This window comes from Aquidulcibacter sp. (assembly GCF_049239865.1).
GTDB lineage: Bacteria > Pseudomonadota > Alphaproteobacteria > Caulobacterales > Aquidulcibacteraceae > Aquidulcibacter.
In genome coordinates, this window is record NZ_JBMLTR010000007.1 from 1 (window position 1) to 53,797 (window position 53,797).

67 protein-coding genes are annotated in these 53,797 nt (G+C 57.4%); 18 read left to right on the plus strand and 49 right to left on the minus strand.

What is annotated here, in order from left to right; genetic code table 11:
* Positions 1 to 147 precede the first annotated feature (147 nt).
* Complete coding sequence (locus ACOVRA_RS00345; RefSeq protein ID WP_421718588.1) at positions 148 to 855, plus strand: HAD-IB family hydrolase; 708 nt, start codon at positions 148 to 150, stop codon at positions 853 to 855.
* Positions 856 to 925: 70 nt separating this feature from the next.
* On the plus strand, positions 926 to 1,906 hold the full coding sequence (locus ACOVRA_RS00350) for a mitochondrial fission ELM1 family protein (RefSeq protein ID WP_421718589.1): 981 nt from the start codon (positions 926 to 928) through the stop codon (positions 1,904 to 1,906).
* Positions 1,907 to 1,918: 12 nt separating this feature from the next.
* Here ACOVRA_RS00350 and ACOVRA_RS00355 read toward each other — a convergent pair whose 3' ends face one another.
* Both ACOVRA_RS00355 and ACOVRA_RS00360 read right to left on the minus strand, forming a co-directional pair.
* Positions 1,919 to 2,566, minus strand: coding sequence for an NrsF family protein (locus ACOVRA_RS00355; RefSeq protein ID WP_421718590.1), 648 nt, complete (start codon positions 2,564 to 2,566; stop codon positions 1,919 to 1,921).
* On the minus strand, positions 2,563 to 3,117 hold the full coding sequence (locus tag ACOVRA_RS00360; protein ID WP_421718591.1) for a sigma-70 family RNA polymerase sigma factor: 555 nt from the start codon (positions 3,115 to 3,117) through the stop codon (positions 2,563 to 2,565). The genes ACOVRA_RS00355 and ACOVRA_RS00360 overlap by 4 nt, the downstream gene beginning before the upstream one ends.
* A 133-nt stretch (positions 3,118 to 3,250) precedes the next feature.
* Here ACOVRA_RS00360 and ACOVRA_RS00365 point away from each other — a divergent pair, with 133 nt between their 5' ends.
* A complete protein-coding gene (locus ACOVRA_RS00365) occupies positions 3,251 to 3,811 on the plus strand; it encodes a GNAT family N-acetyltransferase (RefSeq protein ID WP_290805621.1) in 561 nt (186 codons plus the stop codon).
* Between the two features lie 19 nt (positions 3,812 to 3,830).
* Here the strand turns inward: ACOVRA_RS00365 and ACOVRA_RS00370 are convergent, their stop codons facing one another.
* From ACOVRA_RS00370 to purD, 4 genes are all read right to left on the minus strand, one after another.
* A complete protein-coding gene (locus tag ACOVRA_RS00370) occupies positions 3,831 to 4,826 on the minus strand; it encodes a CorA family divalent cation transporter (RefSeq protein ID WP_421718592.1) in 996 nt (331 codons plus the stop codon).
* A gap of 84 nt (positions 4,827 to 4,910) precedes the next feature.
* Positions 4,911 to 5,816, minus strand: a complete 906-nt coding sequence (locus ACOVRA_RS00375; RefSeq protein ID WP_421718593.1) for a response regulator — start codon at positions 5,814 to 5,816, stop codon at positions 4,911 to 4,913.
* 126 nt (positions 5,817 to 5,942) lie between these two features.
* Complete coding sequence (locus ACOVRA_RS00380) at positions 5,943 to 7,016, minus strand: phosphotransferase family protein (RefSeq protein ID WP_421718695.1); 1,074 nt, start codon at positions 7,014 to 7,016, stop codon at positions 5,943 to 5,945.
* Between the two features lie 113 nt (positions 7,017 to 7,129).
* Positions 7,130 to 8,410 carry a phosphoribosylamine--glycine ligase gene (purD, locus tag ACOVRA_RS00385; RefSeq protein WP_421718594.1) on the minus strand — a complete coding sequence of 427 codons (1,281 nt, stop codon included), beginning with the start codon at positions 8,408 to 8,410 and terminating at the stop codon, positions 7,130 to 7,132.
* Between the two features lie 282 nt (positions 8,411 to 8,692).
* On the opposite strand from purD, the gene ACOVRA_RS00390 reads away from it, so the two are divergent.
* Genes ACOVRA_RS00390 through ACOVRA_RS00405 form a run of 4 tightly spaced genes read left to right on the plus strand, consistent with a single transcriptional unit; the run spans position 8,693 to position 12,205 of the window.
* A complete protein-coding gene (locus ACOVRA_RS00390) occupies positions 8,693 to 10,087 on the plus strand; it encodes a hypothetical protein (RefSeq protein WP_421718595.1) in 1,395 nt (464 codons plus the stop codon).
* Positions 10,088 to 10,130: 43 nt separating this feature from the next.
* Entirely contained in the window at positions 10,131 to 10,517 is a 387-nt protein-coding gene (gene crcB / locus ACOVRA_RS00395; RefSeq protein ID WP_421718596.1) for a fluoride efflux transporter CrcB, read from the plus strand.
* Between the two features lie 9 nt (positions 10,518 to 10,526).
* On the plus strand, positions 10,527 to 11,537 hold the full coding sequence (locus ACOVRA_RS00400; RefSeq protein WP_290805606.1) for an RluA family pseudouridine synthase: 1,011 nt from the start codon (positions 10,527 to 10,529) through the stop codon (positions 11,535 to 11,537).
* Positions 11,534 to 12,205, plus strand: a complete 672-nt coding sequence (locus tag ACOVRA_RS00405; RefSeq protein ID WP_421718597.1) for an HAD-IA family hydrolase — start codon at positions 11,534 to 11,536, stop codon at positions 12,203 to 12,205. The genes ACOVRA_RS00400 and ACOVRA_RS00405 overlap by 4 nt, the downstream gene beginning before the upstream one ends.
* Here ACOVRA_RS00405 and ACOVRA_RS00410 read toward each other — a convergent pair.
* A complete protein-coding gene (locus ACOVRA_RS00410) occupies positions 12,202 to 12,996 on the minus strand; it encodes an ion transporter (RefSeq protein ID WP_421718598.1) in 795 nt (264 codons plus the stop codon). The genes ACOVRA_RS00405 and ACOVRA_RS00410 overlap by 4 nt on opposite strands.
* A gap of 150 nt (positions 12,997 to 13,146) precedes the next feature.
* On the opposite strand from ACOVRA_RS00410, the gene ACOVRA_RS00415 reads away from it, so the two are divergent.
* Complete coding sequence (locus tag ACOVRA_RS00415; RefSeq protein ID WP_421718600.1) at positions 13,147 to 13,854, plus strand: ATP12 family chaperone protein; 708 nt, start codon at positions 13,147 to 13,149, stop codon at positions 13,852 to 13,854.
* Positions 13,855 to 13,862: 8 nt separating this feature from the next.
* Here the strand turns inward: ACOVRA_RS00415 and recG are convergent, their stop codons facing one another.
* The 9 genes from recG to rpsM form a co-directional block, all read right to left on the minus strand.
* Entirely contained in the window at positions 13,863 to 15,944 is a 2,082-nt protein-coding gene (recG, locus tag ACOVRA_RS00420; RefSeq protein ID WP_421718601.1) for an ATP-dependent DNA helicase RecG, read from the minus strand.
* A 35-nt stretch (positions 15,945 to 15,979) separates the two neighbouring features.
* Positions 15,980 to 16,876 (minus strand): acyl-CoA thioesterase, encoded by an 897-nt coding sequence (locus ACOVRA_RS00425; protein WP_421718602.1) that lies wholly within the window; start codon positions 16,874 to 16,876, stop codon positions 15,980 to 15,982.
* Between the two features lie 178 nt (positions 16,877 to 17,054).
* On the minus strand, positions 17,055 to 18,356 hold the full coding sequence (locus ACOVRA_RS00430; RefSeq protein WP_421718603.1) for a replication-associated recombination protein A: 1,302 nt from the start codon (positions 18,354 to 18,356) through the stop codon (positions 17,055 to 17,057).
* Positions 18,353 to 19,783: a Do family serine endopeptidase gene (locus ACOVRA_RS00435; protein WP_421718604.1), complete on the minus strand. Its 1,431-nt coding sequence runs from the start codon at positions 19,781 to 19,783 to the stop codon at positions 18,353 to 18,355. The genes ACOVRA_RS00430 and ACOVRA_RS00435 overlap by 4 nt, the downstream gene beginning before the upstream one ends.
* A 121-nt stretch (positions 19,784 to 19,904) precedes the next feature.
* On the minus strand, positions 19,905 to 20,444 hold the full coding sequence (locus ACOVRA_RS00440; RefSeq protein ID WP_421718605.1) for a pseudouridine synthase: 540 nt from the start codon (positions 20,442 to 20,444) through the stop codon (positions 19,905 to 19,907).
* Positions 20,445 to 20,546: 102 nt separating this feature from the next.
* The gene (gene rplQ / locus ACOVRA_RS00445) at positions 20,547 to 20,951 is read right to left on the minus strand and encodes a 50S ribosomal protein L17 (protein ID WP_313587089.1); all 405 of its coding nucleotides are present in this window, start codon (positions 20,949 to 20,951) and stop codon (positions 20,547 to 20,549) included.
* 44 nt (positions 20,952 to 20,995) lie between these two features.
* The gene (locus tag ACOVRA_RS00450) at positions 20,996 to 22,012 is read right to left on the minus strand and encodes a DNA-directed RNA polymerase subunit alpha (RefSeq protein ID WP_085340330.1); all 1,017 of its coding nucleotides are present in this window, start codon (positions 22,010 to 22,012) and stop codon (positions 20,996 to 20,998) included.
* A 95-nt stretch (positions 22,013 to 22,107) separates the two neighbouring features.
* The gene (gene rpsK / locus ACOVRA_RS00455) at positions 22,108 to 22,497 is read right to left on the minus strand and encodes a 30S ribosomal protein S11 (RefSeq protein ID WP_085340287.1); all 390 of its coding nucleotides are present in this window, start codon (positions 22,495 to 22,497) and stop codon (positions 22,108 to 22,110) included.
* Between the two features lie 54 nt (positions 22,498 to 22,551).
* Positions 22,552 to 22,929 carry a 30S ribosomal protein S13 gene (gene rpsM / locus ACOVRA_RS00460; RefSeq protein WP_290807297.1) on the minus strand — a complete coding sequence of 126 codons (378 nt, stop codon included), beginning with the start codon at positions 22,927 to 22,929 and terminating at the stop codon, positions 22,552 to 22,554.
* A gap of 406 nt (positions 22,930 to 23,335) precedes the next feature.
* Between rpsM and ACOVRA_RS00465 the strand changes: the two genes are divergently transcribed.
* A complete protein-coding gene (locus ACOVRA_RS00465) occupies positions 23,336 to 23,635 on the plus strand; it encodes a type II toxin-antitoxin system RelE/ParE family toxin (protein ID WP_421718606.1) in 300 nt (99 codons plus the stop codon).
* A gap of 1 nt (position 23,636) precedes the next feature.
* The gene (locus ACOVRA_RS00470) at positions 23,637 to 23,954 is read left to right on the plus strand and encodes an addiction module antidote protein (protein WP_421718607.1); all 318 of its coding nucleotides are present in this window, start codon (positions 23,637 to 23,639) and stop codon (positions 23,952 to 23,954) included.
* A gap of 5 nt (positions 23,955 to 23,959) precedes the next feature.
* Here the strand turns inward: ACOVRA_RS00470 and ACOVRA_RS00475 are convergent, their stop codons facing one another.
* From ACOVRA_RS00475 to ACOVRA_RS00595, 25 genes are all read right to left on the minus strand, one after another.
* Positions 23,960 to 24,523 carry an adenylate kinase gene (locus tag ACOVRA_RS00475; RefSeq protein ID WP_421718696.1) on the minus strand — a complete coding sequence of 188 codons (564 nt, stop codon included), beginning with the start codon at positions 24,521 to 24,523 and terminating at the stop codon, positions 23,960 to 23,962.
* 43 nt (positions 24,524 to 24,566) lie between these two features.
* Positions 24,567 to 25,934, minus strand: a complete 1,368-nt coding sequence (gene secY / locus ACOVRA_RS00480) for a preprotein translocase subunit SecY (protein WP_421718608.1) — start codon at positions 25,932 to 25,934, stop codon at positions 24,567 to 24,569.
* 113 nt (positions 25,935 to 26,047) lie between these two features.
* Complete coding sequence (gene rplO, locus ACOVRA_RS00485) at positions 26,048 to 26,533, minus strand: 50S ribosomal protein L15 (RefSeq protein ID WP_290805119.1); 486 nt, start codon at positions 26,531 to 26,533, stop codon at positions 26,048 to 26,050.
* A gap of 18 nt (positions 26,534 to 26,551) precedes the next feature.
* Positions 26,552 to 26,737 carry a 50S ribosomal protein L30 gene (gene rpmD, locus ACOVRA_RS00490; RefSeq protein WP_421718609.1) on the minus strand — a complete coding sequence of 62 codons (186 nt, stop codon included), beginning with the start codon at positions 26,735 to 26,737 and terminating at the stop codon, positions 26,552 to 26,554.
* 2 nt (positions 26,738 to 26,739) lie between these two features.
* A complete protein-coding gene (rpsE, locus tag ACOVRA_RS00495) occupies positions 26,740 to 27,306 on the minus strand; it encodes a 30S ribosomal protein S5 (protein ID WP_085340292.1) in 567 nt (188 codons plus the stop codon).
* A gap of 12 nt (positions 27,307 to 27,318) precedes the next feature.
* On the minus strand, positions 27,319 to 27,675 hold the full coding sequence (gene rplR, locus ACOVRA_RS00500) for a 50S ribosomal protein L18 (RefSeq protein ID WP_290805122.1): 357 nt from the start codon (positions 27,673 to 27,675) through the stop codon (positions 27,319 to 27,321).
* Positions 27,675 to 28,205 (minus strand): 50S ribosomal protein L6, encoded by a 531-nt coding sequence (gene rplF / locus ACOVRA_RS00505; protein WP_421718610.1) that lies wholly within the window; start codon positions 28,203 to 28,205, stop codon positions 27,675 to 27,677. Before rplF ends, rplR begins: the two co-directional genes overlap by 1 nt.
* An 11-nt stretch (positions 28,206 to 28,216) precedes the next feature.
* The gene (rpsH, locus tag ACOVRA_RS00510) at positions 28,217 to 28,612 is read right to left on the minus strand and encodes a 30S ribosomal protein S8 (protein ID WP_290805127.1); all 396 of its coding nucleotides are present in this window, start codon (positions 28,610 to 28,612) and stop codon (positions 28,217 to 28,219) included.
* Between the two features lie 12 nt (positions 28,613 to 28,624).
* A complete protein-coding gene (gene rpsN / locus ACOVRA_RS00515) occupies positions 28,625 to 28,930 on the minus strand; it encodes a 30S ribosomal protein S14 (RefSeq protein WP_290805130.1) in 306 nt (101 codons plus the stop codon).
* 4 nt (positions 28,931 to 28,934) lie between these two features.
* A complete protein-coding gene (gene rplE, locus ACOVRA_RS00520; RefSeq protein ID WP_298226843.1) occupies positions 28,935 to 29,495 on the minus strand; it encodes a 50S ribosomal protein L5 in 561 nt (186 codons plus the stop codon).
* Complete coding sequence (gene rplX, locus ACOVRA_RS00525) at positions 29,488 to 29,808, minus strand: 50S ribosomal protein L24 (RefSeq protein ID WP_313587080.1); 321 nt, start codon at positions 29,806 to 29,808, stop codon at positions 29,488 to 29,490. Before rplX ends, rplE begins: the two co-directional genes overlap by 8 nt.
* Position 29,809: 1 nt before the next feature.
* Complete coding sequence (gene rplN / locus ACOVRA_RS00530) at positions 29,810 to 30,178, minus strand: 50S ribosomal protein L14 (protein WP_085340299.1); 369 nt, start codon at positions 30,176 to 30,178, stop codon at positions 29,810 to 29,812.
* A 36-nt stretch (positions 30,179 to 30,214) separates the two neighbouring features.
* A complete protein-coding gene (gene rpsQ, locus ACOVRA_RS00535; protein WP_085340300.1) occupies positions 30,215 to 30,454 on the minus strand; it encodes a 30S ribosomal protein S17 in 240 nt (79 codons plus the stop codon).
* A gap of 10 nt (positions 30,455 to 30,464) precedes the next feature.
* Positions 30,465 to 30,665: a 50S ribosomal protein L29 gene (gene rpmC, locus ACOVRA_RS00540; RefSeq protein ID WP_085340301.1), complete on the minus strand. Its 201-nt coding sequence runs from the start codon at positions 30,663 to 30,665 to the stop codon at positions 30,465 to 30,467.
* Positions 30,666 to 30,678: 13 nt separating this feature from the next.
* A complete protein-coding gene (gene rplP, locus ACOVRA_RS00545; RefSeq protein ID WP_085340302.1) occupies positions 30,679 to 31,101 on the minus strand; it encodes a 50S ribosomal protein L16 in 423 nt (140 codons plus the stop codon).
* Between the two features lie 15 nt (positions 31,102 to 31,116).
* On the minus strand, positions 31,117 to 31,908 hold the full coding sequence (rpsC, locus tag ACOVRA_RS00550) for a 30S ribosomal protein S3 (protein ID WP_290805146.1): 792 nt from the start codon (positions 31,906 to 31,908) through the stop codon (positions 31,117 to 31,119).
* On the minus strand, positions 31,908 to 32,288 hold the full coding sequence (gene rplV, locus ACOVRA_RS00555) for a 50S ribosomal protein L22 (protein ID WP_085340304.1): 381 nt from the start codon (positions 32,286 to 32,288) through the stop codon (positions 31,908 to 31,910). The genes rpsC and rplV overlap by 1 nt, the downstream gene beginning before the upstream one ends.
* Before the next feature lie 4 nt (positions 32,289 to 32,292).
* Positions 32,293 to 32,571, minus strand: coding sequence for a 30S ribosomal protein S19 (gene rpsS / locus ACOVRA_RS00560; RefSeq protein WP_290805148.1), 279 nt, complete (start codon positions 32,569 to 32,571; stop codon positions 32,293 to 32,295).
* A gap of 4 nt (positions 32,572 to 32,575) precedes the next feature.
* Positions 32,576 to 33,409: a 50S ribosomal protein L2 gene (gene rplB / locus ACOVRA_RS00565; RefSeq protein WP_290805150.1), complete on the minus strand. Its 834-nt coding sequence runs from the start codon at positions 33,407 to 33,409 to the stop codon at positions 32,576 to 32,578.
* 3 nt (positions 33,410 to 33,412) lie between these two features.
* The gene (locus ACOVRA_RS00570; protein WP_085340307.1) at positions 33,413 to 33,709 is read right to left on the minus strand and encodes a 50S ribosomal protein L23; all 297 of its coding nucleotides are present in this window, start codon (positions 33,707 to 33,709) and stop codon (positions 33,413 to 33,415) included.
* Positions 33,709 to 34,347 carry a 50S ribosomal protein L4 gene (gene rplD / locus ACOVRA_RS00575; protein WP_290805153.1) on the minus strand — a complete coding sequence of 213 codons (639 nt, stop codon included), beginning with the start codon at positions 34,345 to 34,347 and terminating at the stop codon, positions 33,709 to 33,711. Before rplD ends, ACOVRA_RS00570 begins: the two co-directional genes overlap by 1 nt.
* Positions 34,347 to 35,093, minus strand: coding sequence for a 50S ribosomal protein L3 (gene rplC / locus ACOVRA_RS00580; protein WP_290805155.1), 747 nt, complete (start codon positions 35,091 to 35,093; stop codon positions 34,347 to 34,349). The genes rplD and rplC overlap by 1 nt, the downstream gene beginning before the upstream one ends.
* A gap of 11 nt (positions 35,094 to 35,104) precedes the next feature.
* Positions 35,105 to 35,413, minus strand: a complete 309-nt coding sequence (rpsJ, locus tag ACOVRA_RS00585; RefSeq protein ID WP_290805157.1) for a 30S ribosomal protein S10 — start codon at positions 35,411 to 35,413, stop codon at positions 35,105 to 35,107.
* A 359-nt stretch (positions 35,414 to 35,772) separates the two neighbouring features.
* Positions 35,773 to 36,192 carry a hypothetical protein gene (locus ACOVRA_RS00590; protein WP_421718611.1) on the minus strand — a complete coding sequence of 140 codons (420 nt, stop codon included), beginning with the start codon at positions 36,190 to 36,192 and terminating at the stop codon, positions 35,773 to 35,775.
* Positions 36,185 to 36,694, minus strand: a complete 510-nt coding sequence (locus ACOVRA_RS00595) for a hypothetical protein (RefSeq protein WP_421718612.1) — start codon at positions 36,692 to 36,694, stop codon at positions 36,185 to 36,187. The genes ACOVRA_RS00590 and ACOVRA_RS00595 overlap by 8 nt, the downstream gene beginning before the upstream one ends.
* A gap of 109 nt (positions 36,695 to 36,803) precedes the next feature.
* On the opposite strand from ACOVRA_RS00595, the gene ACOVRA_RS00600 reads away from it, so the two are divergent.
* Genes ACOVRA_RS00600 through ACOVRA_RS00610 form a run of 3 tightly spaced genes read left to right on the plus strand, consistent with a single transcriptional unit; the run spans position 36,804 to position 37,701 of the window.
* Positions 36,804 to 37,061 carry an antitoxin gene (locus tag ACOVRA_RS00600; RefSeq protein ID WP_421718613.1) on the plus strand — a complete coding sequence of 86 codons (258 nt, stop codon included), beginning with the start codon at positions 36,804 to 36,806 and terminating at the stop codon, positions 37,059 to 37,061.
* Entirely contained in the window at positions 37,058 to 37,384 is a 327-nt protein-coding gene (locus ACOVRA_RS00605; protein ID WP_421718614.1) for a type II toxin-antitoxin system PemK/MazF family toxin, read from the plus strand. The genes ACOVRA_RS00600 and ACOVRA_RS00605 overlap by 4 nt, the downstream gene beginning before the upstream one ends.
* Positions 37,385 to 37,437: 53 nt before the next feature.
* Positions 37,438 to 37,701 carry a DUF3297 family protein gene (locus ACOVRA_RS00610; RefSeq protein WP_298226860.1) on the plus strand — a complete coding sequence of 88 codons (264 nt, stop codon included), beginning with the start codon at positions 37,438 to 37,440 and terminating at the stop codon, positions 37,699 to 37,701.
* On the opposite strand, the gene ACOVRA_RS00615 is transcribed toward ACOVRA_RS00610, so the two are convergent.
* From ACOVRA_RS00615 to ACOVRA_RS00640, 6 genes are all read right to left on the minus strand, one after another.
* Positions 37,679 to 38,203: a GNAT family N-acetyltransferase gene (locus ACOVRA_RS00615; protein ID WP_421718615.1), complete on the minus strand. Its 525-nt coding sequence runs from the start codon at positions 38,201 to 38,203 to the stop codon at positions 37,679 to 37,681. The genes ACOVRA_RS00610 and ACOVRA_RS00615 overlap by 23 nt on opposite strands.
* A gap of 66 nt (positions 38,204 to 38,269) precedes the next feature.
* Complete coding sequence (locus tag ACOVRA_RS00620) at positions 38,270 to 39,016, minus strand: hypothetical protein (protein ID WP_421718616.1); 747 nt, start codon at positions 39,014 to 39,016, stop codon at positions 38,270 to 38,272.
* Positions 39,017 to 39,163: 147 nt separating this feature from the next.
* Positions 39,164 to 41,227 carry a PhoX family protein gene (locus tag ACOVRA_RS00625; protein ID WP_421718617.1) on the minus strand — a complete coding sequence of 688 codons (2,064 nt, stop codon included), beginning with the start codon at positions 41,225 to 41,227 and terminating at the stop codon, positions 39,164 to 39,166.
* Between the two features lie 85 nt (positions 41,228 to 41,312).
* Positions 41,313 to 43,694 (minus strand): NAD-dependent DNA ligase LigA, encoded by a 2,382-nt coding sequence (gene ligA / locus ACOVRA_RS00630; RefSeq protein WP_421718697.1) that lies wholly within the window; start codon positions 43,692 to 43,694, stop codon positions 41,313 to 41,315.
* Positions 43,695 to 43,787: 93 nt separating this feature from the next.
* Entirely contained in the window at positions 43,788 to 45,479 is a 1,692-nt protein-coding gene (gene recN / locus ACOVRA_RS00635) for a DNA repair protein RecN (RefSeq protein WP_421718618.1), read from the minus strand.
* Between the two features lie 64 nt (positions 45,480 to 45,543).
* On the minus strand, positions 45,544 to 46,437 hold the full coding sequence (locus ACOVRA_RS00640; RefSeq protein ID WP_421718619.1) for an outer membrane protein assembly factor BamD: 894 nt from the start codon (positions 46,435 to 46,437) through the stop codon (positions 45,544 to 45,546).
* 249 nt (positions 46,438 to 46,686) lie between these two features.
* On the opposite strand from ACOVRA_RS00640, the gene ACOVRA_RS00645 reads away from it, so the two are divergent.
* From ACOVRA_RS00645 to ACOVRA_RS00660, 4 genes are all read left to right on the plus strand, one after another.
* The gene (locus ACOVRA_RS00645; protein ID WP_421718620.1) at positions 46,687 to 47,253 is read left to right on the plus strand and encodes a DNA-3-methyladenine glycosylase I; all 567 of its coding nucleotides are present in this window, start codon (positions 46,687 to 46,689) and stop codon (positions 47,251 to 47,253) included.
* A 74-nt stretch (positions 47,254 to 47,327) separates the two neighbouring features.
* Entirely contained in the window at positions 47,328 to 48,305 is a 978-nt protein-coding gene (locus ACOVRA_RS00650; RefSeq protein ID WP_421718621.1) for an NAD(P)H-dependent flavin oxidoreductase, read from the plus strand.
* A 32-nt stretch (positions 48,306 to 48,337) separates the two neighbouring features.
* Complete coding sequence (locus ACOVRA_RS00655) at positions 48,338 to 49,096, plus strand: TIGR02301 family protein (protein WP_421718622.1); 759 nt, start codon at positions 48,338 to 48,340, stop codon at positions 49,094 to 49,096.
* Positions 49,097 to 49,213: 117 nt separating this feature from the next.
* On the plus strand, positions 49,214 to 49,996 hold the full coding sequence (locus ACOVRA_RS00660; protein WP_421718698.1) for a response regulator: 783 nt from the start codon (positions 49,214 to 49,216) through the stop codon (positions 49,994 to 49,996).
* On the opposite strand, the gene ACOVRA_RS00665 is transcribed toward ACOVRA_RS00660, so the two are convergent.
* Positions 49,993 to 50,904: an EamA/RhaT family transporter gene (locus ACOVRA_RS00665; protein WP_421718623.1), complete on the minus strand. Its 912-nt coding sequence runs from the start codon at positions 50,902 to 50,904 to the stop codon at positions 49,993 to 49,995. The two genes, ACOVRA_RS00660 and ACOVRA_RS00665, sit on opposite strands and share 4 nt — an antisense overlap.
* A 175-nt stretch (positions 50,905 to 51,079) precedes the next feature.
* On the opposite strand from ACOVRA_RS00665, the gene ACOVRA_RS00670 reads away from it, so the two are divergent.
* The gene (locus ACOVRA_RS00670; RefSeq protein ID WP_421718624.1) at positions 51,080 to 51,811 is read left to right on the plus strand and encodes an SIMPL domain-containing protein; all 732 of its coding nucleotides are present in this window, start codon (positions 51,080 to 51,082) and stop codon (positions 51,809 to 51,811) included.
* A gap of 277 nt (positions 51,812 to 52,088) precedes the next feature.
* On the opposite strand, the gene tig is transcribed toward ACOVRA_RS00670, so the two are convergent.
* A complete protein-coding gene (gene tig / locus ACOVRA_RS00675) occupies positions 52,089 to 53,573 on the minus strand; it encodes a trigger factor (protein ID WP_421718625.1) in 1,485 nt (494 codons plus the stop codon).
* Positions 53,574 to 53,797 lie beyond the last annotated feature (224 nt).

Consider the following 53,797-nt stretch of genomic DNA (forward strand, 5'->3'; position numbering starts at 1 on the left):
AGTTGGTCAAGGGCGCGGTGTTTAAGGGCCAAAAGCGGCTCTGGCAAGACGTGGTTTGCAGGCGGCCCTGCAGCTTCTGTGTGCTTTCTCCGAAAGCTGTGTGAGTTGACTGGCAGGATGGGTAGAAATCTGCCTAAAGGACAGACCATGACTGAGCCAGAAACAGCCCCTGCTAATCAGAAAGCGGCGCGCCCTATCGCAGCCTTTGATGTCGATGGCACGCTGACTTGGGCGGATTCTTATCTGTTGTTCTTGCGCTTTGTTGCCGGCCGCTTTGGCTTTGTGCTCAAAATGGTGCAGCTGATCCCGATCTTTATTGCCTATCGTGTCGGCGCAGTGCCGCGCAGCGCGGTGAAAGAGAAGACGCTGACTGTGTTTCTGGCGGGCATGTCGGCTGCGGATTATTTGGCGAGATGCCGCGCGTTTGCGCAGATGATTTACCCCATCATTGCGCGGCCAGATGCGCTTGTGCGCCTGCGAGCCCATGTGGGGGTGCGCGATGAAGTGGCGCTGGTTTCAGCCTCACTGCGCGATTATTTGGCGGTCTGGGCAGAGGACCTCCACGTTGAGCATGTGTTGGCGACCGAGATTGAGATCGTCAATGGGCGGCTGACGGGAAGGTTGTTAGGCGACAATTGCTGGGGGCCGGGCAAGCTTGCCGCCATCCGAGCCGCGTTTGGCACCGCGCCGCTGGTGGCGGCCTATGGCGATACACGTGGTGATCAGGAGATGTTGGCAGCCGCCCAAAACCCTGGCTTTCGCATCTTTGAAGAGGCTCCACGCGACCGACTAACTCAATTGTTTTCGCTTTATGCTGGGAAACATATGGAACGTACGCTGACGAATCGGCTTTAGTACGCTTGAGTAGCCTAGGGGTTGCCTTGCGGTAGTCTGCGTACATGGCGCAATTTCGGAGAGAGAAAGCATGGAAGGTCATGAAGTCTCGGTCTGGTGTGTCTCCGATGGGCGAACCGGAATTGAACGCCAGACCTTAGCTATCGCCCATGCTTTGAGCGAGCGCGTCCCCACCAGGATCAAACTTCTTCGTCTGCAACCGACCGGATTTCAAGTCTCCCTACCACCCAGCTTGTGGCTGATGCCAAAGGCCGCCCTGCCCATTGAACAGGCCGCACGCTTACAAGCCCCTTGGCCCGATGTCTGGATTGCCAATGGCAGGCGTTCCATCCCCTATTCCATGCGCATGCGGAAGTGGAGCGCGGGTCAAAGCCTTGTGGTACAATTGCAAGACCCACGCATAAGCCCCAAACGCTTTGATTTGGTCGCCCCTCCCCAGCATGATGGGGTACGGGGCGACAATGTGATAACCACCCTTGGCGCGCCCGTGTGGTATACCCAGAAGCAAATTGACACCGCCCTCGCCCAGATCCCAGAGCCACGCCACCTCGGCAAGCGGAAGGTGATGGTGATTTTGGGCGGCACGTCTAAACGCCATCAACTCAGCCTCGCGCGTGCCCACGCCATCGTGGCCGAGCTGCAAAGGCTGGCCCATCAAGATGTGCATTTGATGATCACCACCTCGCGGCGGACCCCAAAACCGGCTGAAGATTTGTTCCGCGCCTTTGCCTTCACATCGGGCGCAGACTTCTTTGCCAATGAAGCGCGCGATGGGCCCAATCCCTATTTGGCTTGGTTGGCACAAGCTGAGGCGGCCTTGGTGACCGAGGATTCGACGAATATGATGACCGATGTCGCGTTCTTTGGCATCCCCATGCATCTGATTAAGTTGGAAGGCGGGGATGCCAAATTCGACCGCTTGCACACAGCCTTTATCGAGAGGGGCGCAGCGCGCTGGTTTAATGGCAGCCTGACATCTTGGTCATACGAACCCATTCGCGATGCGATGGCGATAGCCGAAGCCATTCAGGCGCGCTTGATCACGCCTTAGCGCGATCGGCCCTTACCAACGCAACAAACGTGCGCCGGCCAACGCACCCAGTGCCGAGGCCAGCCCTATGCCCGCGACATACCAAATGGTGACAAAACTGACGGAGTCGACCGAGCAGAACATGGCATAAATCATCGCCCCTACCCCACCAGACAATGCCCCAATCGCGGCCCCCGCCAAGGCCAATCGCGTGGGTGCAGCCTCTCGCATTGCCCAGACGAGCAGCATAGCCGTTGGCAAGCCGCAGATGGGGATCAAGATGATACACCAGGGAAAGCCACCGCCCGTAAATGCTGCAAACCGATGCCCCGGCTCTGTTGCCATCAAGGTGATGAGGCCAATCGCTACCGCAGATAAAACCACCAGAATCAGCGGCATCATCAGACGCCGGATGGTGCCTGTGGCCCCGCCAATTGGTTTGGCAAGGCGCATCGCCAGCCCGCCTGCAAATGTCGCGATCAGAGCGGAGAAGCCCGCCTTCATAGCAACCATCGGCGCAGTGACCCCAATATCTGGGCGGAAGCCCATGAATAATCGGATCATCACCAAACCCAGCACCAGGCCAATAATCAGGGCCAAGGCCACGCGGCGGTATAGACGGCTTGGCTGTGCCGTCTCCGGTGTTCGCGCTAAGGCTTCAATCAATTCATCCGTCTTCATGATAGGTCTCCTGTCGCTGAAGTGCCCACAAGACGCATGAGAGTCTTGAGGCCGCGATGGATGGATATTTTTATGTCAGAGGCACTCCAACCCGTCTGGGCAGAGGCTTCAGCGATGCTCAATTCCTTCAGTTTCACCAACTCAATTGCCGTTCGTTGTTTGGGAGGCAGATCGCCAAGCAAACGGGCGATATCGCGTGTGGGGTCGCCCGCTTCGGTTTCTTCGGCCGATAAGGCGTGTTCGAAGTCCTCAATCGGCAGATCAAGTCCGCGCTTACCCGTACGCCGCCACCGGTCAATCATGCGATAGCGGGCGATTGCATAAGTCCAGGCCAGAAGTTTCTGCGCCGGATCAAACATCGCGCGCTTGGTATAGATGGCGATCAAGGTCTCTTGTACCAAGTCTTCGGCATCTTCTGGTCTTGCGCCTTTATTGCGAAAGAAGGCCCGCAGTCGTGGTGCCAGTCCATCCAGCAAGCAGCGCGTCGCGACGGGGTTGCCGGCTTGAGCGCCCAGCATCCAAGCGTGCAATTGGGTTTCGTCTGGTGTCAAAATCGCCCCTCCCCCAAGCACTACGCGACCACCTATAGGATGGTTACACCCAACGCAGCGGCGAGCATGGCACGATTGCAGAAGCGAGGCTTGCGCTTTTTCAGATTTCCGCCACCTTGCTTCTATGAGCTTAATGATCCGCCGCGCCGAACAAAGTGATGCCCCAGCAATTGCTGAATTACAGCAAACGACATGGCGTGAAACCTATTCTGGCTTGCTGCCTACCCCGGTCTTAGATGGCTTGGCTTTGCCAAGGCTATATCGCACGTGGCGGGCAGAACTCATCCGCCAAGATGGCGATTTAGACCACGGAATTTTCGTGGCCGAAACCGAAGACGGCAAGGCGTTGGGTTATGCAACCTGCGGCGCAGCAGCGGGGCAGGCCGCCGAAATCCTGGGCGATGGCGAAATTCACCAAATCTATGTGAAGGCTTCTCACCAAGGCCGTGGACTGGGTCGGGCTCTGATGTTGGCGTGTTCGCGCTGGCTTTTGATGCGCGGTCTGTTCAGTGGTGGGCTTTGGGTCGTGAAAGGCAATGAAAAAGCGCGGGCTTTTTATGAGTCCATCGGCGGTGAAATGGCTGGTGATAAGCGCGATTCCATGCAGGGCTGGCAAATCCCGGTCGTAGGCTACACATGGTCAGACCTCTATGAATTGGCAGGCCTTGAATCGGAAGTGCCCAGCTGGCTTTAGGTGCCGCTTGCTCTGCCAATCAGAGCCACTTGCCCAGCCGAGCAATCGAGAAAATCACCACTGAGGATGCCACCATCAGACCTGCGGCCCAATAGGGGCCCAGTGGGTCCGCAAAGATGGTCATATGCTCAAAATTCATGCCGAAGGCAGACGCCAACAAGGTGGGCGGCGCGAACAACAGGGTCACAACCGCCATGGCCTTCAAGGTCTCGTTCTGGCGCGCGCTAACAAGGCCTAAGGTGGCATCCAAGAAGAAGGTCAAATCATTGGTCAAGGCTTCGGCCTGACGCTGCAGCGTTTCAATATCGGTCGCCAAGAGGCTCAGGCGCTCTTTGGGAACAGACCAAGCCGAACCATGCGCCAACACAAAGCGCGCCAAGCGCGAAAGGCTCGACAAGGAATCGCGCGACTGGCTGGCCCCAGCCCCCAATTGGCCCAAGCGCTTCAAGATGGTTTCCAAGCGGATGGTGCGGCGGCTGACGAGGACACGCAAATTCAAGTCTTCCAATTCTTGGGCGCTCGCACTCAAGAAGTCTGCCACGCGCTCAACCAAGCTCTCAATCAAGGCGAGCAACACGTCTGGCCCCGTCTCAACCTCAGCCAAATCAGCCGAGGCGCGCCCTTCATTGGCCTCAAAGGCGCGAAGTGGGCAGGTGCGAACCGTGATCAGCGCGGTCTTGGTCAGAAAGAAGCTGACGATCTCGCGCTTATGGGCAATGGGAGGGAGCTTCGATGGCACATCGGCTTCGGCTTCAGGCTTGGCGCGCGCCACGACAGTTCCGTGCAGAACCATCACATCGTTTTCCAAATAGAAGCGCGCTGATTCTTCCAAGGCCGCCCGCTCTGTCTCGGAGGGCGCATCAATGCCGAACGCTTGCTCGACTAATTGCTCTTCAGCGCGGGAGGGATCCAATAAGTCGATCCAAAGGACGTCAGAACCAGCAAGGTCGGCTGCGGTCGGATCATGAAGTATGACAGGCCCTTTGGCCTGACGGGTTAAAATGCTGAGTGTCATACCGACAAGCTCTAGCCCATTTTGCGGCAATGCCAAATTCTGAAACTGATTTGCCCGATAGCGTGGCTCTAATAGCTCAGCAAATTAGGCAACATCGCGCACACGCGTACGCTTGGCTACCGCGCGCTCTAAAGAATCCACCACTTGGTTGGATAGATTGAGGTCCTTGCCCGCCAAATCCAGCAATTGTTTTACCGCATAGCCATGCATCTCGACCATATCTGCCTCAAGATTGTCTTGTGCGGCGGCGAGCGCGACATATTTGAGCAAGGACATGGCCGCGCGCTCCAGCAAGCCATCGCGGATTTTGTGGGCGCGGGCGGCAGTGATCTCACCAATTCGGGTAATGGCCTCGGTCGAGGTTTCTTCAATCGCCTCATAGCCCGCGATATCGATCAAGACTTGAGCGTCGCCCTGCATCAGGTTTCGCTCAAGGTCGAACTCGTTCATGACGGCAATGCGATCTGCCTCACGCCGCTTCAGGCCAGACAAGATTGGATCGACCTTGCGACGGCGACACGGACCAATATAATTGTCCGACACAATGAAGGGTCTCTGCATATTGACTGCAGAATCAATACGTTCTGCGACACCCAACGTGGTGAAGGGCTTTGCCAAAAACTCATCTACCCCAGCATCGCGCGCGGCGATGAGACATTTCTTGGTGCCAAAGCTGGTAATCATAATGATGGGGATGGACGGATTAAAGCGCGGATTCTTGGACCGGATTTCTTGGCGAATGCGTTGCGCCAAGCCGATTCCTGAAAGGCCCGGCATGTTGAAATCTGTGATGACCAAATCAATCGGCTCAGCTTGCAGCGTCGAAAGTGCGCGGTCAGCGCGGTCTGCCGTCGACAAGCGAAACATACCCAGACCATTAAGAATGCTCGTGAAAATAGTGCGAACATGCGTATGGTCATCGACAAGCAAAATGCGCTTATTCGCAAAGTCCTGCGCACTTGATTCAGTCAGTTTCCGAACAGACGACATCACACACCCAAATTACATTGGGCGAATTTCTAGGACCCATTCCATGAAGTAAGGTTTAACTCGATTACGAAAACTTGTACTTCTTGGCAGTCAGGTGCAACATAGTTCAAACCAGATAGAATTCACTTAAGGCGTCATGCCAGCCTTCAAGGCAAACCCATAGGCAGCCAGCGCCAAAGGCCGCACACGGTCAGCATTATCTTGGGCGTGCGCACTTGCCGCCGTGCCATCGCGAACCCGCCCCACGATGCCTTGAATAATCCCGGCCAAGCGGAACATGTTATAGGCAAAGTACCAATCGATATTCTCAATGCTTTTGCGGCCAGTCCCTTGGCAATAAAGCTCAATATAGCGCTCCATTGACGGAATACCCAGCGCCTCCAAATCTAGCCCAGCAAGCCCCGAGCGTTGGCCCGACGGCATCACCCAATTCATCAAATGATAGGTGAAGTCACCCAAGGGATCGCCCAAAGTCGAGAGCTCCCAATCCAACACGGCCAAAACACGCGACTCTGTCGGATGCAGGATCATGTTATCAAGGCGGAAATCGCCATGCACGATGCTGGTCGTCTCGCCCTCTGGCACGCTGGTCGGCAGCCATTCAATCAAGCGGTCCATTTCCGGGATTTTGATGGTTTCCGAGAGCTGATATTGCTTGGTCCAACGGCTGATTTGGCGGGCAAAGTAAGAACCGGCCTTACCAAAATCTTCCAGCCCCACCGCTTTATAGTCCGTGGCATGCAAGGCTGCCAAAGTTGCGATCTTGGCCTCATAGATGGCGGTGCGCTCGGCTGGTGTACTGTCAGGCAAAGAGCCGTCCCACAAGATGCGGCCGTCGACCGAGTCCATGATGTAAAATATGGTGCCAATCACGCTTTCGTCCATACACAGCCCAAATGGCTTGGCGACAGGAAAGCCTGTTGGGTAGAGCGCAGAAATCACGCGGAATTCGCGGTCCACAGCATGGGCCGAAGGCAACAACTTGCCAGGCGGCTTGCGGCGCAGCACGTAATTCTGCGACGGCGTGATGATCTGATAGGTCGGATTCGACTGACCGCCCTTGAATTGGCGGATTTCCATCGGGCCAGCAAAGCCTTCAACATGGGCTTCCATCCAAGCGTTGAGCGCTACTTCGTCCAACTTATAGCGCGGATCGACAGGCTTGGTGCCACTGAAAATGTCTGCTTCAGCATCGCTCATCATGATGGCTCCCTGTATGATGATTATTGTTGTTCTTGTGAACTTTAACCTGCTTGCCGCGCAGGGGAAGGCTTTTTTCCAGCCGCCACAACAGACTGCCTAAGTTGACGCCTTCATCCGCCTCGGTGAAGCTCGCGCCAGCCGATGTCGCGACGGTGGAAACCCATCGGCCAATCAATCGCATCAACGACTTGATAGGCGGTATCGACCGCGGCTTGTAAATCAGGTCCAAGGCCAATGGCATTGAGGACGCGGCCACCGGCCGCCCGCAGCTTGCCGTCTTCATCGCGCCGCGTTCCCGCATGCAGCAAAACACCTCGCGGGATCGCCTGTGCGCCGACCTCACCCCGGATTTCAGAGCCCTTGATCGGGTCATCGGGATAGCCTTGCGCGGCCATCACCACCAAGGCCGCCGTTTGATCGGACAAGCGGAACTGGGGCGCGGCACCAAGCCTGCCTTGCGCGCAGGCCATGAGGAGGCGCGCTAAATCACCCTCAAAGCGGGCCATCAGCACTTGACACTCCGGGTCGCCAAATCGGGCATTATACTCAACAAGCTTTGGCCCTGTGGGCGTCAACATGAGGCCAGCATAAAGGACGCCGCAAAACGGCATGCCCAATTTCTCCATCGCAGCCAAGGTTGGTTCAATGAAGCGCGCCATGATGTCCCGCACGAACTCTGCTGTGGCGTGGCTTGTCGGCGAATAGGCCCCCATGCCACCCGTATTGGGTCCGCGCTCACCATCAAACGCGCGTTTATGATCTTGGGCTGACCCCAGATAGGTGGCCTGCTTTCCATCACACAAGGCAAAGAAGGACACCTCCTCGCCTGTCATGAATTCTTCAATGACCAATCGAGCACCCGCACTACCAAACCGGCCGTCGACCATCTCGTGGATTGCTTCTTTGGCGGTCTGAAAATTGGGCGCAATCACCACGCCTTTGCCCGCAGCCAAGCCGTCAGCCTTAATGACATAGGGCGCTTGGATGGTGCCCAGATAGGCTATGGCTTCTTCAGCTGAATCGAACGTCGCAAACGCTGCAGTGGGAATGCCTTTGGCCTCGCATAAGGTTTTGGTGAAAGCTTTTGAGCTCTCTAATTGTGCTGCTGCTTTCGTCGGTCCAAAGCAGGCAATATTCTTTTGGGCCAAAGCGTCGGCAAGCCCTGCGGCCAAGGCAATCTCTGGCCCGACGACGACCAGATCTATTCGTTCTGAAACGGCCAAGTTCACAAGCGCAGGAACGTCTTCGGCGCTAACCGGCGCGATGCGCGTGATCGCCGCAATGCCGGGATTGCCGGGGGCGACCAGCAAAAACGTCACCGACGGGCTGTTATTCAAGGCCAGCGCGAGGGCATGTTCCCGTCCACCAGAGCCTACCAGCAATACACGCATCTTTTCCCCCTGCCCGCAGTAAAGCTGGGCTAGGCAGTCTGGCCGATTTGGTCAAGATCAACGTCCTTTTATACAGACTGACTTTGCAGCATTGCGGCCAAAACACTGCGGCTTTTGCCTTTAATCGGTCCCGTTTTACTCGTATGGGGCAAGATGACGCCTTAGAGGGGCGATTTTGCTCATGATACGTGAACGATTTGGCCCTAAACAGCGTTAATGCAGAACCATCGCCCTTTGCCACCAGTGCAGGGGATCGATGGGAAGCTGAAGCGAGGGAACAGCTTGCGTACCAAGGATCTCGGGCCAATTGTGATTTCAGATTTGGGGCATTCGCGTCCCCATTTCTGGACCATTGCGACCGTTGGTACCGTCCACCTCATCCTGTCAGCCTTGCTGCTAACCTCCACAGGGCCGCTCCTCGAATCGAATTTTCTCGACAATGTTGAGATTGTGACTCTGCCGCAGGCCTCTGATCCGGCGCAACAGGCCCCGGTCCCAGTTCAGCCGACCCCAGCACCCGCGGTTCCAATGTCAGAGCCAGCTGACCAAAGTGTCGAGCCACCGTTAGAGGCTACACAATCGCCACCACCACCGGCAGAGACGACGGTGGCACCACCCGTGCCTCTGCCCCCTGCCCCGACCAAGCAAGTGGCACCAGAAGTGCCCAAAGCACCGCCCGTGCTGGCTCAGGCCAATAATCCTAAGTCTGAAGTTGCGCCTGCGCCCGTGGAAGAAGTGGCACCTATTCCTTTCAAGCCAATTGCCGCGCCGCTTCCAAAGCCGGTCACCTTGCGTCCAGCAGCCCCTATTTTGAACCAGCCGACGCCCGAAGCGCTGCAACTCAAAGGGCAAAGATTGAAAAGCGTGACCGCTCCCAGCGTCCAAGCGCCGCAAAATCTGCGCGTGCCCGACGCAGTGGTAGAAGAAGAACAGCCCGCCCCGTATCAACCGGGTGCTCTGCCGACCTTAGCCCCGGCCGCAGCCCCAAATCTGCGTACCTTACCTAACCGTCCGATCACGGCGACACCAACGCAGGCCGCGCCGCTCGCCTTGCCCAAGTCGCAGATCGCACTGCCCAAAGTGCAAGTCCCTCAAATCAAGGCCTCGGACTTGCGGGTCCCAGATGAACAAGCGGTTGCAGACGCTAGCGGCGGCAATGCAGCCGCCGCTGGGGGTGCCAATGGCGGTGGTGCCGCTTCACAGGCCAATGCCCAAGCGGGTGCTGGAACGTCCGGTGGCGTGACCTCGCTTGGCGGCTCCTTTGCCGGCGGTGGCGCAGCCCCGACCGCAAGCGGTGGCGGCTCAAATGGTGGGCAGACCGCCGCTGGATCTGGCGCGCCCACGGGAATCCTGCCGCGCAGACCCGGTGGGGCTGGCGTCAAAACAGAGTTTCCGACAGGCGTTGGCGGCAATTTGCTGTCCAAAATGGCCCGCACCGGCGAATGTGCGCAGATCAATCGCCAGCGCGATGGCAAATGCCCAGACTGGGACCCGATTGACGGCCGGAACCCACGTGAGCAAAAGCCAATCCCGGTAGCCGTGCCAAAGGATGCGGCATCTGGCCGCTATCCCCTTGGCACCAATCCTTTGCCTCTGTGTAAGCCCGGCACCCCGCAGGCGCAATTTGGCCTATCGTGTCTGCCCCGCGATGATGGTCCCGGCATCCCCAAACAATAATCCAGCGCTTGTTTTTTAGCCCGCACCACCGCCATATAGCGGCATGATGCAAGCAATTCTGGTATTTTTAGGTGGTGGTCTGGGTGCAGTTGCGCGCTGGGTCTTTGGGCTCGCTGCTGCGCGCTGGCTGGGTAATGCTTGGCCGTGGGGCACCTTAGGCGTCAATATTCTGGGCAGTTTCGCCATGGGCCTTGTGATGGCTTCGTTGCTGCGCGGTGGGGCCATGCAGGCGGGGGCCGAAAATTGGCGGCTGTTTTTGGCCACTGGGATATTAGGCGGCTTCACGACTTTTTCTGCCTTCTCACTGGAAAGCGCCCGCATGATTGAGACAGGTCAATGGGGCCAAGCGGGCCTTTATGGCCTCACCTCTGTTGTGGTCTCGATTGCGGCCCTGTTTGCAGGCATGGCACTTGGGCGGCTTAACGGGTAAGAGAGCGCCATGTCTTCTCCCATTACCCTCCCCGTTCGCGAAACCGACGGCGAAGTTCGCCTCGATCGGTTCCTGCGCCGCAAGTTCACCACCCTAACCCAAGGGCGGATCGAACAAATGATCCGCAAGGGTCAAATCCGCATCGACGGTGTGCGCGCCAAGAAGGCTGGCGACCGCCTCAGCCCCGGCGCGGAAGTCACTGCGCCACAAGAAATCGTCATTCCAGAAAAGAAGGACGACGGCGTTGTCCGCGTGCGCCTCAGCCCTGAGGATGAGCGTTGGCTGCGCGATATGGTCATCCATGAGGACGAAGACGTGATCGTCCTCAACAAGCCTCCCGGCATTGCCGTGCAAGGCGGTACGGGCATGACTAAGCATCTCGACAAGATGATGGAGATTTTTGCCGTGGATGAACACGGCAAACCGAAACTGTGCCACCGCTTGGACAAAGACACCTCCGGTGTTTTGATCTTTGGCCGCAATCCTGCCGCTACTGCCAAATTGTCCAAGGCCTTCGCGGGGCGCAAAACCACCAAAGTCTATTGGGCCATCTGCCTGGGCACGCCGCACCCGCTTTCGGGCGAAGTGCGCGGCTGGATGATCAAGGCCGGCAGTGCCAAGAACCCGGATAATGAATTGATGCGCCGCGCAGCCCATGGCGAGCCCAATGCCGTGTTTGCCATCACCGATTATCACGTCATCTCGAACGCAGGGACCAAAGCGTCTTGGGTGGCGCTGAAGCCCATCACCGGCCGTACCCACCAATTGCGCTTTCACATGGCCGAAATGGGCTATGCCATTGCGGGCGACCCGAAATATGTGTGTGACCGAGAGCCGATTGGTGGCTTGAGTGAGCAATTGCATCTGCATGCCCGCGCCATCCGTATCCCACACCCAAAGGGCGGGATTTTGAGCGTCACGGCAGACCTGCCACCGCATATGCTAAAGGCGTTTGATGCATTGGGCTTCCAGCAGTTTGAAGGCCGCGATCCGTTTGAACATTTCCGGGTTGATGCGTGACCTTTCGCTTCGCGGTCTTTGATATTGATGGCACCTTGGTGGACAGCCGTGCCATCATCACGGCCTGCATGGACAAGGCCTTTATCGGCGCAGGCCTGCCGCCACCGGGGTTTGAGCGGACACGGCGGGTGATTGGGCTGTCTTTAGCTGTCGGCCTCGAACAGCTGGCACCACAAGCCGATGAGGCGCTGCGCCATCGCATTCTCGAAAGCTATCGCACCGCCTTTTTCGAGATGCGGCAAGACCCGGCTTTCCACTCCCCCGCTTATGACGGGGCCGACGCCCTATTGCGCAGCTTGTTGGCAGACAATTGGGTATTGGGTATCGCCACTGGCAAATCACGTCGTGGGCTGGATGCGATGTTAGAGCAGCATGCTTGGGGCGATTTATTCCAAGCCCATTTCTGTGCTGATGATGGCCCGGGCAAACCCCATCCCCATATGGTGTTGGAAAATATGCGCGTCGTCGGTGCACAGCCAGACCAGACTTTGGTAATCGGCGATAGCGAGCATGACATGGCTATGGCCATAGCCGCAGGTACCACCGCGATTGGCGTCTCGTGGGGCTTTGGCACGACCGAAGAAATGCTAGCCGCAGGTGCTGTCCGCGTAACCCATCAAATGGGCGAGCTTGAAGAAGCCCTCAAAAGCCACGAACTCAGCCTTTAAGGGCGCTTCATCACGTCGCGCAGCGCCTCAACCTCACCGCGTAAGGCTCTCATTTCATTCAATAAGGCCTCTTCACGCGCTTGGGCCGTTAGGGCAGCTGTGGCCACGACATCTTGGGCCTCATCCTGCATCGCCCCTACCACGACCCCGATGAACAGGTTTAACACCACAAAAGCGCTGAACAGAATGAAGGGCAAGAAGAAGAGCATCGCATAGGGATGGTTTTCCAACACTGGCTTGACGATCTCGCCGGACCAGCCGTCCAAGGTCATGAGTTGGAACAAGGTGTAGAGGCTGCGGCCAAGGTCGCCAAAGGCCTCAGGCTCGGTTGCCGCAAACAATTTCGTCGCCATCACGCCGCTGACATAGAAGACCAATACCAACAGCACGATGATGGACCCCATGCCGGGCAAAGCCGACAGCATCGCCCCGACCACACGCTTTAAGCTTGGGATGATGGTGATCAGGCGCAACACCCGCAAAACCCGCAGCGCCCGCAAGACGCTCAACGGTCCTGATGCCGGCACCAGCGCGATGGCAATGATGGTGAAATCAAATAAATTCCAACCAGATTGGAAAAACTTCTGCCGATAGACAACAAGCTTCACCCCTAACTCTGCCACAAAAATCGCGAGCAAAGCCTGATCAAGTCCAATCAGGATTGGCCCCCAACTTGCCATAATGGCGGGTGACGTCTCCAGTCCCAAGACCACCGCATTGACGAGAATGAGGACGGTAATGACCCACTCGAACGGGCGGGATTCAAGGGTTTTTTGAAGTTTGGCAAGCATGGCAGGTTCCTTAAGTGCTCGCATTGGCGTGAACGGGCGGCTTGGGTCAAGGCTTTGTGCGTTCAGGAAATTGTGATCCAGCACACTCGATTTCCCGCCTCTGTCGCTGGTTGCTGGTCAGTCCGCGGCAAACACGATATGTGACCCGCCATGACCACCCCGACTTTGCCCCGCCGCTTTTACAAGACTGTTGATATTGCCCCGGTCGAAACCGGATTTGCCGTGCGCCTCGACAAGGCCACACCGAAGACGCCGGCAAAGAAGCCTTTAGTCCTGCCGACAGAAGCCGCTGCCCGCTTAGTAGCCGACGAGTGGGAGGCGCAAACCGAGACCATTGACCCGTTCGCCATGCCCGTCACAAGGTTGGTGAATGTCGCGTTGGACCGGGCCGGCGAAACCCGCCACGCCATGGTGGGCGAGATCGTCAAATATGCGGGCACTGATCTTGTCTGTTATCGCGCGACGACCCCGGCTAGCCTTGTTGCGGCACAGGCCGCAGCTTGGGACCCTTTGCTGCAATGGGCAGAAGCGCAATTGGGCGTTCAGCTGGTCACCACCACGCAGGCTTTAGCAATCGATCAACCCGCAGACGCGCTCGCACGCATCGAAGCTGCCGCCCATGCGCTCGATGATCTGCGCCTAACTGCCCTTGCCTTCGCCAATGGCTTGGCAGGCTCTGCCATCGTCGCGCTCGCCCTCATCCACCGCCACATTGACGGCGAAACCGCCTTCCGCGCGATCCGCGTCGAAGAAGATTGGCAGGCCGAACGCTGGGGCCGCGACCCGGATGAAGAAAAGATCGCCAATGCGCGGCGTGTCGACTTAATCGCGGCGGAGAGATTGGTTTCGGCCCTCTAGCCCTACCCTTACCCCGTCCCCAAAAATACCTCGGGATCGACTTGATCGAACAGATGCAAGGCCAAGCGGGCGGCAAGGCCGCGTGGGCTGGACAGTGTGGGGTCAGCCTCGACCAAAACCCGCGCATCGCGTTGGGCGATGGCCAAAAGGTCGGAATGCAACGCCGCATCGGCGAGCTTAAAGGCTGGGATGCCCGATTGGCGCAGGCCCAACAAATCACCCCCACCGCGCAGTTTGAAGTCTTCTTCCGCGATGGCAAAGCCATCCTCTGTCTCGCGCAATTTCGCGATCCGCCGGGCACCCATTTCACTCAACGGATTGGCATAGAGCAAGAGGCAATGGCCGGGCTTACCACCCCGCCCGACGCGCCCACGTAGCTGGTGCAATTGGGCGAGGCCAAAGCGTTCGGCATGTTCGATCACCATGACGCTTGCCTCAGGCACATCGACGCCGACTTCGATCACGGTCGTCGCGACCAGAATCTTCGCCGCACCGGTGCGAAAATCCTCCATCGCCTCATCCTTATCCTTGGACGACATGCGGCCATGGATCAGGCGCACGCTGTCGCCAAACATGGCTTGTAAATCTTGGAAGCGCTCGCTCGCCGCCGAGACATCCACTTTGTCGCTCTCCTCCACCAAGGGGCAGACCCAGAACACGCGGTCGTCTTTCTCAATGGCGCGACGGGCGGCTTCGGCCACTTCATCAAGACGGTCGAGCGACATGGCGATGGTCTTGATCGGCGCGCGCCCTGGCGGTTTTTCATCGAGGCGACTGACATCCAAATCGCCATAGACGGCCATGGCCAGCGTGCGGGGAATGGGCGTCGCACTCATGGCCAGCACATGGGGCGCAAAGCCCTTGTCGATCAGGCGCCTGCGGTCGGCAACGCCAAAGCGGTGCTGTTCATCAACGACGACAAGGCCCAATTGCTGAAATACCACGCCTTGTTGGAACAAAGCATGCGTGCCGCACACGGCATGGATGTCCCCATTGGCGAGGCCTTCCAGCACCATGCGCTTATGACTGGCCTTATCCTTGCCGGTCAGCACTTCTAGCCTAAGGCCGATCTTGGCCATGAGGGGGGCTAGGCCCGCATAATGCTGGCGCGCGAGAATTTCGGTCGGAGCCATCAGGGCCGATTGCATGTGGGCTTCTGCCGCGCGCGCCATCGACCAAGCCGCGACCAAGGTCTTGCCCGCCCCTACATCGCCTTGCAGCAGGCGCAACATCGGTGTGGCGGCGGCCATATCGGCCCCGATTTCGGCAAAGGCACGCGTCTGGGCTCCGGTCGCCTGATAGGGCAAAGCCGCGAGCAATGCGTCTGTAAAGGTCCCCGTGCCCACAATGGCGCGCCCTGGCGTGCGTCGTCGTGCGGCTCCCGATAGCTGCAAGGCAATCTGGCGGGCGAATAGCTCATCATAGGCCAGTCTGCGACGCGCTGGGGTACTGGGCAGGATCTCATCCTCGCCGTCTGGGGCGTGTGCGCGCACAAGGGCCGTGCCAAAGCTTTGCCAGCTTTCGCGTGCCACCAGTGCAGGATCGACCCATTCAGCAAGGCCTTCGGCCTTTTGTGCGGCGGCCGCACAAATTTTCGCTAGGGTTCGATGCGATAGGCCCGCGACGCTGCGATAGATCGGCTCAAACACCACGCCCAAATCGGGATCGTCCAGATTAAGAATGCGGGAGGGATGGATCATCTGCCGCTCGCCATAGCGCTCGCTGATTTCGCCTGAGACGACGCGTATCGCCCCTTCAGGCAAGCGCTCAGACAAATAGCGCGCATTGGGCTTGAAGAAGAGGAGCGACAAAAAGCCTGTATCGTCGGACACTTGAACCTTATAGGGCCGCCCCATGCCGCCGGGTTGATGGCGCTCTACCATCACTTCCAACGTACATAAGCGCCCGAGCTCTGCTTCATGTATCTTTGGGCGATAGCGTCGGTCGACCAATCCAGTCGGCAAATGAAAGGCCAGATCGCGCACCATCTCGCCGCCAGCCGCTTTCGCTGCCAAAGGCGCAATCTTCGGCCCCACCCCGGGCAGGGTCGTTAAAGGTGCAAATAGGGCAAACAGGCTTTCAGGACGCATGATGCCCTATGTTTAGCCGAGCTTGGGCGGCCGCGTCACGCGCCACTTTTAGCTTTCATCACCCGGATCAAGCCTTCTTGCGCGACACTGGCCACCAAGCGCCCATCGCGGGTGAAGATTTTACCGCGGTTCATGCCGCGCCCGCGCCCTGCCCAAGGGCTGTCGGTGCAATAAAGCAGCCATTCATCGGCACGGAAATCATCGTGAATCCAAACCGCATGATCAAGGCTCGCCGTCATCAACTCGCCCCGCATCCAGCTCAAGCCATGGGGTCGCGCGCACGTGCCCAGAAGCTGCATATCCGTCGCATAGGCCAGCACCGCACGGTGAATTTGCGGGTCATCGCCCATCGGGGCGACCGCGCGGAACCACGAATTCTGCATCGGCGGCAATTTGTCGGCCTTCAGCCAAGCCGCAGCATCCATTGAGCGGAACTCAATCGGGCGCGGCGTCATGAAAAAAGGGCGGAATTTCTCGGGCACCAAATCAATCGACTTCTGCCGCCACTCCATCTCCGACGGCAATGACTCGGGGTCTGGCATATCCGGCATCTTGTCTTGATGGCTAAGGCCCTGCTCCAACTTGTGGAAGGAGGCGGCCATATTCAAAATCGGCACGCCCTGCTGTTGGGCAATCACGCGGCGGGTCGAGAAACTGCCGCCATCATAATCGCGCACGACGCGGTAAACGACAGGAAAGTCCTCATTGCCGGGGCGCATGAAATAGGCGTGCAGCGAATGGGGCAAGCGGTCTGTCTCGGTAGACTTGCACGCCGCCATCAAGGCTTGGGCAATGACTTGCCCACCAAACACCCGACCCCGGCCCCCGTCTTTGCGCGCGCCGCGATAAAGGTCGGTGTCGAGCGTTTCGACATCCAACAAAGTGGTAAGGCCATGGATCAATTCGTCGGGAGAGGGATGTTGCTCAGTCATGCTGATCAGTTAGGACAATTGCGCTCGCGGGGGAAGTTCGCAGGTGCAGGAGATTGGGATTTTGTGTGGTGTTAGGGGAGAAGCCCCCTTAAGCGTCGCCAGTGGACCGCGCAGCACGAGCTGCGCTTGGGAACGCCTACAGATGCGCAGCTCGTGCTGCACGGTCCTTTCAGCCCCCCTACAACTTCTCCCGCCGCAGCGCGCGCCAGCCTTCCAATTTCTCCACAATCCGTGCCTCTGCGCCATTCTCGGTTGGCTGATACAGATCTTGCGGCCCCATACGATCAGGGAAGCCAGAAAGGCCCGATATGCCGCCCGGGGCGTCGGGATCATAGACATAGCCCGCGCCATAGCCCTGTTCCTTCATCAGCGAGGTAGGGGCATTCAAAAAACGCGCGGGTGGGGGTTCAGAGCCTGTTTGGGCGGCCAAGGCTTGCGCCTTCTTAAAGGCGACATAGGCGGCATTGGATTTGGGCGCACAGGCCAGATGCAAGGTGGCTTGGGCGAGCGCCAACTCCCCCTCGGGCGAACCTAAAAACTCAAACGCGTCGCGGGCGGCAATGGTGACGCGCAGGGCAGTAGGATCAGCTAGGCCAATATCCTCGCTCGCCATGCGCACTAATCGGCGGGCAATGAAGAGCGGGTTCTCGCCGCCATGTAACATGCGCGCCAACCAATAAAGTGACGCGTCAGGGTCGCTGGCGCGGACGGACTTATGCAAAGCCGAGATCAGATTATAATGCTCGTCCTTATTCTTGTCATAGGCGGGTGCGCGGCGTTGCAGGAATTGGCTGAGGCCTGCCCGGTCAAAGGGCTGGTCAAAGGCTGCTTGAAACACCTCTTCCAACAGAGTGAGGAAATGGCGGCCATCGCCATCGGCAAAGTCCATCAAGGTCTGGCGGGCCTGTGCGTCCAAGGGCGCCGTGCGGCCATAATGGGCTTCAGCACGGGTTAGCAGGGTCTCAAGGCCCTCGTCCTCAAGGCGCTTCAGAACAAAGACCCGTGCGCGCGACAAAAGCGCGCCATTAATCTCAAAACTCGGGTTCTCGGTCGTCGCCCCCACCAAAGTCACGGTCCCGGCCTCGACATAGGGTAGAAAGCCATCTTGCTGGGCGCGGTTAAAGCGGTGGATCTCGTCAACAAATAACAGGGTCCCGCGTCCGGTCTGGCGCAATTGGGCTGCCGCCTCAAACGCTTTTCGTAGGTCAGCGACGCCCGAGAACACCGCCGAGATCGAGGTGAAGGCCAGATCAGACGCATCAGCTAGCAAGCGCGCAAGACTTGTTTTGCCTACCCCCGGCGGGCCCCACAAAATCATGCTCGACAGCCGCTTTTGCGCCACCATGCGGCCAATCGCGCCATCGGGTGCCAACAAATGATCTTGGCCGACAATATCGGCTAGGCTTGTCGGGCGCAGCACATCGGCCAAGGGCCTATTGAGGTCTGCTTCCAGTCCCGAGGCCGCAAACAGATCGCTCACAAGAACAGGACCGCCGTGATTTGCTTATCGCCGCGTTGGATCGTGACTTTGCCTCGCTGGCCCCCACTGAGACGGCCTGCAAGGTCTTGCGAGGTTTGGATGGGCTCATCATTGACTTGCAGGATGATATCGCCCGGGCGAAGGCCAGCGCGGGCCCCTTCCCGCGCGCCATCGACGGCCGTGACAATCGCCCCACGCGTGAACGGGTCTACCCCCTGCTCCTCTGCCAAAGCCGGATTGATCGTGGCGACACTGACGCCATCAAAGCTGTGACGACCAGCCAAAACACGTGGGGTTTGGGTCTCGCCCGGAGGGGCCGAGAGCTTGCCACGACTGGTGCGGACTTGACCTTGGCGCTGGAAGGTAAACTCCACCGCTTCGCCGGGCTTGCGGGTCGCGGCTTGATACTTTAGCCCCGAATCGTCGGCCACGGGCGTGCCAGCAAAGGCGGTGACCACATCACCGCGCCGCAAGCCCGCTTCTGCCCCGGCAGAGCCTGGATAGACGTCCGTCACCAAAATACCACCCGGACGGCTGAGGCCCAGCGAGCGGGCGACTTCGGCGTCGACATTCTGGCCCTTAATCCCGGTCCAAGCGCGAATGACTTTGCCGTCCGTGACCGCACCATCGACCACGCGCTTGACCATCTCGGCAGGAATGGCAAAGCCGACGCCAGCTGACGTGCCCGAGCGGGAAAAAATCGCGGTATTCACGCCGACCAAATCGCCATTCATATCCACCAGCGCCCCGCCGGAATTGCCCGGATTGATCGAGGCATCAGTCTGGATAAAAAAGCTATAGTCGGTAATGCCCACGTCGGTGCGGGCAAGGGCAGAGATGATCCCACCCGTCACGGTTTGGCCAACGCCAAACGGATTGCCAATCGCCAGAACCTGATCGCCCACTTGCGCGTTCGAGGTGTCGGCAAAGCGGAGCGCCGTTAGTCGCTCGCCCTTGGTATCGATGCGCAGCACGGCAAGGTCGGTGCGCGGGTCGGTGAGAACGATTTTGGCCGGAAACTCCCGCCGGTCGCCTAAGACGACGACCAATTCTGTCGCGCCTTCGACCACGTGATTATTGGTGACGATGATCCCATCATCGCGCACCACGACGCCGGAACCTTGGCTCTGGCTGGCGCGGTCTGGCATGCGGAAAGCGCCGCCAAAGAAATCCACCGCCACCCGGCCCCGCTCAATCGAGCGCGCGTAAACATTGACCACGGCAGAGGACGAGCGCCGTACGATTGGGGCGTAGGAGGAAATGGCGTCAGACTTGCTGGCCGGCACCACGCGCGGCTGGGCTGGCGTGCTGGACCCTGTTTGAGCGACGGCGGGGGCTGGTTTTTGGCCGGTGGCGACTTGGGCGATTAAGGGCACACCTGTGACGAGGCCCGCGCCCAACGCAGAAGCAGCGATCAATTTTAACATGCCGACCCGGCCTCCATTGGATGTCTGTTTGTTCATGGCTTCTATGAAGGCACCCTTCCTATGAACCGCAAGTGGCTCAATTGTGACAAATCAGTCAGACAAGGCAAGGCCCACGCAGATGTTACAGTGGCATATCGCGCCAGAGGCCGGGGGCAAGATCGCCTAATGCCCAATCACCAATCTTCATCCGCACAAGTCGCAGCGTCGGGTGGCCAATGGCTGCCGTCATGCGCCGCACCTGCCGATTGCGGCCTTCGCGGATCGTCAGGCTGATCCAGCAATCGGGAATGCTCTTGCGCACGCGGATGGGCGGATTGCGCGGCCATAGGCCCGGATCGTCGAGGCGGGAGACTTCAGCAGGCCGCGTCGGCCCGTCATTCAGCATTACCCCTTTGGCAAGGGCTTCGAGCGCCTCGTCGGTGGGGATGCCTTCTACCTGCACAAAATAGGTCTTGGGCAGTTTGAATTGGGGGTCTGCAATGCGTGCCTGCAGCTTGCCATCATCGGTCAACAGCAGCAGGCCCTCACTATCGCGGTCAAGGCGGCCAGCGGGATAGACGCGCGGCACCTCCACAAAATCCGCCAAAGTCTGCCGCCCCTCCCCACCCGAAAACTGGCAGAGGACGTCATAGGGTTTGTTGAACAGGATGAGGCGCGGCATAGGGGGGCTTATAGGGTGGGTTTGTGGGATGGGCAAAAGAATGGGTAAAAAAAAAGCCGCCCCAAACAGGGCGGCCTTTTAATTCGATCAGAGCGCTAAGGCTTATTCGTCGCCAGCAACTGGGCCGGAGTCTTTGCCCTTGGCGCTGACGTCGCGGTCGACAAATTCGATCACGGCGACGGCGGCATTGTCACCATGGCGGAAGCCCGCTTTCATGATGCGCAAATAACCACCAGCGCGGTCGGCATAACGTGGGCCGATGACGTCAAACAGCTTCTTGGTTTGGGTCTCGTCGCGCATGCGCGAAGCAACCAAACGACGCGAAGCCAAGTCACCCTTTTTAGCCAAAGTGATCAAACGCTCCAAAACGGGGCGCAATTCCTTTGCCTTAGGCAAGGTGGTCACGATTTGCTCGTGCTTCACCAAGCTGGCAGCCATGTTGGCGAACATGGCAGTGCGGTGTTCATGTGTCCGGTTCAGTTTCCGGTGTCCGTGACCGTGGCGCATTTCTATTTCTCCATCTGGCGACGTCTCGCGACGTTGCGTCTTGATTACATTTGGTCTTCGAACTTCTTAGCGAGTTCGTCGATGTTTTCAGGGGGCCAGTTTGGCGCTTCCATGCCCAAATGGAGACCCATTTGTGCGAGGACTTCCTTGATTTCGTTCAAGGACTTGCGGCCGAAGTTTGGCGTGCGCAACATTTCTGCTTCGGTCTTCTGGATCAGATCGCCGATATAGATGATGTTGTCGTTCTTCAAGCAGTTTGCCGAACGCACCGACAATTCCAATTCTTCCACACGCTTCAACAAAGCTGGGTTGAATGGCAATTCTGGGCGGGTTTCTTCAACCTTTTTGGTCTTGGCTTCTTCGAAGTTGATGAAGACGTCCAATTGGTCCTGAATGATACGGGCTGCATAAGCAATCGCATCTTCTGGCGTCATGGCACCATTGGTTTCAACTTCCATGACCAGACGATCATAGTCGAGCACTTGGCCTTCGCGGGTGTTTTCCACCTTATAGGCAACGCGCTTCACGGGGCTATAGAGCGCGTCAACCGCGATCAAGCCGATTGGCGCATCTTCAGGACGGTTAGCATCCGCCGTCACATAGCCCTTGCCGTTTTCAACGGTGAATTCCATGCGGATTTCAGCGCCGTCGTCCAGCGTGCACAGAACTTGCTCTGGGTTCAGAATTTCGATGTCGCTACCGGCTTGAATTTCGCCAGCAGTCACTTCGCCCGGGCCTTGCGCGCGCAAAGTCATGCGCTTTGGACCGTCAGCATGCATGACCAAAGCCACGCCTTTGATGTTCAACACGATGTCGGTCACGTCTTCACGCACACCAGCAATCGAGGAGAACTCATGGACAACACCGTCGATCTGCACCGAGGTGATGGCCGAACCGCGCAAAGACGACAAAAGCACGCGACGCAGCGCATTGCCCAAAGTCATCCCAAACCCGCGCTCCAATGGCTCTGCGATCAGCTTCGCTTTACGCGCTGGATCGAAACCATGTTCAATGACCGTCTTATCTGGGCGGATCAACAGCTTCCAATTTTTTTCGAGCACCATGTAATCCTCTATATAGTCGGGGGCGAAACTTGGTTCGCCAAGTCAATAGTCAACCGAATGCGGGCCCGTGCGGACCCGCAAATGCCTCGCGATTAAACGCGACGGCGCTTCGGTGGACGGCAGCCGTTGTGCGGAATCGGGGTCACATCACGGATCGAGCTGATGATGAAACCAACCGACTGCAAGGCGCGCAGCGCGCTCTCGCGACCAGAACCTGGGCCGGACACATTGACTTCGAGGTTACGAACACCGTGCTCAGCCGCTTTGCGGCCTGCGTCTTCTGCAGCTACCTGAGCCGCATAAGGGGTGGACTTACGTGAGCCCTTAAAGCCCATCATGCCAGAGGACGACCACGAAATCGCATTGCCCTGAGGGTCTGCGATGGTGATCATCGTGTTGTTAAAGCTAGAGTTCACATGAGCCACCGCATTTGCGATGTTCTTGCGCTCTTTACGACGGACGCGGGTGGTATCTTTTGCCATTGTGTCGGTTCCAGACGAAAGCCAGCGGGCTCACGCCCGTTGGGGAAAAATAAATTAGCGCTTGACCTGCTTCTTGCCGGCGATCGGCTTAGCAGGGCCCTTACGGGTGCGAGCGTTGGTGTGAGTGCGTTGGCCACGAACTGGCAAGCCGCGACGATGGCGAAGACCACGATAGCAACCGAGGTCCATCAAGCGCTTCACGTTCATCGAAACTTCGCGACGCAGGTCGCCTTCGACAACATATTCACGGTCAATGGTTTCGCGGATCTGGAGGACTTCAGCGTCCGTCAATTGGTTCACACGACGCTCAGCCGCGATTCCCACTTTTTCACAGATCTCTTGGGCTTTGGCAGCGCCAACGCCATGAATATATTGCAACGCGATCAATACGCGCTTGTTCGTCGGTATGTTGACGCCAGCTATCCGGGCCACTTTGTCTCTCCATTCACAGCCCCACCCCCTTGCGGAGGATCTGCGCCGTGCGGTCAATCTATTGTTTTAAGGCCTGTTTTTTAAGGAACAAACCATGAGGTGCGCAAAACGACGCATAACCAACCATCCGGTAGTCCCGGTCGGTTGGCATGCGTCCTTTAACGGAAGAGCGCTTGTTAATGCGATGCCACACGTAAGTCAACGCTTCGTGCTGAAAACATTACCATTGTCCATTGCGCATTTCGCGGCCGCCATTACCGCGCCAAGAGAGCAAACACACGTGCGGCTAGGTGCCATTTACTACGTCCCGCGCGATGAGTTTCATGGCAACTGCCCTCTAGTGCCAGTCTTGCCACTGTCAAAGAGCGCAACTTGACTTCAAGTATGTCGTCTATAAACTACAAGCATGCATTATGTGCTCAAGCAAACCGCAACTTTCGGTAAATGGCGGGAAGGACTGAGAGATCCGAAGCTAAAAGCAATCTTAGCCTCAAGGCTGGACCGATTAGCCTTCGGCCTTGAAGGCGATTCGAAGCGTGTGGCCCCGCATATATACGAGCTTCGCATCCATTATGGCGCAGGCATTCGCGTATATTTCCTGCGACAGGGCAATACTTGGATTATCCTGCTTCAAGGCGGAGATAAATCGAGCCAAGAACGCGATATAAAGGCGGCCCAAAAGATGGCTGAACAATGGAGTGAGTAAAGTGAGCGACCCTCTTATCACCTACGATCCAGCTGAAGACCTCAACACGCCCGAAGCAATAGCGGTCTTCCTCACCGAAGCGCTCAAGACCCAAGACGCAGCCTATATTGCCCATGCGATCGGCGTCATCGCGCGTGCACAGGGCATGTCCAGCCTCGCGCATGAAACAGGTCTATCCAGAGAGCAGCTTTATCGTTCTTACAGCAAGCAAGGAAACCCGACGCTGAAGTCGACTTTGGCGATCTTGAAATCGTTGGGATTGCAGTTATCCGCAGAGGCAACTTGCCGAGACGAGTCTGCCCCCCAAGCTGTTGAGTGAACCTATTAGCCCGCCAACGCCGCATCAATCGCGGCGGCAACGCCGTCCATGCTGGCCATGCCATCAACTTCACGCAACAGACCGCGGTCGCCATAGAAAGGCAAGAGCGGGGCGGTTTGGGTGTTATAGGCAGCCAATCGCTTGACGAAGGTTTCAGGATTATCGTCTGAGCGGCCCTGATCTTCAAAGCGCTTGGTGATGCGGGCCAATAGCTCTTCATCATCGACCACCAAACGGATCACCAAATCGATGCGCTGACCGCGGGAGGCTAAGAGACCATCCAAAGCCACAGCTTGCGCGGTCGTACGGGGAAATCCGTCATAGATGAAGCCAGCAACACCGGGGTTCTTTGTGATCTGATCGTCGATCAGTTCAATCACGATCTCATCTGAAACCAAGGAACCCGAATCCATCACGGCAGCCACGCGCTGACCCAGCTCAGAGCCTGATGCACGGGCAGCGCGCAACATGTCACCGGTTGAGAGTTGGACAAAGCCCCGCCCCTCTACCAAGCGCTTAGCCTGCGTGCCCTTGCCTGCCCCGGGGGGGCCGAACATGATCAAATTCATCATCCTAGTTTCCCCCTATAGAGCCGCGCTTGGACTTCAGGACTTAGCGTCCCCGCCCCTTTAGCTTCGACCTTTTGATCATGCCCTCATACTGGTGTGCCAGCATATGAGATTGGATTTGCGCCACCGTATCAATTGTGACCGAGACGACAATGAGCAATGACGTCCCACCCAGATAAAATTGCATGCCCATGTTGGCACTGACCGCTTCTGGGACAAGACAGACAATCACCAGATAGACTGCACCGATCAAGGTCAAACGGCTCATCACCATATCAAGGTAATCCGCCGTCTTCGCGCCGGGGCGAATACCGGGCAGGAAACCACCTTGCTTACGCAAATTGTCTGCTGTCTCTTCCGTGTTGAACACAACCGAGGTGTAGAAGAAGCTGAAGAACATGATCAGCACGCCAAACAACGCGATGAACAAGGGTTGCCCGTGCGACAAAAGGCCAGCCGTGGTGCGGATGCCCTCTTGCATGACAACTTGCCAGTCGGGCGCATTTTCCGGCAATTGCCCGCTGGCCAAGAAGCCAGCAGCAGTCGCAGGCAGCAACAAAAGCGATGAGGCGAAGATAGGTGGGATCACGCCGGCCGTATTGATTTTAAGCGGCAAGAAGGATTGCTCACCCGTCGTCATTTTGTTGCCGACTTGGCGCTTGGGATATTGCACCACGATGCGGCGCTGCGAGCGCTCGACAAACACGATCAACACAATGGCCACTGTCAAGATGACCACGAGGGCCAGAATGGCAAAGCCCGAGATCGAGCCTTCTTGCGCCAAAGTCAAAGCGCGGAAGATGGTCTTGGGTACTTCTGCGACGATACCGGCAAAAATGATCAAAGAGACGCCATTGCCGATGCCGCGCGCGGTGATCTGCTCACCAATCCACATCAACAACAAGGTACCGCCGGTCAAGGTGATGACGGTGGAGGCAATAAACATGGGGCCTGGATCAATCACAACGCCGGGCGAGCTGGCCAGACCGTTTGCGATCGTCAAAGATTGCGCGACCGCCAATACGACGGTCAGATAACGCGTGTATTGATTGAGTTGGGCGCGCCCCGATTCGCCTTCCTTCTTCAACTGCTCCAATCGACCTGGGAAGGACGAGAGCAATTGGATGATGATGGAGGCCGAAATATACGGCATCACATTGAGGGCAAAGACCGCCAAACGCTCTACCGCACCACCGGAGAACATGTTCGCCATGCCCAAAATGCCCTGCTGCGCTTGCGAGAAGGCGCGGGCAAAAGCTTCGATATCAATGCCCGGGATCGGGATAAAGGTCCCGAGACGGTAACAGATCAAAGCGACAACGGTGAAAATGATCCGCGCATGCAGATCTTTGGCCTTCGCAAACGAAGCGAAGTTCAAATTACGGGCAAGTTGCTCGGCTGCTGAAGCCATGGAACGTGGTGCCTTCCAAAAATGAAAAGCGCGCCTAAGCGGATATCCGCCTGGCGCGCCAAAAAGAGGTGCGCAACCCCCATATCGGGGATTGCGCATCAGACCTCAAGGGCTCAGGCTGCTTGCTTCTCAGCTTTGGCCTTGCCGGTTAGGGTGATTTTGCCACCAGCAGCTTCAATTGCTGCGATTGCAGCCGCCGAAGCGCCAGTCACGATGAGCTCAACTTTACCGCCGATCTCACCCTTGTTCAGGATCCGGACGCCATCGCGAACGCGACGAACCAAACCAGAAGCAACCAAAGCCGCTTCATCGATTGGCTTGCCAGCATCCAAACGGCCAGCTGCGATCGCTTTGGCCAGAAGGCCCAAGTTCACCCAAGCATGGTCTTTGGTGCAGCGGGCGTTAAAGCCACGCTTTGGCACGCGCATGTGGATTGGCATTTGACCGCCTTCGAAGCCATTGATCGAAACGCCGCGACGCGACTTTTGACCTTTGACACCGCGACCGGAAGTCTTGCCTTTACCCGAACCAACACCGCGACCAACCCGCATGCGGGCCTTGGTTGCGCCTTCGTTGTCGGACAATTCATTCAGTTTCATGGTGTTCCTAAAGCACGCTTACGCGCGCTCCTCCACGACTTGAACCAAATGCGCAACCTTGGCGATCATCCCGCGGATAGCAGGAGTATCTTCAAGTTCACGAACCCGATTCAGTTTGTTCAGGCCAAGCCCGACCAGGGTTTCCCGCTGGTCGAAGCGACGACGAATGGGCGAACCCGTTTGTTTAACAACAACAACAGCCACGATTAGCCCTCCGAGCCTTCGACGCCGCTGGCACCGTCTTTACGACGAACCAGAACGTCAGCGACCTTCAAGTTGCGCTTGTTGGCGACCTGACGGGGCGAAATTTGCTCGCCCAAAGCGTCAAATGTTGCGCGCACCATGTTGTAAGGATTGGACGAACCCAAGGACTTGGAAACCACGTCCTTAATGCCCAATACTTCAAACACAGCCCGCATCGGACCACCAGCGATCAAGCCGGTCCCTGGAGGGGCCGAGCGGACGATCACTTTACCAGCACCCCAACGCCCAGCGGCATTGTGATGCAAGGTGCGGCCTTCGCGCAGCGGGATACGCTGCATGCGGCGCTTAGCTTCTTCGGTTGCCTTGCGGATTGCTTCAGGAACTTCGCGGGCTTTGCCCTTGCCGAACCCTGCACGACCCTTTTCGTCACCGACGACGACCAGAGCGGCAAAACCAAAGTTCTTACCACCCTTCACAACCTTCGCGACGCGGTTAATCGCGACGAGACGGTCTACGAATTCGCTATCGCGCTCTTCGTTCTTTTGTTCACGTTCCGGCCTGCGAGCCATCAGATCTACTCCTTAGAACTCAAGGCCGGCTTCACGCGCGGCGTCGGCGAGCGCTTTGACGCGCCCATGATACAAATAACCACCACGGTCGAAAACCACTTGCTTCACGCCCTTTTCAATGGCGCGCTCTGCCAGCAATTTACCGACTGCAACTGCGTCGTCCAGCTTTTGACCTTCAGCAGCACGCAGTGCAGCCTCCAAGGACGAAGCCGAAACCAGCGTGACCCCTTTGGAGTCGTCGATGATTTGTGCGGAAATATTTTTGGACGAGCGATGAACCGAAAGCCGCAAACGGCCGTTGGCCAAAGCCCGAAGACGGGAGCGCGTGCGAAGCGTGCGCTTGGTCTTTAATGCTAATGAAGATGGCATTATTTCTTCTTGCCTTCCTTGCGACGGACAGTTTCGCCGGCATAACGAACACCTTTGCCCTTATAGGGCTCGGGCGGACGATACTTGCGAATTTCCGAGCAAATTTGACCCAGCTCTTGCTTGTCTTTGCCAGAGATTTTGATTTCGGTTGGCTTTGGCACCGCAAACGTCACACCAGCTGGTGCTTTGTAGACGATTGGGTGTGAATAGCCGAGCGACAATTCAAGATCTTTGCCCGCCAACGCTGCACGATAGCCGACGCCGACGAGTTCGAGCGTACGCTCAAAACCCTTGGTGACGCCTTCAACCATGTTTGCGATCATCGAGCGCGACATGCCCCACAAGGAGCGAGCCAGTTTCGAGTCATTCTTAGGGGTGACCACGATGACGCCGCCTTCAATGATAACCGAGACTTGCTCGTGTACCTTGAAGGACAATTCGCCTTGTGGGCCTTTTGCCTTGATGATGTCGCCGTCGATCGTGACGGTGGCACCAGCCAATGCGACAGGTTGTTTGCCGATACGTGACATTCTCGGCTCCCTTAGTAGACGTGCGCGAGGATCTCGCCGCCGACGTTGTTAGCCCGAGCAGCTGCGTCCGACATCACGCCCTTTGGCGTGGAGAGGATGGCAATGCCCAGACCGTTACGCACGAGCGGAAGGTCCTTCACAGAGGAATAAACACGACGGCCAGGCTTCGAAATGCGCTTGATCGTGTCGATCACGGGCGCACCGTCGAAATACTTGAGCTGGATTTCCAACTCAATCTTGCCGTTGATTTCGATATCCCCATAACCACGGATGTAACCTTCGCCGACGAGAACATCGAGGACGCGGGCACGCAATGTGGATTTTGGGGTGGTGACAGTCGAACGGTTCCGCATTTGAGCATTGCGGATCCGAGTGAGCATGTCGCCGACGGGATCGTTCACTTGCATGACAACCCTCCCTTACCAGCTAGCTTTTGTCATGCCGGGGATCATGCCGGAGGACGCGAGGTCCCGCAGCGCAATCCGCGACATGCGGAGCTTACGATAGAAAGCGCGGGGACGACCTGTCACCTCGCAGCGATTGCGAACACGGTTTTCGGCCGAGTTGCGCGGAAGCTCCGCCAGCTTCAAACGAGCCGCAAAGCGCTCTTCCAGTGGCAGATTTTCGTCGGTTGCGACTGCCTTGAGGCGGGCGCGCTTAGCCGAGAATTTCTTCACCAGGGCCTTACGGTTGTCATTGCGGTTGATAGCACTTTTCTTCGCCATGATATCAGTTCCGGAATGGGAAGTTGAACTCTGAAAGAAGGGCTTTCGCTTCTTCATTCGTGCGAGCCGTCGTACAGACGATGATGTCCATGCCCCAGATCTGGTCGACCTGATCATAGTTGATTTCAGGGAACACGAGGTGCTCCTTGAGGCCCATGGCGTAATTCCCACGGCCGTCAAACGACTTGCCGTTGAGACCGCGGAAATCCTTCACGCGCGGCAGCGCGATGGTGATCAGGCGGTCGAGGAATTCATACATGCGTTCTGCGCGCAAGGTAACTTTTGCGCCAACTGCCATGCCTTCACGCAGCTTGAAACCAGCGATCGACTTACGGGCTTTGGTGGTGACTGGCTTTTGACCAGCAATCGCACTCAAAGCAGCCAAAGCCGACTGCATCTTCTTGCTGTCTGCAACGGATTCACCAACGCCCATGTTGATCACGATCTTATCGAGACGTGGAATCTGCATGGCATTGGTATAGCTGAATTTCTCTTGCATCGCGGCGCGGATGCGCTCGTTATACTCGGTCTTCAGACGGGCTTGATAAGTTTGGGTCTCAGACATCGCCGATCACCTCCCCAGAACGCTTGGCAACACGGACTTTACGGCCGTCATCCAAGGTTTTGAAACCGACCCGGGTTGGCTTGCCATCCGTAGGGTCCATGTAAGCAACGTTGCTGATTTGAAGCGGAGCTTCAAACGAACGAATGCCAGCTTCTTGGGCTTGGGTCTGCTTCTGGTGCTTTTTGACCATGTTCACGCCCTGGACCACCAAACGGTTTTCCTTGGGGAGAACTTTGACCACTTCACCAGTCTTGCCTTTGTCCTTACCCGTCAAGACAACGACCTTGTCACCTTTTTTAAGTTTCGCAGCCATCCTAGAGTACCTCCGGAGCCAACGAAATGATCTTCATGTGGTTCTTGGCGCGGAGTTCGCGCGGAACCGGTCCAAAGATCCGGGTGCCAATAGGCTCATGCGAGTTATTCACGAGTACAGCCGCACTCCGGTCGAACCGGATGGTGGAGCCGTCTTTACGCTTGATGTCCTTTGCGACGCGAACGACGACGGCCTTACGGACGTCACCCTTCTTCACGCGGCCACGTGGAATTGCCTCTTTGATGGAGACAACAATCACGTCGCCGACGGACGCATAACGACGCTTCGAACCGCCAAGTACTTTAATGCACATGACGCGACGAGCACCGGAATTGTCCGCGACATCCAGATTTGTTTGCATCTGAATCATAATCGATCCTCTTCTATTAGCCCGTATCGGACAGCACTAGCTGCCGACGCGACCAATCACTTCCCACCGCTTCAGTTTGGACTTAGGCGGGCATTCCTGGATCTGCACGACCTCACCCGTTTTGTACGCATTTGCGTCATCATGGGCATGGTAGCGCTTCGAGCGGCGCACCGTCTTTTTAAGGACTGGGTGAAGAAAGGTCCGTTCAACCTTCACGACGATGGACTTATCGCCTTTGTCGCTCACCACGACGCCCTGCATCATACGCTTTGGCATCGATTACTCCTTAAACAGCCGTTGCTGTGGTCTTCTCGCGCATCATCGTCTTGACGAGCGCGATGTCCTTGCGGACCTGGTTGATGCGATGGGTCTTTTCAAGTTGACCTGTCGCACGTTGGAAACGCAAGTTGAATTGCTCTTTTTTCAGCTTGAGCAGCTCTTCTTGCAATTGGTCGGGCGTCAAAGCCCGCGCGTTAGCGGCTTTCATAGTGGACGCTCCCTTACGCCAGACCGAAGTCGGCACGTGAAATGATCTTGCACGCGATTGGCAGTTTAGCAGCGCCTAAGCGCAATGCTTCTTCCGCAATCTCTTGTGCAACACCGTCGATTTCGAACATGATCCGACCAGGCTTAACCCGTGCGGCCCAAAATTCTGGTGAACCCTTGCCCTTACCCATCCGAACTTCGTTTGGCTTCTTGGACACGGGCACGTCTGGATAAATACGGATCCAGACTTTTCCTTGACGCTTCATTTGACGCGTGATGGCACGACGGCAAGCTTCGATCTGACGCGCGGTGACGCGCTCAGGTGCCAAAGCCTTCAAGCCATACATGCCGAACGACAGGGTAGCCCCGCCGGTCGCGGCACCATGGATGCGGCCTTTGAACTGCTTGCGGAAGCGGGTACGTTTAGGTGACAACATGTTTCAGTTCCTCCCTTACGCGCCAGCTTGAGCCGCGTCGCCACGACCACGGCCACGGCCACGGTTGTCACGATCGTTGCGATCATTGCGTGGACGACGATCTTCACGATCATTGTCGCGGCGGGGACGAGCGTCACCCACTTCAGCAGCACGCTTGTCTTGAGCCATTGGGTCGCGCTCAAAGATTTCGCCTTTGAAGACCCAGCATTTGATGCCGATGATGCCATAAGCCGTGGTGGCTTCTGCGACGCCGTAATCCACATCCGCCCGCAAGGTGTGCAAAGGCACGCGGCCTTCACGATACCATTCGGTCCGTGCGATTTCAGCACCGCCCAAACGACCAGCAACGGTGATGCGGATCCCGCCAGCGCCCATGCGCATGGAAGATTGCATCGCGCGCTTCATCGCACGGCGGAAAGCCACACGACGCTCGAGCTGTTGGGCAACGCTTTCAGCAACCAAGGTTGCATCCAGCTCTGGCTTGCGGATTTCGACCAAGTTCAAGAACACTTCCGCGTCCTTTACGATCCCGGTCAGATCCTTACGAAGCTTTTGAATGTCTTCGCCTTTTTTACCGATAACAATGCCTGGACGCGCGGTATAAACGGTCACGCGGCACTTCTTGTGTGGACGCTCGATCACGATGCGCGACACACCAGCTTGCTTCAGCTTCTTTTTCAAGAAAGCGCGAACCGCGATGTCTTCATGAAGAAGCTTCGCATATTCGCCCGTGTTGGCATACCAGCGGCTGTCCCACGTCCGGTTAATGCCCAGACGCATGCTGATTGGATTGACCTTCTGACCCATCAGGCCGCTCCTTCCATCTCACGCACAACGATGGTGATGTGCGAGAAGGGCTTTTCAATACGAGCGCCGCGACCGCGAGCCCGGGTGTTCATACGCTTCATAACCAGACCTTTGCCGACATAGGCTTGGGCAACGACCAGAGCATCGATATCGAGGCCATGGTTGTTTTCGGCGTTTGCGATGGCCGATTGCAGGCACTTGCGAACGTCGATGGCAATGCGCTTTGGCGAAAACTGAAGTTCAGCCAAGGCCTTGTCCACTTTCAAGCCACGAATGCTTTGTGCCACCAAGTTCAGCTTTTGGCCGCTGGTCCGCAAGTTGCGGGCTTGGGCCAATGCTTCCTTGTCGGACAAGGCGCGAGGGGTTTTTGCTTTTGACATGCGCCTACCTCCGCTTCGACTTCTTGTCCGCGCCGTGACCGAAATAGGTACGGGTTGGAGCAAATTCGCCGAACTTATGGCCAACCATTTCTTCCGAAACGTTCACAGGCACAAACTTGTGACCATTGTGAACCTGGAAGGTCAGGCCAATGAACTGAGGCATGATGGTGGAGCGACGCGACCAAGTTTTGATCGCTTCACGACGAGGAGATTCCGTCGCCTTCTCCGCCTTGGCGAGGAGGTAACCGTCCACAAACGGACCTTTCCATACCGAACGAGGCATAGTCTTAAGCCTTCTTTTCGTGACGACGACGGATAATCAACCGGTCAGTCGTCGTGTTGCTGCGGGTTTTAGGACCGCGGGTTTTCTTACCCCAAGGGGTTACGGGGTGGCGACCGCCAGAGGTGCGGCCTTCGCCGCCGCCATGTGGGTGGTCGACCGGGTTCATGGCAACACCACGAACCGAAGGACGAATGCCCAACCAACGCGAACGACCGGCCTTACCCGAATTCTCGTTCATATTGTCTGGGTTGGATACCGCACCAATGGTGGCGATGCAGTTATCTGGAACCATGCGCAACTCGCCCGAAGACAAGCGGATCTGAGCATAACCGGTGTCGCGGCCAACCAATTGGACGTAGCAACCAGCCGAACGTGCGATCTGAGCGCCCTTCAAAGGCTTCATTTCGACGTTGTGAATGATCGTGCCCACTGGGATCGACTTCAACAACATGGCGTTACCTGGCTTCACGTCGACCTTTTCGCCGGCGACAATGGTGTCACCAACGGCGAGGCGCTGAGGAGCCACGATATAGGACAGCTCACCATCTTCGTACTTGATCAGTGCGATGAAGGCGGTGCGGTTTGGATCATATTCCAAACGCTCAACCGTTGCTGGCATATCCCACTTACGACGCTTGAAGTCGATGATGCGATAGGTGCGCTTGTGACCACCGCCCGAACGGAACGAGGTTACGCGGCCGGTGTTGTTGCGACCACCCGTTTTGGTCAAGCCTTCGGTCAACGCTTTAACCGGCTTGCCCTTGTACAAGGACTTACGGTCAACGATCACCAGCTGGCGACGACCTTCAGAGGTCGGCTTGAATGTCTTGAGTGCCATTCCTTAGAGCCCCGTCGTCACATCAATCGTCTCGCCTTCGACCAGCGTGATGATTGCTTTCTTGAAGTCGTTCCGCTTGCCCATCACGCCCTTAAAGCGCTTGGTCTTGCCTTGAACGCGAATGGTGTTGACGGCTTTCACCTTCACCTTAAAGAGCGCTTCAACAGCTTCTTTAATGGCTGGCTTGGTTGCCGTCAGCGGCACCTGGAAGATCACTTGGTTCACTTCAGAGAGCAAAGTGCCCTTTTCCGTGATCCAAGGGGCCAGGATAGTATCGTAGTGGCGTTCGGAAAGTGCCATTATGCAGCCTCCCCTTTGCTTGCAAAGCGTGCCGAGATGGCTTCAATCGCTTCACGCGACAAAACCAGCTTATGGCGACGCAGGACGTCATAAACATTGAGGCCTGCAGCTGGCAGAACGTCCACATTCGGAACGTTGCGCGCTGCGAGTTGGAAGTTGGTGTCGACTTGTGCGCCGCCGATGACCAAAGCATTGGTCAGGCCGAGCTTGCCGAAGTTTTCCAACAACACCTTCGTCTTTGGTGCATCCAAAGCTGCTTGATCCAGAATGATCAGCGAACCTTCAGCAGCCTTAGCCGAGAGAGCCATTTTCATGCCCAAAGCGCGAACTTTTTTGTTCAAGCTGTGTGCATGCGAACGTGGGTGTGGGCCGTGAGCCACGCCACCGCCCCGGAAGATCGGCGCGTTGCGGGAACCGTGACGTGCGCCGCCAGAACCCTTTTGCTTGCCGAACTTGGAGTGCGTGCGCGAAACATCGCCACGATTTTGGGTGTCATGCGTACCAGCGCGGCGCTTGGCCAACTGATAGCGCACCACGCGGTGCAGGATGTCGGCACGAGGTGCCACACCAAAGATGGCGTCGTCCAGCTCTACCGAGCCAGCCTTGCTGCCATCTAATTTCAGGACGTCGAGTTTCATTATTCGGCTCCCTCTTGAGTTTCGACAGGAGCCGCGACTTCGACTTCAGCTTGAACGATTTTCAGATCGCCTGGCTTACGGAAAGCGGCTGGCTTTGGCAGGTCAGCAGGAGCTGCTGACTTCACCGCATCACGGATTTCAACCCAAGAACCTTCAGCACCTGGAACGGCACCACGGATCAGGATCAAACCACGCTCAACATCGGTACGAACGATGACGAGGTTTTGGGTGGTGACGCGCTCAACACCGTAGTGTCCAGCCATCTTCTTGCCCTTGAAAACCTTACCTGGGTCTTGGCGTTGACCGGTCGAACCATGCGAACGGTGCGACAGAGACACACCGTGCGTTGCGCGCAAACCACCGAAGTTCCAGCGCTTCATCGCGCCGGTGAAGCCGCGACCGATGGTGATGCCCGAGACATCGACCTTTTGGCCTGGCAAAAAGTGGTCTGCCGTCAATTCCATGCCAACATCGACCAAATTGTCGGAGCTGACGCGGAACTCGCGCAGTTTCGCCTTAGGCTCAACGCTGGCCTTGGCATAATGCCCACGCATGGGCTGAGTGACGTTTTTCGCCTTGCGGGCACCAGCGCCCACTTGCAAGGCGGTGTAGCCGTCTTTGTCATCGGTCTTTTGGGCCACCACTTGGCAGCCTTCGAGAGCCAGGACAGTGACAGGCACGTGCGCGCCATCGGCAGCAAACACGCGGGTCATGCCCATTTTCTTTGCGATCAATCCTGTACGCATAGCCGGCGCCCTTACAGACTAATTTGGACGTCAACACCGGCGGCGAGGTCGAGCTTCATCAGCGCGTCCACGGTTTGTGGTGTTGGGTCTACGATGTCGAGCACGCGCTTGTGCGTGCGGATTTCAAACTGCTCGCGCGACTTCTTATCGACGTGTGGCGAGCGGTTTACGGTGAAACGTTCAATGCGCGTTGGCAAAGGCACAGGGCCTCGTACCATTGCGCCAGTGCGCTTTGCCGTGGAGACGATCTCCTTGGCGGACTGATCCAGCGCCCGGTGGTCGAAGGCTTTGAGCCTGATCCGGATGGTCTGTTGAGCCATATTTACCCTCGCGAAGCGGTCATCCAAACGATAGGACCGCATGTCAAACATCGAACGAAGCCCGCTACGACGCCATTTTGACCGGCGACGCATCAGGCTGCGCAAACTTAATTTTAGCTGGAAAGGCCATCTGACGGGGTCGAAGAAGCAAAGACGCGTATGACCGCGCCATCAGAGGCGACATACCCTTTTCGGCGGTACGAACCCTGCGCTTTTATCGTCCCGCGTCTGAAGAACACCAAGGTTCTCCACAGCCGGTCCAAGCAAGAGCGGCGTTACTAGCTATGTGAGTCTGTTTTGTAAAGGGTATCTATCAGGCTGGGTGCAGTGGGGGGTGGTCACAAACCGCCATCAGCAAATTAGCTTGCTTTTAACGTCTCAACCAATTGTTGGACGCTAGATCGTTTTCCATACTTTGTAGCCAGCAGATCAGCGAGTTCGAGTAAGCGCGGACTGGAAATATTCTCAATCCCAAATGGGCTGATCGAAGCTAAAGCGTTTTGGATTGGTTGAGCATTTACGCCACCAGAGGCCACCACATTTAACTTACTGTCGTAAACAACAATAGTCGGTTGCCGATCCAAATCGTTAACAAAGCCTGCAAGTCCGCTGCCGGATGAAATTTGCTTTGATTTGGCCCGAATGCCACCAATCTTGACAGTCTGATTACCAACGGGCGCAATGAAGGCAGTCCCGCCATCCGTCACAGCCCATCCGAGCGACCCATCACGGGTTTTGTCGAGCAACAGGGAATAGAGGGCAGATACATTCTCATCCATGATCATGTGTTCCCAATTCAAGCTCGCCGTGGATATCGGAAATAGTATTTCCAATGGACTGAATCAAGCGCTTTCGGGCATCCTTAACGTCTTCCTCATCGCCAACATGGCTTTCGGACAAATCGTCCAAAGTGATGGTCGCATTCCGCAGTCGTTCCTGAATGTCAGGATAATTTCCCGCAGCGGCATTCGCACAATTCGAGAGTTCCCGTCTAAGCTCAATTTGCATAGGCTCAAACTCCTTTTCCACCAGATTTCCTGGATTCCGCCACATCGTATTCGACGTCGAAAGAAGTTGCGTCAACTTTGTCAGAAGTTTTGCTTTTCGGTCCTCTCTGCGGACAGAGTCTCGTGCCGCTTGGGCGGCGGTATCGGCACTTTGCGCAGCCTGCTTGGCGAGTCCGGCTTCTTTCAGCGACAGATAGGAAACCCAAATCCCGACTAAAGATGCCCCTAGTCCCAAGGTGCCGATTAGAGTATCAAAGGTGGGCATCCAAGTCATAATTACTTTATATCGCTAATTCAGCGACGGGCAACCCATTGGTTCGCATTCATTGCGTAAAGGCCATGTCTATGTTATCTAAAAATATAACATAAAGGACGCAAGGCCCATGCATACCACAAAGCTCCGCAAGGTTGGCGGCTCCGTGATGCTCGCGGTTCCGCCAGCGATTCTGGATGTCATGCAGCTCCAAGCTGGTTCAAATGTTGGTATCACAATGGATGGCACCAAACTGGTGGTCGAGGCCACGACGCCCATTCGATATAGCTTGGACGATCTTTTGGCCCAATCTGACTACAGCGACGGTGCCTTACAGGAAGATCGTGACTGGCTGGATGCGCCATCGGTAGGCGGAGAGCTCCTGTGAACAGAGGTGACATCTATCTGGTGTCATTAGATCCAACACTGGGGCGGGAGCAAAGGGGTAGCAGGCCTGTCCTGATCATTTCTCCAACGGCCTTCAATCTTGCGACCAAACTGCCGATTGTTTTGCCCATTACCAATGGCGGGAACTTTGCGAGGCGTTTGGGCTTTGCGGTGCCAATTACCGGCATTCAAACCACGGGCATCATTCGATGCGATCAGCCGCGGGTATTAGATATTACTGAGCGCGGAGGCCGAAAGGTCGATCAGTTACCAGCCGCGATTCTAGCAGACGTCATGGCACGGGTCGCAACGATCCTTACCTAGCCCACTACACCGCCCCCTTGAGGTTCGCGCCCGCATTAGGCTAAGCAGCGGGCATGACCGATGAAACCAGCCCCACCGCCCTGCCCGACCGCTTAAGCGTCAATCCTCGCAGCCCCTATTATAATGAAGAGGTCCTCGCCCAAGGCGTGGGCATCCGCTTCAAGGGTGAGGAAAAGACCAATGTTGAGGAATATTGCATTTCCGAAGGCTGGGTGCGCTTGGCTTTGGGCAATAAGGTGGACCGCAAGGGCAATCCGTTGACGATCCTGCAAAAGGGCCCGGTTGAGGCTTGGATCAAAGGCGCTGAAACAAACTAACCGGTCCTGCCGGCATCGTGATTTCGGCAAAGCGCTCATAGCCTAGTTTGTTTGCGACGCGGATGGAGTCTGTATGGACAGACTCAATCATGCACACGGTGCGCGCGCGGCCATAGCTGGCCTCATACCAATCGAGAATGGCTTGGGTCGCCTCGGTGGCAAACCCCCTGCCCGCCATGGGTGGCGTAATGACCCAACCTGCCTCTGGCGTCGCGTCAAACTCTGGGTGCAGCCCGCGCTTATGATCGGCAAGGCCAACATCGCCAATATAAAGCCCGCTTTCGCGCTCGCACACCGCCCAATAGCCATAGCCCAAGGCTGGCCAATGGCCCATGTAGCGCAACAGGCGGAACCAAGCCTCTTGCGCGGTCGAGGCACGCGCCCCGATATGTTTGACCACCAGCGGGTCTGCCCACATGGCGGCCAGACGATCATAGTCTGCAGCGCTATGGCCACGAAGAATAAGGTTTGGGGTTTCAAGCACCGGCGCGATTGTGATCATTCATGGACCCTAAATCATACCCAATGGTCTGCAACCCCTCTTATGTGCCACGAAATTGCAAAGCCCTCATTGCCCTTTTGCCTGCTTCACCGCCGCATTGACTGCAGCTTGTGACGGCACTGGGGCACAACCGCCCAAGCCCTTTGCTTCACATATCTCTTGCGGAGAGCGGACACGAGACGGCGTAGTGCCGAACCGCACGCACGCCCCCATGCCCGTCATTTTGATTTTTTGACCGTCCTCCAAGCAAGGCGGTGGAATATCACGCCAGCGCAATTCATTGCGCGAAAAGCCTTCAGCATTTTCAGGCCGATACTTTGGCCCGCGCGCGACTTGTAACAGGCGCTTGAGTTCGGCATTGGGTGGGCAATCGGGTGGCCGGTCCTTGATGTCAATCTGGGCACAGGCTTGCGCCTTGATAATGGCTTGGCTTTGCGCGGTGAGACTAGGGAGGGCTGGACCGGTGGCAGCAGGTGGGGCTGATGCGATCCCAACCGGTGCAGCACTTGGCACCCGTCCAACGGCACTTGCAGGACTGGTCCCAGCGGGCATGGGGACGAGAACTTTACGCGCTGGGCTGTTTGCTTGCGCCGCAGCCATCCCGCCTTTTGCATCCTTGGTCGATGGCGGATTCAACGCGGGTACTGGCAGCACCGTTGCGGGGACAGAAATGACCACAGGAGGGCGCTCCAGCGGTTCCAGTCGCACGGCAGCAACGCCCACAGGCTCTTTGGACGGCAGGGTCTGAGGCTGAGTCGACAAAAGGGCAAAGCCAAGCGCGAGCCAAACCGCAATGGCGGCTAAACGCGTCATCAGTCGCGTTTGCGCTGATATCCCCCCCGGTCCCGATTGCAGGGGCATACCCCAGTCCATGACCATGCTTTAGTCGTGGACGATTGCGACCTGTCTGGCACGTTAAAATGTGGTTAGAAAACCGGAAATGACAGAAGCTGCAGCGCCTTAAGTGCCCACAGTCCCACCATCTTGGCGGCGGACAAAGATCACGCTGTCGCGCGGCCAGCCGCCATTGGGGAAATTGGAATAGGGCCCGCCGGGCTCACCACGAAAATTCTGGCCCTTCGTATTTTCAGCGCCCACATGCTGGACGCCGCAGAAGAAGGTCTTTTGGTCCCACGCCAACAAAGGCCCACAGCATTCAGCCCCAATCGGCACCGTCAAAAAGCGCTTAACCGGACGTGGGCCTTTGCCGACCATGGGCAGCACATAGACACCATCGTTGCAGGGGAAAGTCTCTGGCGTGCCGTCTGTCGTGATCCAGCAGAATTTGCGGTGATCAAAGGTGATGTTGTCTGGCATGGCAAAGCGGTCGCCTGTGGTTGTCGGCTTGCCATTCAGCCAGGATGACGCATTGACGACTTGGCCTTCGAGATTGGTGACGGGGGCGACTTCGGCAGAAGGATCGCCCGCAACCGCAAAAATGTCCCAGGTAAAGGTCAAGGCAGCGGGGTCTTGGCGGGCTTCTTCAAAGCGCACGATATGGCCTTGATAATTACGCTCCAGCCCATCGCCCGCAAGCGTCTTGCGACGGGGGTTGGCGACATTTCCAGCGCGCCCTGAGTCCGACAGATTGCCCGTGCACATGACAAACACGGTGCCTGTACCGCGGAACGAGCCATCGGTTGGGCTTTCCACATCCTCAGGACGGTCCATTTTGGTGGCACCCAGCCGAAGTGCTGCTTCACGACAGCGCACCATCACATCGCCATCATCGGCGAAGGGCAAGTCGCCCGGACCGCGTGCCGCGCGATTGGCTGCAGCCGCTGTCAAGGCGATCCAGCGCCCGGTACCATCGGCCTCAAGGCGCGCGGCATAGAGGGTGCCATGGCTCAGAAGTTCGCGATTGGCGATCCGATTGGTCGGGTCAAATTTATCACGCGAGACGAATTTATAGACGAACTGATTGTTGCTATCATCGCCCGTATAGACCACGGCCTTATTGGTCTTGGACAAAACGGTGGTAGCGCATTCATTGCACTTGCGACCAAGGGCCGTGTGCTTGTGCGGCCGCCAATCTGGATCATAGGGGTCAATTTCGACGATCCAGCCATAGAGCGATGGGCCATGGGGATTGCGGCTTAAGTCAAACTGGGCCGGCCCACCCAAGCGCCAGACATTGTCATAGCGATAGATCGACTGATCGACGGCAAAAGCCGCATCGGCTTGGGCTTCTGCCAAAGCAGGGCTTGCCTTGTCGGAGGTGAAGAACTGATTGTTGAAATTCTCTTCCGCCGTCAGATAGGTACCCCAAGGGGTAAAGCCACCGGCGCAGTTTTGGAAGGTTCCGGCCTTGATTGCGCCTTTGACCTTCGGTGCGCCAGAGCGCGCGCCTTCTACTTCATTGACGACAGCCCCTGCCTTGGCGATCCAAGGATGGTTGGCAGCAGAGCCGTCAAAAACGACTTCGCTATAAGGCGTCACGCGGCGGTTACGGTCCACACCGACAGCCGGGCCTTTGACGACGGACCACGCCCCGCTGGCTGGGTCATGGGCAACATCAAAAACGCTGACACCCATACAGGCATAAAGCGCATCTAACGCCTCAACGCGCATATCAATCGGCTGTCCATCGCTGCCGGGGGCAGCCATAAAGGGGCTCACGGCCTCATGGTTCACACACATGATGGCGCGGGTGACGGTGCCCTCTGGCCAAGGATAAGCCCAATTGGCGGGGAATAGAGCCAACATATCATTATGGGTGCCAAAGCGGTTTTCTTGTTCAGCCCGGGTGAAGGCGAATGGTGCGCCGCGCTTGGTAAGGTCCAGCGGGGCCATACCTTCAAACAAAGGATCGCCCCAAGAAATCAGCGGCTGCCAGGCATAGCCTTCGGGCACCACAACGGTGTCCAAGCGATTCTCCGCCACCGCCTTAAACCCAGCCGGAGCAGCCTGCGCTTCCGACGTCATCAGGCTCAACGCTGGCAGCGCCGCCGTGGCCGTCAAAAATCCACGTCGGGACAGGGATTCACAAGCAAGGTCGGCGAAATTGTTGGAGCGTACGGGCATGGGGAGATGCGGCCTTTTTGGAGGAGGAGATTTAGGCGGTGACATAGCGCGGCAATGCGAATGGTTTACGACAAATCACAGTCATTCAGCCAACAAACGCAGCCCAGTCTGCTTCACTCATCACCCGCACACCCAACTCACTGGCTTTGGCGAGTTTAGAGCCCGCACCGGGGCCTGCTACGACAATATCGGTTTTGGCCGAGACACTGCCAGCGACCTTTGCGCCCAGTCGAATGGCTTGGGCCTTGGCCTCATCGCGCGTCATGGTCTCAAGGCTGCCCGTGAACACAATGGTGAGCCCCGTCACCGGACTATCGGACACAGGCGCTTCAGCGTCGCGCGGGCGAACTTGCTCTAACAAGCGGTCCACCGCGTCGCGATTATGGGGCTCAGCAAAGAAGTCGAGAAGCGCGTCACAGGCAACCGGGCCCATACCGTCAATCGCGGCTAAGGCGGTGTAGCCATCTTGGGGACGCCCTGCAGCGGCAGATTTTAAAGTCGCAACCAAACCGGCCCAATCGGGGAAGACCTCGATCAAAGCTTTGCGGGCTGGCATGGCAACTTCGGATAGGCGCAGCTTCGCGAGATTTTCAGCCACATCGTCAAACATGCTTGCCTGCGCTGGAGGCTCAGCACCCGCGGCCCAGGTCAAAAGTGCCTCCAGCGCACGCGGTCCCAAGCCATGAATGGCCTCTAACTGACGATAAGCCTCATTGGCGCGCTGGGATTGGGCCTGATCAATTGCCGCCTTGAACGCGTCCCAAGAGCTAAAGGCGCGTGCCAGAACGCCACTGGTCGTCTCGCCCACATGGCGCACGCCCAAACCAAAGATGAAGCGGGCCAAATCAATATCCCGCCGCTGATCGATGGCCGCAAACAGATTGTTGAGCGAGGTTTGGCCATAGCCGTCGCGGCCTTCCAATTGCGCGCGATGGTCTGCTAGCTTGAAAATGTCTGCAGGCTCTTTGACGAGACCCCAGTCGAAAAAGTCCTGCAATTGGCGGGGGCCTAGGCCGTCAATGTCAAAGGCCTTGCGGCTGACAAAAAGCTCCAAGTGCCGCAAGCGCTGGAATGGGCAGGCAAATTCCCCGGTACAGCGTCGCACAACGTCGATGCCACCGTCTTGCTCATCGCCGCCGCGAATAGCCGGCGTCTGCAAGGGGCATGGGCAGATATGGGGGAAGGCAAATGGCTCACTCCCCGCTTCGCGCTTATCGACCAGAATATCGACGATTTGCGGGATCACATCGCCAGCCCGCTGGATGACAATATGGTCGCCGAGCCGCAAATCCTTGCCCCCGCGCACCGGCAGGCCTGTCACCCGGTCCAGCGCCTTGCCGGCGATAAAGTCCTCATTATGCAATGTCGCATTGGAAACCACGACGCCCCCAACCGTCACTGGCCGGACGCGGGCAACGGGGGTCAAAGCGCCTGTACGGCCCACTTGAATATCAATCGCGTCGAGGATGGTGATCGCCCGCTCTGGCGGGAATTTGTGGGCGATGGCCCAACGGGGGAAGCGGGTCACAATGCCGAGGCGGGCCTGTAAGGCCAGATCATTGACCTTATACACCACCCCATCAATATCATAGCCGAGTTCAGCCCGGCGCAGGCCCAAATCCTGATAATGGGCCAGAAGGTCTGCGGTATCGGCGCACAGCTTCATGTCCGCATTGGTCCTAAAGCCCCAGCGCGCAAAACTTGCCACTGCATCCATTTGGGTGGTCGCAAACGGTGTGCTCACCTCCCCCCAAGCATAGGCAAAAAAGCTCAACGGGCGTTGGGCAGTGATGGCGGGATCCAATTGGCGCAAGCTGCCCGCTGCCGCATTTCGTGGATTAGCATAAAGCGGCAGGCCCGCTTCGATCTGAGCTTGGTTCAGCGCTTCAAACGCCGCATGGCTGAGATAGACTTCGCCACGCACTTCCAGGATTTCCGGCCAATCGGAGCCGTATAAATGCTTGGGAATATCGCCAATGGTCAGCACATTGGCGGTGACATCCTCACCCTCTTTCCCATCCCCTCGGGTGACGGCGTGCTTGAACTGACCCTTTTCATAGCGAACCGACAGCGACAGGCCGTCAATTTTAGGCTCTGCGGTACAGGCCAAAGCGCTCTGATCCTCAAACCCCAAAAAGCGCTGCGCCCGGCCCAGAAAGTCTGCAACATCGCCATCGGTAAAGGCATTGTCGAGCGAGAGCATCGAGACCTGGTGGGTGATTTTGGTGAATTTTGTCGAGGCGGCACTGCCCACGCTTTTCGATGGGCTGTCGGCCCGCACCAAGGCCGGGAAACGTTGCTCAATGAGGCGATTGCGCCGCTCTAGCGCGTCATATTCGGCATCGGAGAGCGTGGGGGCATCTTCTTCGAAATAGGCCCGCCTATTCTCACCAATCTCGCGGGCAAGCCGCTCCAACTCGTGGGCGGCTTGGTCTTTGGTGAGCGAATCGACGGGAAGCGTGCTGATATCCATGGTCGGGAAACTAACGCCAAGCACGGCCGAGGTGAAGCCTGATCCACCTTTATCGCTTAGGGGTTTCCACATCCAAATTCAGGCACTTCAGTCCTGACTGGCAGCAACCAAGGCGCGGGCCGCCGCGCGGGCTTCAGCCGTGATTTCGGCTCCAGACAACATGCGCGCCAATTCTTCTTCGCGGGCAGCATCGGGAAGCGTGCTGACGCCTGTGCGCGTGATGCCATTCTCCACCCGCTTTTCGATGCGCCAATGGCGACGAGCGCGGGCGGCAACTTGGGGGCTGTGGGTGACACACAGGATTTGCGCGGTCTGCGACAAGCGCGCCAAACGGCGGCCGACGGCATCTGCAGTTGCCCCGCCAATGCCTTGATCGACTTCATCAAACACCAAGGCCAAGGTACCGCCATCGGTGGAGAGAACGAGCTTTAGCGCGAGCGATAGTCGTGAAAGTTCGCCACCTGAAGCAATCTCCGACAAAGCCCCAAAGCCTGCGCCTGGATTGGCCGCAATTTCAAACGTCACCCGATCAATACCGTCCTTGGTTGGACGAGCGGCATCACTGTCTACACGGCTGCGGAAGCGCGCTTTTTCCAGTTTCAGCGGCGGCAATTCGAGCTCAACGGCTTTGTCGAGCGCTGAAGCAGCCGTATGGCGGCGTTCTGACAGCGCAGCAGCGGCTTGGTCATAGGCATTCTGCGCTTTGGCGAGGGCCGCTTTTGCTGCCTGAATGGCCTCATCGGCATGATCAATATTGGCGAGGTTTTGCTCAGCCCGCTGCAGCACATCGGGCAATGCCTCCACCGTCACGCCATGCTTGCGGGCAGCGGCGCGCAAAGCAAACAGACGTTCTTCCAAATGGTCGAGACGGCCGGGGTCTCCATCCAAAGCATCGCCTGCGCGCGCCATCCAGCCTTGAGCATCGGATAATTCACTGAGAGCGCGCTCCAGCGAGGCGGCTGCTTGATCGACTGCCTTGGAAAGGGCATCAGCCCCCTCGCCCTCGGGCTTGCCCACACGGGATAACGCGCGCGCGGCAGCGGCCATGCGTTGCTCAGCTTTACCATCGGCCAAAGCGTCGGTTGCGTCTTTTAAGGCCGTGGCGGCCTTTTCAGACCCCATTAAAGCGCGACGTTCCGCATCTAAAGCGGCTTCTTCACCGGCCTTGGGTGCCAGCTTTTGTAATTCACCCAAGACATGGGCCAGATAATCGCGGTCAGTGGAGGCGCGACGGGCGCGCAATTCGGCCTCTTCCAACTCAGACCGGGCAGCATCCAATGTGCGCCAAGCCTCGCCAACTTGGGCTTTGAAGGGGGCAGCTTTGGCAAATACGTCCAACAAATCGCGATGGGTGGATGGGTCCATCAGGCCAACGGAGGCATGCTGACCATGAATTTCGAGGAGGCACGCGCCAAGCCGGCGCAGCGCACTGACCGAGGCGGGGCCGTCATTCACATAAGCGCGGCTTTTGCCGTCGAGGCTGATGGAGCGACGCAGGACGATGCGTCCATCTTCGGCTCCTGGCAGATCTAATTCTTCGAGTAGCGCGATGGCTGGATGATGCGGGTCAATCTCAAAGATGGCGCTGGCTTGCGCGCGTTCAGCGCCATGACGCACGAGACCCCGGTCCGCCCGCTCGCCCAAAGCCAAACCCAACGCATCCAACAGAATGGATTTGCCTGCCCCAGTCTCACCCGTCAGCGCGGTAAAACCCGGCTCAATATCAAGGTCGAGCGTTTCGATCAGGACCACATCGCGGATCGACAGGGCAATCAGCATGGGCCACCCCGTCGGACTAGCCTCCCCCCGCGCTTAGCGGACGTTGAACGAGGGCTAAGGGGTCTCATTTGCTCGCTTGTGGGGCCGAAGCTTGAGGCGGCTCTGGCGCGCGCTCAAGGCCACGCTTTGGCTTGGTGATGCGCTGGAACAAACCGCGCTTTGCGGGCTTGCCCTCGGGCGTAAAGCCCTTGGCCGTCAGCAATCTATAGCTGGCCTCATACCATTCAGAGCCCGGATAATTATAGCCGAGGACTGCGCCAACTTTCGTGGCTTCATCGACCAAGCCCATGGACAAATTGGTCTCAACCAAACGATGCAGCGCTTCAGGCACATGGGTCGTGGTCTGATAGAGGTCGACCACGCGACGGAAGCGGCCCAAGGCCGCCAAATGTTGACCATCGCGCAGATAGTAACGCCCGATTTCCATTTCCTTGCCAGCCAGCTGGTCTTGGGTCATGTCGATCTTGAGGCGCGCATCGCGGGCATATTCGCTTTGAGGATAGCGCTGCACGACGTCGTTGAGGGCCGCCAAAGCCAATTCGGTCATGCGCTGATCGCGACCCACGTCCACAATCTGCTCGAAATAGCAGATGGCAATCAGATAATAGGCATAAACGGCGCTATCATTACCGGGATAGAGCGAGGCAAAGCGCTGGGCACCTGCAATCGCGTCTTCATATTTGTTCTGCTGATAATTGGCATAAGCCGTCATCAGCAACGCGCGCCGTGCCCATTCCGAATAGGGGTGCTGGCGGTCAACTTCTTCAAAGCCGGTGACAGCGTCGGTATAATTCTTCTTGCTGAGTTCATCGCGCGCATTGTTATACAGCAAGTCGACTGGCCGCTCGACATAGGCCGGTGCCTTCTTGGCACTGCTGCCGGGCATAGATTGGCAGGCAGCCAAAGCCACAAGCAAGGTTGGCACAACAAGCAGAATTCGAAATGGCGATTGCTTCACGACGTAAACTCCGGGCCATATGCCCTTCCCCAACTCATCTTTAACCAGCTTCCGTTCGCACGGGAAGCCGCTAAAGGCGGTTGGACGGGTTCTGCTCCATGTGGACTCAGTTTGCGTCAATTTAAGGACAAGGCTGGAGGCCGCTGCAGGGGCTTTGGAGCTCGGCCTTTCGCGACTTGACCCCTGCCCCGGTGCCGGCACTATGCTGCCGCAAGCGGGCGCAACGCACAAGCAAAACGAGGGACTAAAATGGCGAAGCAAAGATGCGGTTGGGTCCTCGAATCAGACCCGCTCTATGTTGCCTATCATGACGAGGAATGGGGGGTGCCCGTGCATGACGCGCGCGAGCTGTGGGAACTTTTGTGCTTAGAAGGCTTTCAAGCAGGCCTGTCATGGATCACGATTCTGCGAAAAAGGGCGGCATTTCGCGACGCCTTTTGTGGCTTTGACCCAGTCCAAGTCGCCGCCTTTGGACCCGAGGATATTGAGCGCTTGATGGCCAATCCCGGCATTGTACGGGCGCGCGCCAAAATCATCGCTACCATTGAGTCTGCCCGTCTTTTCCAAACCATCGAGCGCGAAGAAGGCGGTTTTCATGATTTCATCTGGTCTGTTGTGGGCGGCAAATCCATTCACAACCACCCCATCTCCTTCCGCGATGCGCCGACAAAATCGGCCGAATCCGAAGAATTGGCCCGCAAGCTCAAGGCCCGTGGTTTCAAATTCTGTGGCCCTGTCATTTGCTATGCCTATCTGCAGGCGGCTGGCCTTGTGATCGACCACGAAACCTCGTGCCATCGCTACCAGCCTGCCTGAGGCTTGTGGGCAGGCACAGGGATTGCGCATCAGGTCAAAGGCTTTAACGTGGCGCAAAAACAAGGGAGTGCGCCATGAGCTTAAGAACACCAATTTGCGACCTATTGGGCATTGAACATCCCATCATGCTGGCTGGCATGGGTGGGGTTTCCTATGCTGAAGTCTGTGCTGCCGTTTCAGAAGCTGGCGGTTACGGTTGCCTCGGCATGGCCGGGCGGACACCCGACGAAATCCGCGATGAAATGCGCAAGGTGCGCGCTCTGACCGACAGACCCTTTGGCGTGGACCTGCTCGCCGCGGTTCCAGGTAGCCTTGAAGCCTCTGTCGACATCATCATTGCCGAAGGTGCTACTGCCTTCATTGCAGGCCTTGGGGTTCCTTCTGCGATCATCGAAAAACTCCATGCCGCGGGCTTGAAAGCCATGGTGGTTGGCGGGGCCGTCAGCCACGCGGAAAAAGCCCAGCTGGCTGGCTGTGATGCCGTGATCTGCCAAGGCTCTGAAGGCGGTGGCCATACGGGCCTTGTTGGCACCCTGCCCTTGGTCGCCCAAGCGGTTGAGCGTGTGACCATTCCGGTGGTTGCTGCAGGTGGCATTTATGACGGTCGTGGTCTGGCGGCTGCCCTCGCGCTGGGCGCGCAAGCGGTTTGGATGGGCACCCGCTTTATCGCGTCAAAAGAGGCCCATGCCGGGCAAATGTATAAGGATGCCGTCGTGACGGCTAAAGATACCGACACCGTCCGCACCCGCTCTTACTCTGGCAAGCCCATGCGGGTGAAGGATAATGCGTGGGTGCAGGATTGGGAAAGCCGCCCTGCCGACATCAAACCTTTCCCGCATCAAGCGATGATCAGCATGCAGGCAGGTGCCATGGGCGGCATTGGTGGCCAGACGGAAGGTCTTGAAGCCGACAAGTCCTGCTTTGCCATGGGCCAATCGGCAGGTGGGGTGCGCGATATCTTGTCATGTAAGGAAATTATCGACTCCATCATGGCCGAAGCCCACGAGGCAATCGCCCGTGTTGCACGCTTACAGGCAAGCTCTCCGGCTTGACCTAAAGCCCGAAACAGGGGCGTTTAGGGGCTATGAAATCACGTGTGTGGATGGTCAGCGCGGTCGCCCTCGTCGCAGCCTCTGGGGCTGCGCTTGGTTTCGCGCAACCCGCTGGCCAAGAGCCACAAAATCGTGGGGTTACACCAACGCTCGAAACCTATGTGGTTTCGGGGGCACCGGTTGAGTCCTCCAGACGCGAACCCGTCGACGTGGTCGAAGACGCGCCCGTCGATATTCCCCAAGATACATCGATGGACTGGAGCCCCGATCCTAATCAGGATGAGGTTGCAGCGGAAGCCTATCGTCCTGCCCCCCAACGGCCACGCAAAGCCCTGCGCAATGTGGAGGGTTTAGAGACTGACGACGGTCCTTATACTGCCGAAGACGGCCAAGCGGTCGTAACCGATAACCAGCGCCGCGCGCGTCCGGTTGACCCGGTCAAGCGCACCGATCTGATGCGCCTAGCCCGCGTACTAGGCTCGCTACATGCGTTAAGGGTGTCTTGTTCAGGTCGCGAGGATCAAACCTATCGGTCGCGCATGTCCACCTTGCTCGACCTCGAAGCCCCCGATGCCAGCGCACTGCGCGACCCGCTGGTCGATTCCTTCAATGCGGGCTTTCAAGCCTATGGCCAAGGGGCCGCCACCTGCCCCACCGATCGCAGCGCGCAAGAAGCTAAATTAGCCAAGGATGGCTTCCGCCTCGCCAAGCAAATGGTTGTCCTTTATCGGCCGATTGTAGCGCCGCCAGAAGATCAGTCCAAACAGTCCTTGGCCAAACAATCGAAATAATCAGTAATCAAAGCATCCGGTTTCTGGTCAGTATCGATCTTCGTACTACGTTAACGGATCAGGCTTAGAAAAAATCTTCAAGCTTGGGGGTGGATTTTGTCGAACTACACCTGCCTGTTGATCGAAGACAGCATGATACAGGCACGAGTGATCTCTCAAATGATCACGCGTACTGGCTGGGCTACGCTTGTCGCCTTGGACCTAAATTCCGGCATGAGAATGTTGGCCGAGGAAGCGCTTGATCTGGTCATTTCAGACCTGATGCTGCCGGATTCTACCGATGGCGGCACCATCGCGAAAATTCGCCAAGCCGCGCCAGGCGTGACGATTGCGGCGATCAGCGCGGGTGGTGGCAGGGATTCCGCCTCGACTTTGTTAGAGCGCGCCAAGGCGGACGGGGCAGAGTTTTTGTTGCAAAAGCCCTTCTCGCAAGAGCGCCTGCAAGGCCTTTTGAGCGAAGTCGCAGAGCGTTTGCAATCGGGCACGCGTCGCCCCCACGTGCTGGTGGTTGAACCCAGTCGGACATTACGCAAAATCTGCGAAGCCGGCTTGAAAGAACATGATTTCCGCGTGACTTGCGGTGCGAATTTGGACGAAGCGCTGGACCTTATTGATGTCCTCGATCTGGATGCTGTCGTCACGCAAGTCGACGTGACGTCAGAAGATGGCGCAGAATTGGTGGCTATGATGCGCGAGGCCTTTCCTGGCGTGGCCATCATCGCAGTGTCAGACAAGGGCGATAGCGAGATTGCCCGTCGCGCGTGGCTGAAAACCCTGGAAGCGGGTGCCGACGTGGCCTTGCCAAAGCCCTTCACGCCCGTCGAGCTTGTCAGCTCCGTCCGCAATGGCATGGTGTTAGCCGCATCCGCCTTCCTCGAAGCAGCCCGCCGCTCGGCCTAAGAGGCTGCGATCTGTCCCCAGACAGACACCACAACCCCAGCCACAATCAAGGCAGAGCCAAGGCCGCGCCGCAGATCGATGGTTTCTTTAAAGCGGATCCAACCCAACAAGGTCGCGGTCGGGGCTTCCACCAAGGCGTTTAAGGCCCGCACCAAAGCGGCTGGCGCGAGGGTCAGCGCCGCAAACCAACAGGCCGAAGCGGCAGCCCCCGTAAAGCCTGCCGACCAAGACGCCCGCCCGTCGGCGGCCAAAGCGGCTAAAGCGCGTCGGTCCACCACATAAAGAATGCCGCCTAAAACCACGCTTTGCATGGCTTGGACGCAGACAAGGGTGAAAGTCGCCGAGAAGATGGGTGCGCTGGGATCAATGGCCAATCCGCACAGCCGATAGCAATTGGCAGATACCGCAAAGCACGCCCCCGAAGCCAGCCCATAAAAACCCGCTTTAAACCCCGCAATCCCCCCAGCGATCCCCTTGTTCGGCCACGAGGCTAACAACAGACCCGCCGTCGCGCCCCAAATGCCAAGCCATCCCCAAACACCCAATCGGTCACCCAGAAACAGCACGCCGACCAAAGCGGCCAAGGGCAGGCTCATATGTTGAAACGTAGACCCAAGACCAAAGCTGGAAGCTCGCATGGCTTGGATGAGGGCTGCTGTCGCGCACACTTGGGCGGTCGCACCAAGCGGGGCTGCAAACCAGAAATCAGATCCGATCTTAAAACTGGCTGGCGGGGCTAACCACCAGACAAGGGCCAAAAATAGACAGGCAAAAGGCAGGCCATAGAGAAAGCGCACCAAGGTCGCCCCCCAGGGCCCGGCCTGATCGGAAAGGCCTCGTTGCGCCGCATTGCGCAGGATTTGTAAGAAGCCTGCCACCAAGGCCAAAGGCACCCAAAGTGTGTTCATTCAGGCAGCCCTGCGATAAGAGAAATGGGCGCACGCACAAATGGAGGCTTTGGCCTCTTTCTTCCGCGCTTCCGCCCTAAACGCGCCATAAACCAAGCCCAAACGGGGGTTCAGGGACGTACGGTTGCACCCCGGGCATTTCAGTGGCCTAGTAGCGGGTGTGGAGGGCTTCATCATGACAGAACGGACAAATCTTTTAGCTGCGGCGGGTATCTTGGCATTGGGGATCGCCTTTGCAGGCTTCTCAGCCGGTCAATCCCTCGTGCACTCGCGGTTGGGTTTTCGCACCGTCACAGTCAAAGGGCTATCAGAGCGCCCCGTCAAGGCCGACCTCGGCTTTTGGTCGATCAGCTTTGTCGCGACTGGCGATTCCTTGGAAGAGGCCCGCCAAGCGCTAACCACGTCTGAAGCCGCCGTGAAGGCTTTTTTGACCGCGCGCGGCTTTCCCGCCACCGCTTATCAGGTGCAAAACATTCGCGTCGAAGACAAGCTGGCCAACGCTTATTCAAATGGCGGGCTCAACGGGCCACGCTATATTTTGACCGAGAATTTGATGGTGAAAACCACCGAAGTCGACAAGCTGGCCGAAGCCTCGCGCAATAGTGGCGATTTGTTGAAAGAAGGCGTGGTGTTTGCCAATGATGGCTCCTCCTCGGGTCCTTCCTTCCAATTCACCGGTCTGAATGACCTCAAAGGCACACTTCTAACCGAAGCCACCCAGCGCGCCCGCGAAGCCGCTGACAAATTCGCCAAGGAATCCGGGGCCAAAGTCGGGGCCATCCAAAATGCCAATCAAGGCGTGATCGAAGTCAATCCCGCCGTCGAAATCCCCGACAGCCCACCCGACCGCCAAATCGATAAAAAGGTGCGCGTGGTGACGACAATCACTTATTTCCTAAAGGACTGATTGGGTTAAATCCAATCGCCGTTCGGTTTCATCCCAGATGGCGTGAGCCAAACGGGGATACACTGACGCAATGTCCCCTGATATTCCCGCTCTGCGCTTCGCTGCGGCGGGGATGACGTTGTGGGGGAACGGAGCGCGCAACAAAAGTTGCGCTTGTCATCGCGTTTGCAGGCGCAACGCGTGTTGCGCGGTCCTTTTGGTTACCCTCGACCCACCCAAACAAAAAGGCCCCGGTCGAATGACCAGGGCCTTAATTTCAAACGAACGAAGAAAGGGCTTAGTCAGCCTTTTTCTTGGCGGGCGCTTTCTTCTTTGGAGCCGGCTTTTCCTCTGCAGCGACCTCAGCTGGCGCTTCTTCGGCAGGCGCGGCTTCTTTCTTGGCTTTCGCCTTGGCTGGGGCCTTTTTAGCAGGCTTAGCGTCCGCGGCTGGTGCCACTTCATCTTCGCTTTCAAGCTCAGCACGCGAGACCGTCACATCGGTGACATTGGCCATTTGCAGAACGAAGTCGACGACCTTTTCTTCGTACAAAGGTGCACGCAGGCTGGCGACAGCATTTGGGTTCTTCTGGAAGAACTCAAAAACTTGACGCTCTTGGCCAGGGTAGCGCGAGGCTTCGGCTTGAATGGCGCGCGCCACTTCTTCGTCTTTCACTTCCACGCCATTGACGCGGCCGAGTTCAGCCAAGACCAGGCCCAAGCGCACGCGACGCTCAGCAATCTTGGTGTATTCCGCCTTCAGTTCGTCTTCCGACTTGCCAGCATCTTCTGGATCTTCATTGCCAGCGGCCTTGTCTTGCGTCACTTGTGCCCAGATGGCGTCAAATTCAGCGGCCAACATTTTCGGTGGCAAGTCGAAGCTGTGGGTGGCGTCCAAAGCGTCGAGCAACGAGCGCTTGGCTTTCTGACGCGACAATTGAGCCAATTGATCTTCGATGTTCTTCTTGATCGCATCCTTCAGGGTCGCGAGGTCCGACAGGCCGATATTCTTGGCCAAGTCATCGTCAATCTTGGTCTCAACGGCCTTTTTGACTTCAACAACGGTGACGTCAAAAGTTGCGGCCTGACCGGCCAAAGTGGCGACGCCATATTCGGCTGGGAAAGTCACGTTCAAGACTTTTTCGTCGCCCGCTTTCACGCCGACCAATTGCTCTTCAAAGCCGGGGATATAGGTGTTGGAGCCCAAAACGACTGTGGAGCCGTCAGCCTTGCCGCCGTCAAATTCAACGCCGTTCAATTTGCCGACGAAGTTACAGACAACGGCATCGCCATTGGCGGCTTTGCCCTTCTTGACTTCGAAAGACTGAGACTGCTTGGCGATCTCGGCCAAGGCTTCGTCGATTTCAGCTTCGGTGGCTTCCGCGACTGGACGGGTCACCGACAGGCTTTGCAGCTCAGCTGGGGTGAAGTCTGGCATGATGTCGAGTTCGACGTCGAAGGTCAGGTCGGCTTTGCCGTCCATCACGTCGGTCAGATTGCCCAGATTGGTCACGTCTGGCTGGCTTGCCGCACGGATGCCATTGGACGAAACGGTACCCTCAATGCCTTCTTGCACCAGCTCATTCAACAAATCGCCCATGATGGACTTGCCATACATGCGCTTCACATGAACCACAGGCACTTTGCCTTTACGGAAGCCCTTGATGTTCAATTGAGGGGCCAATTCTGCGATCTTGGCATCGGTGCGCGTGGCAATCAGGGTGGCGGCAATGGTAACGCCATAGACGCGGCTGAGGCCTTCAGCAGATTTTTCGACGATTTGCATGATGATGTCCTAAAAAGGAAGCGGATTACGCGGGTTGATGGGATAGCGCTGGGGCCTAAGCCCGCAAGGTGCGCGGCTATGCCACGATGTGAAGCCCATGTCTATGCCAGCTGCAGTAAGTGGTGCGGTCGGGGGGACGCCCCGCTGTTTTCGAACAATGATCCTACACAACTGGGTTCCGAAATAATCCCCGTGGGGACTGGACAACTGGGTTCCAGCCCCAA

Excerpts from the sequence above, each read along its gene's own strand:
- ACOVRA_RS00345 (WP_421718588.1), top strand. The coding sequence starts at position 148 with ATGACTGAGCCAGAAACAGCCCCTGCTAATCAGAAAGCGGCGCGCCCT.
- ACOVRA_RS00350 (WP_421718589.1), top strand. The coding sequence starts at position 926 with ATGGAAGGTCATGAAGTCTCGGTCTGGTGTGTCTCCGATGGGCGAACC.
- ACOVRA_RS00355 (WP_421718590.1), bottom strand. The coding sequence starts at position 2,566 with ATGAAGACGGATGAATTGATTGAAGCCTTAGCGCGAACACCGGAGACG.
- ACOVRA_RS00365 (WP_290805621.1), top strand. The coding sequence starts at position 3,251 with ATGATCCGCCGCGCCGAACAAAGTGATGCCCCAGCAATTGCTGAATTA.
- ACOVRA_RS00370 (WP_421718592.1), bottom strand. The coding sequence starts at position 4,826 with ATGACACTCAGCATTTTAACCCGTCAGGCCAAAGGGCCTGTCATACTT.
- ACOVRA_RS00375 (WP_421718593.1), bottom strand. The coding sequence starts at position 5,816 with ATGTCGTCTGTTCGGAAACTGACTGAATCAAGTGCGCAGGACTTTGCG.
- ACOVRA_RS00380 (WP_421718695.1), bottom strand. The coding sequence starts at position 7,016 with ATGAGCGATGCTGAAGCAGACATTTTCAGTGGCACCAAGCCTGTCGAT.
- purD (WP_421718594.1), bottom strand. The coding sequence starts at position 8,410 with ATGCGTGTATTGCTGGTAGGCTCTGGTGGACGGGAACATGCCCTCGCG.
- crcB (WP_421718596.1), top strand. The coding sequence starts at position 10,131 with ATGATGCAAGCAATTCTGGTATTTTTAGGTGGTGGTCTGGGTGCAGTT.
- ACOVRA_RS00400 (WP_290805606.1), top strand. The coding sequence starts at position 10,527 with ATGTCTTCTCCCATTACCCTCCCCGTTCGCGAAACCGACGGCGAAGTT.
- ACOVRA_RS00410 (WP_421718598.1), bottom strand. The coding sequence starts at position 12,996 with ATGCTTGCCAAACTTCAAAAAACCCTTGAATCCCGCCCGTTCGAGTGG.
- ACOVRA_RS00415 (WP_421718600.1), top strand. The coding sequence starts at position 13,147 with ATGACCACCCCGACTTTGCCCCGCCGCTTTTACAAGACTGTTGATATT.
- recG (WP_421718601.1), bottom strand. The coding sequence starts at position 15,944 with ATGCGTCCTGAAAGCCTGTTTGCCCTATTTGCACCTTTAACGACCCTG.
- ACOVRA_RS00425 (WP_421718602.1), bottom strand. The coding sequence starts at position 16,876 with ATGACTGAGCAACATCCCTCTCCCGACGAATTGATCCATGGCCTTACC.
- ACOVRA_RS00435 (WP_421718604.1), bottom strand. The coding sequence starts at position 19,783 with ATGTTAAAATTGATCGCTGCTTCTGCGTTGGGCGCGGGCCTCGTCACA.
- ACOVRA_RS00440 (WP_421718605.1), bottom strand. The coding sequence starts at position 20,444 with ATGCCGCGCCTCATCCTGTTCAACAAACCCTATGACGTCCTCTGCCAG.
- rplQ (WP_313587089.1), bottom strand. The coding sequence starts at position 20,951 with ATGCGCCACGGTCACGGACACCGGAAACTGAACCGGACACATGAACAC.
- rpsK (WP_085340287.1), bottom strand. The coding sequence starts at position 22,497 with ATGGCAAAAGATACCACCCGCGTCCGTCGTAAAGAGCGCAAGAACATC.
- ACOVRA_RS00465 (WP_421718606.1), top strand. The coding sequence starts at position 23,336 with ATGCATTATGTGCTCAAGCAAACCGCAACTTTCGGTAAATGGCGGGAA.
- ACOVRA_RS00475 (WP_421718696.1), bottom strand. The coding sequence starts at position 24,523 with ATGAATTTGATCATGTTCGGCCCCCCCGGGGCAGGCAAGGGCACGCAG.
- secY (WP_421718608.1), bottom strand. The coding sequence starts at position 25,934 with ATGGCTTCAGCAGCCGAGCAACTTGCCCGTAATTTGAACTTCGCTTCG.
- rplO (WP_290805119.1), bottom strand. The coding sequence starts at position 26,533 with ATGAAACTGAATGAATTGTCCGACAACGAAGGCGCAACCAAGGCCCGC.
- rpsE (WP_085340292.1), bottom strand. The coding sequence starts at position 27,306 with ATGGCTCGCAGGCCGGAACGTGAACAAAAGAACGAAGAGCGCGATAGC.
- rplR (WP_290805122.1), bottom strand. The coding sequence starts at position 27,675 with ATGCCATCTTCATTAGCATTAAAGACCAAGCGCACGCTTCGCACGCGC.
- rplF (WP_421718610.1), bottom strand. The coding sequence starts at position 28,205 with ATGTCACGTATCGGCAAACAACCTGTCGCATTGGCTGGTGCCACCGTC.
- rpsH (WP_290805127.1), bottom strand. The coding sequence starts at position 28,612 with ATGCAAGTGAACGATCCCGTCGGCGACATGCTCACTCGGATCCGCAAT.
- rpsN (WP_290805130.1), bottom strand. The coding sequence starts at position 28,930 with ATGGCGAAGAAAAGTGCTATCAACCGCAATGACAACCGTAAGGCCCTG.
- rplE (WP_298226843.1), bottom strand. The coding sequence starts at position 29,495 with ATGTCTGAGACCCAAACTTATCAAGCCCGTCTGAAGACCGAGTATAAC.
- rplX (WP_313587080.1), bottom strand. The coding sequence starts at position 29,808 with ATGGCTGCGAAACTTAAAAAAGGTGACAAGGTCGTTGTCTTGACGGGT.
- rplN (WP_085340299.1), bottom strand. The coding sequence starts at position 30,178 with ATGATTCAGATGCAAACAAATCTGGATGTCGCGGACAATTCCGGTGCT.
- rpsQ (WP_085340300.1), bottom strand. The coding sequence starts at position 30,454 with ATGCCAAAGCGTATGATGCAGGGCGTCGTGGTGAGCGACAAAGGCGAT.
- rpmC (WP_085340301.1), bottom strand. The coding sequence starts at position 30,665 with ATGAAAGCCGCTAACGCGCGGGCTTTGACGCCCGACCAATTGCAAGAA.
- rplP (WP_085340302.1), bottom strand. The coding sequence starts at position 31,101 with ATGTTGTCACCTAAACGTACCCGCTTCCGCAAGCAGTTCAAAGGCCGC.
- rpsC (WP_290805146.1), bottom strand. The coding sequence starts at position 31,908 with ATGGGTCAGAAGGTCAATCCAATCAGCATGCGTCTGGGCATTAACCGG.
- rplV (WP_085340304.1), bottom strand. The coding sequence starts at position 32,288 with ATGTCAAAAGCAAAAACCCCTCGCGCCTTGTCCGACAAGGAAGCATTG.
- rpsS (WP_290805148.1), bottom strand. The coding sequence starts at position 32,571 with ATGCCTCGTTCGGTATGGAAAGGTCCGTTTGTGGACGGTTACCTCCTC.
- rplB (WP_290805150.1), bottom strand. The coding sequence starts at position 33,409 with ATGGCACTCAAGACATTCAAGCCGACCTCTGAAGGTCGTCGCCAGCTG.
- ACOVRA_RS00570 (WP_085340307.1), bottom strand. The coding sequence starts at position 33,709 with ATGGCACTTTCCGAACGCCACTACGATACTATCCTGGCCCCTTGGATC.
- rplD (WP_290805153.1), bottom strand. The coding sequence starts at position 34,347 with ATGAAACTCGACGTCCTGAAATTAGATGGCAGCAAGGCTGGCTCGGTA.
- rplC (WP_290805155.1), bottom strand. The coding sequence starts at position 35,093 with ATGCGTACAGGATTGATCGCAAAGAAAATGGGCATGACCCGCGTGTTT.
- rpsJ (WP_290805157.1), bottom strand. The coding sequence starts at position 35,413 with ATGGCTCAACAGACCATCCGGATCAGGCTCAAAGCCTTCGACCACCGG.
- ACOVRA_RS00590 (WP_421718611.1), bottom strand. The coding sequence starts at position 36,192 with ATGGATGAGAATGTATCTGCCCTCTATTCCCTGTTGCTCGACAAAACC.
- ACOVRA_RS00595 (WP_421718612.1), bottom strand. The coding sequence starts at position 36,694 with ATGACTTGGATGCCCACCTTTGATACTCTAATCGGCACCTTGGGACTA.
- ACOVRA_RS00600 (WP_421718613.1), top strand. The coding sequence starts at position 36,804 with ATGCATACCACAAAGCTCCGCAAGGTTGGCGGCTCCGTGATGCTCGCG.
- ACOVRA_RS00610 (WP_298226860.1), top strand. The coding sequence starts at position 37,438 with ATGACCGATGAAACCAGCCCCACCGCCCTGCCCGACCGCTTAAGCGTC.
- ACOVRA_RS00615 (WP_421718615.1), bottom strand. The coding sequence starts at position 38,203 with ATGATCACAATCGCGCCGGTGCTTGAAACCCCAAACCTTATTCTTCGT.
- ACOVRA_RS00620 (WP_421718616.1), bottom strand. The coding sequence starts at position 39,016 with ATGACGCGTTTAGCCGCCATTGCGGTTTGGCTCGCGCTTGGCTTTGCC.
- ACOVRA_RS00625 (WP_421718617.1), bottom strand. The coding sequence starts at position 41,227 with ATGCCCGTACGCTCCAACAATTTCGCCGACCTTGCTTGTGAATCCCTG.
- recN (WP_421718618.1), bottom strand. The coding sequence starts at position 45,479 with ATGCTGATTGCCCTGTCGATCCGCGATGTGGTCCTGATCGAAACGCTC.
- ACOVRA_RS00645 (WP_421718620.1), top strand. The coding sequence starts at position 46,687 with ATGGCGAAGCAAAGATGCGGTTGGGTCCTCGAATCAGACCCGCTCTAT.
- ACOVRA_RS00650 (WP_421718621.1), top strand. The coding sequence starts at position 47,328 with ATGAGCTTAAGAACACCAATTTGCGACCTATTGGGCATTGAACATCCC.
- ACOVRA_RS00655 (WP_421718622.1), top strand. The coding sequence starts at position 48,338 with ATGAAATCACGTGTGTGGATGGTCAGCGCGGTCGCCCTCGTCGCAGCC.
- ACOVRA_RS00665 (WP_421718623.1), bottom strand. The coding sequence starts at position 50,904 with ATGAACACACTTTGGGTGCCTTTGGCCTTGGTGGCAGGCTTCTTACAA.
- ACOVRA_RS00670 (WP_421718624.1), top strand. The coding sequence starts at position 51,080 with ATGACAGAACGGACAAATCTTTTAGCTGCGGCGGGTATCTTGGCATTG.
- tig (WP_421718625.1), bottom strand. The coding sequence starts at position 53,573 with ATGCAAATCGTCGAAAAATCTGCTGAAGGCCTCAGCCGCGTCTATGGC.